Source organism: Pseudomonas sp. 7-41 (assembly GCF_021233075.1).
Lineage (GTDB): Bacteria > Pseudomonadota > Gammaproteobacteria > Pseudomonadales > Pseudomonadaceae > Aquipseudomonas > Aquipseudomonas veronii.
This window is the reverse complement of the sequence record NZ_CP089551.1, coordinates 1325047-1382717: the sequence shown is the minus strand read 5'-3', so window position 1 is coordinate 1382717 and position 57671 is coordinate 1325047. Positions and strand designations below refer to the sequence as shown.

Genomic DNA, 57671 nt, shown 5'->3' with positions numbered 1-57671 from the left:
GGGATCGGCAACCTCAATGGCCGACAGAACATCCGCCGACATAGGTACCGGGTACGGCACGCAACACGCCTGGCTGTTCGAATGTGCTGTGAAGATGTATCGGCCGGAACGCTATTTGAATTAGGCCGCCTGCGCGATACAACAACTACGAAACCCTTATATTTCCTACACACAAAAAAACGAGTTCCGACAAGTCGATTGGGCGTGTGCGACATCCGCCCATTGTCGTATTTGTTGTATTTGCCCGACGCCCTCCCCCCGATAGATTGCCCGGCATCCCCAGAGCGGGACGCGACCGGCCACTCCAGGCGGTCGCCACCTAGTTACCGACGGGTCCCCCCTTGCCCCTCGGCAATCAGCTTTGCATCGGAAGCTCGATCACATGAAAAAGCCCTTAGCCGCATTCACCGCCGTCATCGCCCTTGTCGGCAGCGGCATGACCTTCGCCGCCAGTACCGTGGAATTGACCGTCAAAGGCGTGATTACCCCAAGCGCCTGTACACCGACGTTGTCCGCCAGTGGTGTGGTGGATCACGGTAAGGTCTCGGTAAAAGACCTCAACCTCGACAGCCCGACCAGCCTGCCCACCGCCAGGCTGCAACTCAATGTGGACTGCGAGGCCGCAACCCTGTTTGCGTTGCGCACCACCGACAACCGCGCCGGGTCGTCAATCTACGGTTTCGGCTACGGCCTGGGCCTGATCAACAACCTGCAGAAAATCGGCACGTTCTGGCTCTCCCTGAGAAATCCGGTGGCCGACAACGTCGCCGTCGAGCCCATCGAGTCATTGGATGGCGTGAGCTGGCAAGCCATTGACGATGTGGTTTGGCAAAACCCGTACATGGCGGCGTTTGGCGACAGGTCGAACGGTCAGGATCCCAAGCCGATCCCGATCAAGAACGTGATCAGCGAGCTGGTGATCGACACCCAGATCGCCGCCGCCAACAGCCTGGACTTGAGCAACGAAGTGCTGATCGACGGCTCCGCCACGATCGAGGTCAAGTACCTGTAACTCATCATCCACGCAGGGCATTGCCCAGAGAGGTTGTTCATTTCATGGATAAATATTTCCCCGCATTGTTGGCGAGTCTGCTGCTGGCGAACGTGCCCAGCGCTTTAGCCAGCAGCCAGGCCGAGCTGAGCGTGAGCGGCGTAATTACGCCCAAAGCCTGCACGCCGGGCTTGGCTGACGGCGGCACCATCGACCACGGAAAGGTGACCGTGCGCGACCTCAACCAAGACCGAGACACGTTGCTGCCGCGCAACACCCTGCACCTGAACGTGCGGTGCGAAGGCTCGACGCTCTTCGCCATGACCACCATCGACAACCGCCACGGCACATCGGTGATCCCCAACCACCACGGCCTGGGCACGACCCCCAACGACGAGAAACTGGGCAGCGTTTCGCTGAGTTTGAGCAACCCCATGGCGGACACCATGGCCGTGCGAACCATCGTGTCGCTGGATGGCGGCACCACGTGGACCCCCGGTACGCAGTTGGGCCACCTCAACCTGCTCGCGATTGCCGCAATGGACAACCCTACTCAGCCAATGGCCGTGACGATCTTCGAAGCAGACATTGTGCTCTACACCCGAATTGCCCGTGCCGATGGCCTGACCCTCACCGACGAAGTCCTCGTCGACGGGCACGCGACCCTTGAGATGAAGTACCTGTAACAGCGTAACCCCCTGTCCCCCTGGACCCCCTGTATTCCTATCCATCCCTGGAGCTTCACCCGTCATGAAAAAGCTACTGCGTACCAGCGTTACCGGCGTACTGATCGGCTGCGCTTTCCCGGTGCTCGCCGCCTCCACCGTTGACCTGACCGTCAAGGGCCTGATTGTGCCCTCGGCGTGCATGCCGAGCCTGTCGGCCGAGACCATCGACGTCGGCCGAGTCTCGGTCAAGGACCTTAACCTGGACACCCGGACCCAACTCACCCCGGTCACCCTGCAAATGGGCATCGACTGCGAAGCCTCGACCCTGTTTGCCCTGACGGCCACCGACAACCGCACCGACTCGGCAAACAGCATCATCGAATATGGCATCGGTAAGACCAGTGCCGGTCAGCGTATTGGCGGCTACCTCATGTTCCTCGACCAGGGCGTCGCCGATAACACGCCCGTCGGGATGATCCGGTCGTCGGACAACGGCACCACCTGGAACTCTATGCGGCCAGACATGGGCTGGCAAACCAATCAATGGATCTCGATCCAAGAGATCGGCGCGGCGCGGGTGCCTGTGCCGGCCCAGAACACGCAGGTGGCGCTCTCGGTCAAGCCATTCATCCTGCCGGCCCAGGGCCTGACGATTACCGAAGACACGGTGATCGACGGTTCGGTCACGGTCGAAGTCCTCTACCTGTAACGCCACCGCCTTGCCCGATGCCCGTACCACCCGTTCAACACCAGGTAACTCAAGCCATGAACCTGCTTACTCGCTTGCCGGCCCTCACCCTTCTGTTGGCGGCAGCGCCCTTGGCCTTCGCGCTCTCGAGCGTGGAGTTGGACGTCAACGGGCGAATCACCCCCAGCGCGTGCAGCGTATCGCTGTCGGACAACGGCCTTGTCGACCACGACAAGATCCTGGCGACGACGTTGCATCCGAGTGAGTTCACCGTGCTGCCGAACCAGCAGATGGGCTTGAGCATCAGTTGCGAAGGCCTGGTGTTGTTCGCCCTGGTGGGCATCGACAACAAGCGTGAGTCATCGCTGGCGCCGGATTATTTTTATGGGCTGGGCATGAACCCCCATGCCCCCGACGAACGCCTCGGGTCGGTCAGCCTGTCGTTGCGCGGCCCGGTAGGCGATTCGCAGCCGATGCAAACCCTGACCTCATCCGACCAGGGGGCTAGCTGGAAACCCGAACCTAACATGTACCCGCGTCTGTTGATGGGCTTTGCCCGGGCCGGCGATACGCTGCCCGCGCCGATCCGGCAATTGGTGGCGTCCCTGCGGGTCGACACCTCGATCAGCCCGGCCAACACCTTGACGCTCCACGAAGAGGTGCCCCTCGATGGCTCGATCACGCTGGACCTGCGTTACCTCTGACACCGTGCCGTCGGCGCCCCGGTCACCCACCGCGCGCATGTCGGCCCATTTGAAGCGCCCTGTATAGAAGAGCCCTGTTATGAACTCGTTTTTTTCCGTTTGGCGCTGGCTGCCGCGTCTCTGCTGCGTGGCACTGGCCGTACTCGGTGCAACCGTCGCGCGTGCCGACGGCATGGTCCCGGACACCTCGGTGGTGATCGTCAACGAGGCCGATGGCGAGGCCACGGTCTCGGTCACCAACACCGACACCAAAATGGCCTTGCTGCACGTCACCCTCGAAAACATCCCCGAGGACAGCGACACGCTGCTGTTCGTGACTCCACCCCTGACCCGCGTCGAGGCGTCCAAGAGCCAGTTGGTGCGCTTCATCCTGCAAACCCAGGCGCCGCTGCAAACCCAGCGCCTCAAACGGGTGATTTTCGAGGGCATGCCCGCCCAGCGCGACCCGGCCCAGCTCGGGCGCGCGCAAGTGGGCGTGACCGTGCGGCAGAACCTGCCGGTGATCATTCATCCCAAGGGGCTGGCGCCGAATCGCACGCCGTGGCTGGGCCTGCAATGGACCTTGAAAGCCGACCAGCTCAGCGTCCACAACCCGTCCCCGTATGTGGTGCGTCTGGCCCAGGAGCTGCAACTGCTGCCCGGCAATGCTTCGGCGATGCTGCCGCGCACCTATGTGCTGCCCGGTGAAACGCTGACCGTCACCGCCAGCGGCGCCGGCGCCGGTGCCACCAGCGTGCGCCTGCAACCGGCCACAGTGTATGGCTTTGCGGTCGCGCCCCACGACGCGCCCATAAGCCTGTGATGCAACGGCGCCCAGGGACACGACGGCGCCACTATCACGAAGTGGCCACCCACTGAAGGCCACCGGGAAGACCTGACGCGATAGGGAATCACGCCGGGTACTTCCATCATCCGAGTGCATTTGTGTGAACACAGTCATCCATTACCGTGACGGCAAAGCCGTGCCCGGCGTTTCACCGCGCCTGGCATTACTGGTGCTGACGCTCAGTCAGGGGTTGCTGACGAACCTGGCATGGGCAGAGCAGTCGTCGACAGGTTCGTTTGATCCACAGACCCTGCTCCAGCGCGGCATCGATCCCGAACTCGCCAGCCTGCTGATGCAGACCCCGCGTTTTACCCAGGGGCGCCATGCGCTCAACCTGACGGTCAACGGTCAGCGGCGCGGGCGCGTCGATGTCAGCGTGGATCAGCACGGCGCCACATGCTTCGACCCGCCGCTGCTGGACGCCGCGCAGTTGGTGACGCCGTCTTCGGGCCCGGCAGAAGAAAGCAGTTGTTATGCCTTTCTCGAGCAATACCCACAGACCGTGGTCGAGCACGACCCGGCCAACCTGAGCCTGAACCTGGTGGTGCCCACCCAGGCGCTGCGCCCGCTCACCCAGGACATTTCCGGCTATCAGACCGGCGGTTTCGCGGCGCTGCTCAACTACGACGTGACCGGCCTGTACAACCATTACCGCAACGATTCCAGCCGCTTTGGCTCGGCCAATACCGAGGTCGGCTTCAATGCCGGCGACTGGATCGTGCGCAGCCGCCAGGTACAGACCTGGCAGGACAGCCGCTCAAGCACCACCCATCTGGACGCCTACGCCCAGCGCACCTTCGCCAGCCACCAGGCGGTGTTGCAGGCCGGGCAGATCAACCTCTACAACCCGGTGCTCGCGGGTGCGCCAATCACCGGCGTGCAGGTGCTCACCGAACAGGCCCTGCAGGATCAGAACCAGGGCGCGACCATCAACGGCATCGCCAACGGCCCGGCGCAGGTGGAAGTGCGCCAGAACGGCGCGTTGATTCACTCCACAGTGGTGCCCGCCGGCCCGTTCAGCTTGAGCAATGTGCCGCGCCTCAACGGGCGCTCCGACGTCGAAGTCACCGTCAAGGAAAGCACCGGCGAGGAACGGCGCTTTACCGTGCCCGCCGCCATGCTCGGCCTGGGGCTGCCCGCGCCCGGCTACTCGGTGGCGGCCGGGCGGGTGCGCAATATCGGCGACGGCCCGGGCGCCGAACCCTGGGTGCTGAGCGCCGGCTGGAGCGCCGCGCCGCATCCGCAGCTCAGCTTCGGCAGCGGGCTGTTGGCGGCCGCGGATTATCGCTCGGCGGGCCTGAGCCTGGGCCTGTTGCCGCTGCCGGACAGTCAGGTGCAAGTGGCCGTGGTCGCCTCCGAAGCCTCGCGGCGCACCCAGGAACGCGGGGTGCAGACCGACCTGTCGTGGTCGCACAAACTCAGTGAGCGCTGGGCCTTCACGGCAGCCAATTCCTGGCGCACCCAGGGCTACCGCGACCTCACCGAATCGACCTACATCGCCGACACCCGCGAGCAGCAACGCGCGCGTTACCGCGACCAGCAGAGCGCCACCAGCTCGTGGTCGCACCCATGGCTGGGCGCCTTCAGCGCGGGGGTTTCCCGTTCGTCCTCGTTCCAGGGCGACAGCAGCAGCCGCGCCCTCGCCTCCTGGGGTACGCAGGTCGCCGGTATGTCGATTTCCACCACCGCCGAATGGCACATGGGCGGGCGTCGTTACAACGACGACAGCCTGTACCTGACGGTCAGCCTGCCCCTCGGCGAAAGCCGCCGTGGCCGCGCCTGGGTGCGCAATTCCGGCGGCGAGCACCGCACCGGGATGGGGCTCAACGAGCAGATCAACGACCACTTGGCGTATCGCGTCGGCGTCGAACATGACACCCGCGACCGCGAAGTCGAATCGTCCCTGGGCGTGTCGGCCCTGCCGTTCTACAGCCAGTTGGACTTCAACTACACGCGCGCTGACGCCGAACGCTCCAGCTACCAGGGCGGCGCACGCGGCGGGATGGTGCTGCACGCCGACGGGTTGACGTTCTCGCCCTACCCGGTGCGCGACACCTTTGCCGTGCTGGCGGTGGGCGATATGCCCGGGATCAAGGTCAACACCCCCAGCGGCCCGGTGTGGACCGACTGGCAAGGCCAGGCCGTGGCGCCTCAGCTCAGCGCCTATGGGCGCAGCCCGCTGGAAGTCCACACCCGTTCGCTGCCGCGCAATGCCGACATCCACAACGGGCTTGCGGTGGTATCGGCAGGCCGCGGCGCGGTGGACCGCATCGAGTTCGGCGTGTCGCTCACCCGGCGTGCGCTGTTGACCCTGGACACCCCGATGCCACGCGGCGCGACCGTGACCACGGAGGACGGCGAGTTCATCACCCTGGTCCAGGAAGGCAACCAAGTGTTCTTGCCCGACGTGCTCGACACCCGCCCGCTATGGATCAAGGCCCCTGACCAGCCGCGCTGCCACTTGCGCTTTGAACTGCCGGCCAAGGCCGACCCCCACGTGTATTTCGAAACCGCACCGGCCCGCTGCCAGCGACCTTGAGGACCCCAATATGAAGCTTCAACACAGCCTGGCAGCCCTGCTGCTGTTCGCCGGCACGGCCCTGGCCGAGGACGACTGCCGCCTGGACCTGAGCGAATCGCGCCTGGATTTTGGCCTGATGAACCGCGCCGTCGCGTCAGCACCGGCAGCGGAACACCTGCTCGGCGAACGGCGCCTGTCCTTGACCTTGAACTGCCCGCAACCGGGCGACATGAGCCTGTTCTACCGCGCCCTGGCTGCCGGCACCGAGCGCTTGCGCTTGGGCGACGGCGGCAGTTACCGCGTGCAAGTGCATGACGCGGTGCTCGATGGCCACGCGGTGCAACTCGGCTTGCTCGCCGGCCCAGGCCAGGCGCCCGCGCAAATCGGCACGAGCCTGGCCTGGCGCGCCGACCACGGCATCGTCCCGCTGCACAACGGCCAGCCCGCCACCGGGCGCAGTTTTGCCGCGCAACTGCAGGTGAGTGCGTGGGCGCGGGACGAAGCGATCCGCGTGCGCGATGCCGAAACCTGGGAAGCCTCGGCGCAGGTGGACGCGCTCACCTCCGGGCGTTCACGGGAATTGCAGCTGCAAGCGCGCTTCGCACCGACGGCCTGCACGCCCACCCTGGCCAACAACGGCACGGTGGACTTCGGCAAGTTGTCGGTCAGCGACTTGCACCGCGACAAAGACACCGCCCTGCCCGCCCGCGCGCTGAGCCTCACGGTCAGCTGTGACGGCCCGACTCCGTTTGCCCTGGTCATGCACGACAACCGCGCCGGCTCAGCCACCGGCGGCATCGATGAAACCGCCTACGGCCTGGGCCTGGATGCACGCGGGCAGAAAGTCGGCCGTTATTACCTGCTGGCCGACCCCGCCCAGGCCAGCGCCGACAACCTGCCCCAGCTGTATCGCACCGACTCGACCACAGGCGGCGCCGCCTGGAGCAGCGCCAGCGCCAGCGCGATCCCCTTGGGCGCGCGCAGCCTCCTCGGGTTTACCGCCACGGCCGGCAGCACCGAAGGCCCGAATGCCCTGCAAAACCTCAGCGCATTACTCAGCCTGAAAGCCTTCATCGCGCCGCTCGACAGCCTGGACCTGCGCAGCGAAGTGCGGCTCGACGGTTCGGCGACCCTGGAAATCAACTACTTCTAAGCCCCTCGGAGCCTCCCATGATTGCTCGCTACCTGATCCTCGTGCCCCTGTTGTTCAGCCAACCGGCGCAGGCCGCCGCCCTCGTCGACCTGAACGTCAACGGCCGGATCATCCCGGTGTCCTGCGCGCCGAGCCTGTCGGCCAACGGCGTGGTGGATTTCGGCAAGATCGCCCAGCAAGACCTCAACCTCACGACCGGCACGCGGCTGCCGGTCAAGTCCCTGAACCTGACGGTGATCTGCAACGGCCCGGTGCGTTATGCCTTGCGCATGCACGACAACCGCGACGGCTCGGCCCACGTCAACAGCGAGATTTATTACGGGTTGGGCCTGGACAACAGCGCGAACAAGATCGGCGTGTACTCGCTGACGTTCGATCCGCAGCAGACCGTGGTGGGTGGCGTGGCCGAGGTCCACGGCACCGAGTCCACCACCGGCGGCGTGGCCTGGCGCGCGGCCAACCGCAACCCGATCAACATCGGCGCCAAGAGCCTGCTGGGCTTCACCGACACCGCGGGCAGCACCGCCGGCCCCATGGCGATCCAGAACCTGACCAGCACGCTGAGCCTGGAGACGGTGATCAACGCCAAACAGAATCTGGACCTGAGTACCGACATCCTCATGGACGGTTCGGCGACGCTGGAGGTGGAGTACCTCTAGACTTTCTCGCTGCTGACCTCGACGTACCGCGCGCGCCCCGCACCGAGGCCAGCGACGATGGCGCCCAGGCCGATCACCGCGAAGACCCAGCCGGTGGCGGCCCAGCCGCCGGTCCAGTCGTGAATCAGGCCCACCGCGAGCGGGCCCAGGGACGCCAGGGTGTAACCGAAGCCCTGGGCCATGCTCGACAGGTTGGCGGCCACGTGGGCATCCCGCGAGCGCAGCACGATCAAGGTCAGCGCCAGGCTGAACGTACCGCCCTGCCCCAGGCCCAGCAGAATCGCCCAGCCCCATAGCCCGTCGAGGGGCGCGTACAGGCAGCCCATCAGCCCGCCGAGGGTCAGCAGCATCACCACCACGATGGCCAGGCGCTGGTCCTTGCCGCGCGTGGCCAGCCAAGGCGCGGTGAGGGCGCTGAGCAGTTGCACGATGATCGAACCGGACAGCGCCAGCCCGGCATCGGTGGCGCTCAGGCCGCGGTCGATGAGGATCGACGGCACCCAGCCGAACACGATGTAGGCCAGGGACGATTGCAGGCCCATGTACAAGGTCACTTGCCAGGCCAGCGGATCGCGCAGCAAGCCCTTCACCCGGTAGGCGACGCGATGCGCGCCGTGCTTCTGCCCGATTTGCGGCAACCAGCACAGCGCGGCCAGCAACGCCGGCACCATCCAGAAGCCCAACCCGATGCTCCAACGGTTGCCGAAGGAGTCGCTCAAGGGCACCGAGGCCCCCGCCGCCAACGCCGCGCCCAGGCACAGCGCCATGGTGTAGACCCCGGTCATCGCGCCCGCCTGCCTGGCGAAGTCGCGCTTGACGATACCGGGCAACAACACGCCGATGATGCCGATGCTGGCCCCGGCGATCAGGCTGCCCACAAACAACCCGACCTCACCGAACGCACTGCGCAGCAGAATACCGCCGGCCAGCGTCAACAAGATCCCCAGCACCACCCGCTCGGCACCGAAGCGCCGCGCAAGGAGCGGCGCCAGCGGCGCGAACAGGCCCAGGCACAGCACCGGCAAGGTGGTCAGCAGACCGGCCCTGGCCGCCGACAAGCCCAGGCTGGCCGAGACCTCACTGAGCAGCGGCGACAGGCTCGACAGCGCCGGGCGCAGGTTCAGCGCCACCAGCACCAGGCCCAGCAGCAACAGCCATGGCCGGCTCGTCGACGGGGGGCTGTGCTGGACTGCATCGTCGTCGGCCTCGGCGTCGATCAGCAATTCTTCCAACTCAGGCGTGCGTGGGGCGTCAGGGTTCATTGATCAACTGCCGGCAAAGGGATTTGGCGCGCTCCGGGTCTTGCTGCGCTACGGCATCAAGCAAGGCGGTGTGCAGGTCGAACACCGCCTGGCGACGCGGCGAGATGTTCAGGGTCTGGCGCAGTTGCGCGCCGATGATGCTGGAAAAGTACCGGTACAACTCGCTCAACGCCGGGTTGTGCGCCGCGTCCACCAGCCGTTGGTGGAATACCAGATCGGCGCTGATGTAGGCCTCCAGCTCACCGTGATACAGCGCGGCGCTGGCATCAAGCGCCTCGCGCAACCGGTGCAGGTCTTGCTCGGTGCGACGCAGGACGGCCAGACCGATGGCCTCCACTTCCAGGATCTGCCGCGTCTCCTGCGCCTGTTCCAGGCTGCAATGGGATAACGCGCGCATGGCGCCCAGCGGGTCCGTCATCGAACGCAGGTAACTGCCGTCGCCCTGGCGGACCTCGATCAATCCAGAGAATGCCAGCACCCGCATGGCCTCGCGCACGGTATTGCGGCTGATGCCCAATTCCGCCGCCAGCTCAGGCTCGGTGGGCAGGCGCTCGCCGATGGCCCACGTACCTTGGGTGATGCGCTGGCGCAGCTGCTCGAGGGCTTGGTCGACCAGGGAGCGTTTGATCAGCGGGGAGATGTCTGTCATGAGGTTTGCGCTTTCGTCCAATCATAGGATGAATTTACCTACAGCCTATTCGGACTTGCCTACAAAGGCAACGCACTAGGGTTTTCAGGCAGGGAAACGGAGCAGTATTTTCGATTGTTAAAATTACCCTTAAAGGGTAATTTCAGCCTTAGGTGTCTTATGGAAAAGTACACACCTCATTACGATTTGGCGGTGATAAAGGCGGATGTCATCAGGTTGGGTAGCAGAGCATTCACCGCAAGCGCGCGGGAGGCGGCTCGACAACTTGAGTTGAACATCGGCCAGATGCGACTCGCGGTCTGCGCCCTTGAGAATCGAATGTTGTACACGTCAATGACGACCTATTCAGACCACCGTGTGTGGCAGGACGTCTATCTGATCAAGATTTACGCTACGGAGATTTACATCAAAGTGACTTACCGCCCAGGCGGTGGTCCTCCCGTAATCTCCTTCAAGGAGAAAACCTTATGAAAACCCAACAATGCGTGAGCTGCGGAACCCATGACGCAATGCAGCATTTCGAAGGTCGCAACTTCACGATCAACACACGCGGCATGATCCGGGATATCCCTGATATTGCAGGCTGGGAATGCCAGGCCTGTCACGAGGTCGAATTCGATTCGGACACCGATAGCGCAGAGCGTTATTCCGATGCCAGCGATAAGTTGTTAATGGATGCCAGGACAATCATCGCCGCCGAAATGAAACGAATTCGCCGCAAATTGCATCTGACGCAGAAAGACGCGGTGAGGCTATTGACCGGCCGCGGCCATAACGCATTTTCCCGCTACGAAAGGGCTGAGATCTTTCCGCCCGCGCCACTGCTCACATTGATGCGTCTACTGGATAAACATCCGCATCTATTGGCCGAAATAGAGGCACTCAATGCCGGCGAAGACCTGAACCATCTGCTGATCGCAAAAGATGCGCAGCTTGCAACTCAAGCGTCCGCGTAAAAACAGCAGGCAAAAATAAACCCGGCCTGGTGCCGGGTTTATCGCTTCAAGCATCAACCATCGATCAATGCAGAATCTGGCTCAAGAACAACTTGGTCCGGTCATTCTGCGGGTTGTCGAAGAAGTCATTCGGCGCCGCCTGTTCCACGATCTCGCCCTTGTCCATGAAGATCACGCGGTTGGCCACGGTACGGGCGAAGCCCATTTCGTGGGTCACGCACAACATGGTCATGCCGTCTTCGGCCAGGCCGATCATGGTGTCGAGCACTTCCTTGACCATTTCCGGGTCGAGGGCCGAGGTCGGTTCGTCGAACAGCATGATTTTCGGTTTCATGCACAGCGCCCGGGCAATCGCCACGCGCTGTTGCTGGCCGCCGGAGAGTTGCCCCGGAAACTTGTGGGCCTGCTCCGGGATACGCACGCGCTCCAGGTAGTGCATGGCGATTTCTTCGGCCTTGCGCTTGGGCATCTTGCGCACCCACATCGGTGCCAGCGTGCAGTTCTGCAGGATGGTCAGGTGCGGGAACAGGTTGAAGTGCTGGAACACCATGCCAACTTCGCGGCGGATCGCTTCGATCTGCTTGAGGTCGTTGGTCAGCTCCACGCCATCGACCACGATGCGGCCCTGCTGGTGTTCTTCCAGGCGGTTGAGGCAGCGGATGGTGGTGGACTTGCCCGAACCCGACGGGCCGCACAGCACGATACGCTCGCCCTGCTTGACGTTGAGGTTGATGTCTTTCAATACGTGGAACTGGCCGTACCACTTGTTCACGCCCTGCATCTGGATAATGCCTTCAGGGCTCACAGGCTGTTTGATCGCTTCGCTCATAACATCAACTCCTAACGCTTGTGGCCTGTGTCGAGCTTATGTTCCAAATGAATGGAATAGCGCGACATACCAAAACAGAAAATCCAGAACACCAGGGCGGCGAACACGTAGCCTTCAGTGGCCATGCCCAACCATTTCGGGTCGGCGGCGGCTTGCTTGACGCTGTTGAGCAGGTCGAACAAACCGATGATGATCACCAGGCTGGTGTCCTTGAACAGCGCGATAAACGTGTTGACGATGCCGGGGATCACCATCTTCAGGGCTTGCGGCAGAATCACCAGGCCCATGCTGCGCCAGTAACCCAGGCCCATCGCCGCGGCCGCTTCGTACTGACCTTTGGGAATCGCCTGCAAGCCACCGCGCACCACTTCCGCCACGTAGGCCGACTGGAACAGGATCACGCCGATCAACGCCCGCAGCAGCTTGTCGATGCCCATGCCTTCGGGCAGGAACAACGGCAGCATCACCGAGGACATGAACAGCACCGTGATCAACGGCACGCCGCGCCAGAATTCGATGAAGGTCACGCAGACCACACGAATCGCCGGCATGTTCGAACGCCGCCCCAGCGCCAGCACAATCCCCAGCGGCAAGGCACCGGCGATGCCGACGGTGGCGATGACCAGGGTCAGCATCAGGCCGCCCCATTGGCTGGTGGCCACGCTGGTCAGGCCGAAAATGCCGCCGCGCAACAGGAAGAAGGCAATGATCGGGTACAACACCAGAAAGCCCAGGCCGTAGATCGCCTTGCGTGGAAAACGCGAGATGAACAACGGCGCCACGCCCACGATGGCCAACCACACGGTCAGGTCTACGCGCCAGCGCAGGTCGCCGGGGTAGTAGCCGTACATGAACTGCCCGAAGCGCTGTTGGATAAACACCCAGCAGGCGCCTTCTTTGGTGCAGTCGGCGCGAGTGGTCCCGACCCAGTTGGCGTCGAGAATGGCCCAGTGCAGTATCGGCGGCACGACCAGGTAGATCAGGTAAAACGCCAACAAGGTCAGCAGGGTGTTGAGCCAGCTGGAAAACAGGTTGGCGCGCATCCATGCCATCGGCCCGAAGACTTTGCTCGGCGGTGGCATATCAGGTTTGAACGTATGCGAACTCATGCTCGTTTCCTCACCGCTCGATCAGCGCAATGCGCTTGTTGTACCAGTTCATCAGCAGGGAAATGCTGATGCTGATCGCCAGGTACACGCTCATGGTGATGGCAATGACTTCGATGGCCTGGCCGGTCTGGTTGAGCACCGTGCCGGCAAACAGCGAAACCATTTCCGGGTAACCGATACCGGCGGCCAACGACGAGTTTTTCGCCAGGTTCAGGTATTGGCTGGTCAGCGGCGGAATGATCACCCGCAGGGCTTGCGGGATGATGACCTTGCGCAGCGTCGGCCCGGGGCGCAGGCCCAGGGAGCGTGCGGCTTCGGTCTGGCCGTGGCTGACGGACTTGATGCCCGAGCGCACGATCTCGGCGATAAACGCCGCGGTGTACACGGTCAGCGCCAGGGTCAGCGCCAACAGTTCAGGGATCAGTACCCAGCCGCCGACGAAGTTGAAGCCTTGCAGCTTGGGCATTTCCCAGTGCAACGGCGCGCCGAAGACCAAGGCGCACAATGCCGGGATCACGATGAACAGCGCCAGACCCGCCCAGAACTTGTGGAAGGGAACACCGGTCGCTTCAAAGCGCTTGTTGGCCCAGCGGGTCATCAGCACGACGGCCACGATGGCCACGACCACGCTGACCACGAACGGCCAGAACCCGTCGGCGGCCAGCGCGGCCGGCATGTTCAGGCCACGGCTGCTGACGAAGAACGTGTCGCCGAAGTTATGGCTGTTGCGTGGCCCCGGCATGGTCAGGAACACCGCGAAGTACCAGAACAGGATTTGCAGCAACGGCGGGATGTTGCGGAACACTTCCACGTACACCGTCGCCAGCTTGTTGATCATCCAGTTGGGCGACAAGCGGGCCACGCCGATGATGAACCCGAGCAGGGTCGCCAGGACCACGCCGATCACGGTCACCAGCAAGGTATTGAGCAGCCCGATCACAAACACCCGGGCATAGCTGTCCGATTCGGTGTAGTCGATCAGGTGCTGCGCGATGCCGAAGCCGGCACTGCGCTCAAGAAAGTCGAAGCCCGAGGTAATGCCCCGGTGTTGAAGGTTGGTCTGGGTATTGTTGAAGAGGTACCAGCCCAGCGAGACCACCGCCACAATCGTGATGATCTGGAAGAGCCACGCACGCACTTTGGGATCGCTGAAGCTGAGCTTCTGCTTTGGTGCGCCGATTTTATTTTGCATGAAGTGCCCCGGAAAGAATGGAACAGAACATCACCCGGCGGTTGGCCCACCGGGTGATAGAACCATCAGCGATCAGCGCACAGGGGGTGCGTATTGAATGCCGCCGTTGTTCCACAGCGCGTTCAGGCCACGGTCGATTTCCAGTGGCGTGCTCTTGCCGAGGTTTTTCTCGAACACTTCACCGTAGTTGCCGACCTGCTTGACGATCTGTACGACCCAGTCTTTCTTCACTTTCAGGTCTTTGCCGTATTCGCCGTCGGCACCGAGCAGACGCGCAACGTCCGGGTTCTTGGTGGACTTGGCTTCAGCTTCGACGTTTTTGGAAGTGATACCGGCTTCTTCCGCGTTGAGCATGGCGTAGCCAACCCAGCGCACGATGGCCAGCCACTCGTCGTCGCCATTACGCACGACCGGGCCCAGCGGTTCCTTGGAAATGGTTTCCGGCAGAACCACGTAGTCTTTCGGCGAGGCCAACTTGCTGCGCTGGGCGAACAGTTGGGACTTGTCGGAGGTCAGTACGTCGCAACGCCCGGACTCCAGCGACTTGGCGCTTTCGTCGGAGGTGTCGAAGGTGATCGGGGTGTATTTCAGACCGTTGCCACGGAAGTAGTCGGAAACGTTCAGCTCGGTGGTGGTACCGGCCTGGATGCAGATGGTTGCACCGTCCAGTTCCTTGGCACTTTTAACGCCCAGCTTGTTGTTTACCAGAAAGCCGATGCCGTCGTAGTAAGTGATGAAGCCGGGGAATTTCAGGCCCATGCCCGCATCGCGGGAGCTGGTCATGGTGGTGTTACGGGACAGAATGTCGACTTCGCCGGATTGAAGCGCGGTGAAACGCTCCTTGGCGTTCAACTGGCTGAATTTGACCTTGGTCGCGTCGCCGAACACAGCAGCGGCTACCGCGCGGCAGAAGTCAGCGTCGATCCCGAGGATCTTGCCGCTGGCATCCGGTACCGAGAAACCCGGCAAGCCGTCACTCACGCCACATTGCACAAAACCTTTCTTCTGCACGGCGTCCAGGGTGGCGCCGGCTTGGGCGAAACCACTGACACCCAATACAGCGGCCGCGGAAACGATGGCCAGGGTGGATTTCAATACCTTCATTCAAACCTCCAGTTGCTCTTGTTGTGTCGGAGCTAGAACCTCAGCGCACCCTTATGAGGCGATATCGACCCGTGTTGGCTTTTATTAGGGTCAAGCAGCATGAGGCAGTCGCAGTAATTCCAGTTGCTATCCCACAAACGGCAGTCACTGATAGTGTTACCGTCCCAGGAAAGATCTGACATCGACCTACACATAGCAAAGCGCGTACCAGAGTGGCTGCTGAGTCGATTCAGCCCAAGGTCAATGGCAAAAGATTCAACCTTGCGACATTCTCGTAACAGATCAAACTATTGCGCACCGTTCCGTCGCACTCAATCGGAGCGCACGCACATTAATGGAGCAGACATGAGCAACCCCTTGATTCTTCAGCCCACCAAGCCTGCAGACGCCTGCGTAATCTGGCTGCATGGCCTGGGTGCCGATCGCTACGACTTCCAACCGGTGGCCCAAGCGCTGCAGGAAAACCTGCTGACCACCCGCTTCGTCCTGCCTCAAGCACCGACCCGCCCGGTGACCATCAACGGCGGCTATGAGATGCCCAGTTGGTACGACATCAGGGCGATGAGCCCGGCGCGGTCCATCAGCCTGGAAGAGCTGAAAGAGTCGGCCAAAATGGTCACGGATTTGATCAAGGAACAAAAAAGCAGCGGAATAGACGCCTCGCGGATTTTCCTGGCGGGTTTCTCCCAGGGTGGCGCCGTGGTGTACCACACCGCTTTCCATAAATGGCAAGGCGCCTTGGGTGGCGTGATTGCCCTCTCCACTTATGCGCCGACCTTCGACGACGAGCTGGAATTATCCGCCAGTCAACAGCGCATTCCGGTGCTGTGCCTGCATGGCCAGTACGACGAGGTGGTACAGAACGCCATGGGGCGCAGCGCTTACGAGCACTTGAAGACCCGTGGTGTCACCGTGACATGGCAGGAATACCCAATGGGTCACGAAGTGTTACCCGAAGAGATCAGCGATATCGGTACGTGGTTGGCCGAACGACTGCGCTGAACGCCGCCGTTTATTTAGCCACATGACAGACGCACTACGCCGCGCCCGATTCTTGCATTACACTGGCCGGCGTATATTCCTTAACCAATTAATGAGATCACCGTGCTCAAAGCACTCAAGAAGATGTTCGGCAAAAGCGAGGCTGAGCCGCTCGCGCCAGTTCCCAGTGCTCCCGTCCCGACACCCGGCAGCCGCCACGACGGTAAACAGCCTGGCCTGGCCGCGCCTGTGACCGCGCCGAAACCGCTCGAGGTGACGCCAACCGAACCGCCGAAACCGGCCGAAGCCGCTGCGGCAACCGCGCCTGCGCCTGCGCCAAAAGCCGCACGCCGTGAACGCGCGCCCAAGCCGCCCGTCACACCGTGGAAACTCGAAGATTTCGTCGTCGAACCCCAGGAAGGCAAAACCCGCTTCCACGATTTCAAGCTCGCACCGGAACTGATGCACGCCATCCAGGACCTGGGCTTCCCGTACTGCACACCGATCCAGGCGCAGGTGCTGGGCTTCACCCTGGCCGGCAAAGACGCCATCGGCCGCGCCCAGACCGGCACCGGCAAGACCGCCGCGTTCCTGATCTCGATCATCACCCAACTGCTGCAAACGCCGCCGCCGAAAGAACGCTACATGGGTGAGCCGCGCGCGCTGATCATCGCCCCGACCCGCGAGCTGGTGGTGCAGATCGCCAAGGACGCCGCCGACCTGACCAAGTACACCGGCCTCAACGTCATGACGTTTGTCGGTGGCATGGACTTCGACAAGCAGCTCAAGCACCTCGAAGCGCGTCACTGCGACATCCTGGTCGCCACTCCGGGCCGCCTGCTCGACTTCAACCAGCGCGGCGACGTACACCTGGACATGGTCGAAGTGATGGTGCTGGACGAAGCCGACCGCATGCTCGACATGGGTTTTATCCCGCAAGTACGCCAGATCATTCGCCAGACCCCGCCGAAAAACGAGCGTCAGACCCTGCTGTTCTCCGCGACCTTCACCGAAGACGTGATGAACCTCGCCAAGCAGTGGACCACCGAGCCGTCCATCGTCGAGATCGAGGCGCTGAACGTCGCCAGCGAAAACGTCGAGCAACACATCTACGCCGTGGCCGGTGCCGACAAGTACAAGCTGCTCTACAACCTGATCAACGACAACGGTTGGGAGCGCGTGATGGTGTTTGCCAACCGCAAGGACGAAGTGCGCCGTATCGAAGAGCGCCTGGTGCGTGATGGCGTCAACGCCGCGCAACTGTCAGGCGACGTGCCGCAGCACAAGCGCATCAAGACCCTGGAAGGCTTTCGCGAAGGCAAGATCCGCGTGCTGGTGGCCACCGACGTGGCCGGGCGCGGGATTCACATCGACGGCATCAGCCATGTGATCAACTTCACCCTGCCCGAAATGCCCGACGACTACGTACACCGTATTGGCCGTACCGGCCGTGCCGGGGCAGCGGGCGTGTCGATCAGCTTTGCCGGGGAGGATGACTCGTATCAGTTGCCGTCGATCGAGACGCTGCTGGGCCGCAAGATCAGCTGCGAGACACCGCCGACGCACTTGCTCCGGGCTGTAGAACGCAAACGCCCCTAAGCTCAAATGCGGTCAAACATGTGGGAGGGGGCTTGCCCCCGATAGCGGAGTGTCAGTCGCAGAATTTGCCAACTGACCCACTGCTATCGGGGGCAAGCCCCCTCCCACATTTGATTTCAGCTGATTTTGAGGGATGTGTTCGGCTGGCTACTTCCAGCGATCCGCTGCGGCGTGGTCGCTGTCGCGCCCGTCCACCCAACGCGCGCCTTCGCTGGTGCTTTCTTTCTTCCAGAACGGCGCACGGGTCTTCAGGTAGTCCATCACAAACGCGCAGGCATCAAACGCAGCCTGACGATGCGCGCTAGCAGCGGCGACGAAGACGATGGGCTCGCCCGGTTCCAGCGCGCCGATGCGGTGCAGCACTTCCAGCTTGAGCAGCGGCCAGCGTTGTTCGGCTTCCACGGCGATCTTGGCCAGGGCCTTTTCGGTCATGCCGGGGTAATGCTCCAGGAACATCCCCGCCACGTCGTGGCCGTCATTGAAGTCGCGGACATAGCCGACAAAACTCACCACCGCGCCGACGCCGACATTGGCAGCGTGCATCGCGTTGACTTCGGCGCCGGGGTCAAACGGCGCGGGCTGTACACGGATGGCCATGCTCAGCCTCCGGTCACGGGTGGGAAGAAGGCGACTTCATCACCGGCTTCGAGCGGCTCGTCGACGCTGCACATTTCCTGATTGCGCGCGCACATCAAGCTGGTCTCGTTGAGCACGTCAAAGCCCGGATCGCCAACCAATGCCTGGCGCACCGCGTCGACGGTGGCGAAGTCGCCTTCCATCTCCAGGGAATCCAGGCCGATCGTTTCGCCGTAGCGGGCAAAAAACAGTACGTTGATGCTCATGCCTGGTCCGCCTTGAAATGCCCGCTTTTACCGCCGAGCTTTTCCAGCAGGCGGATGTTTTCGATGGTCATGCCGCGGTCCACGGCCTTGCACATGTCGTAGATGGTCAACGCAGCGACACTGGCGGCCGTCAGCGCTTCCATCTCTACGCCGGTCTGGCCCGAGAGTTTGCAGCGCGCCACGATGTGTACGGAGTCTATGCCCTCGGCGTTCAGTTCGACCTTGACGCCGGTCAACATCAGCGGATGGCACAAGGGGATCAAATCACTGGTTTTTTTCGCCGCCTGGATCCCGGCGATACGGGCCACGGCAAACACATCGCCCTTGGGATGGGCACCATCGACAATCATTTTCAGTGTCTCGGGCAGCATACGCACCCGCGCTTCAGCCACCGCCTCTCGGAACGTCACGGACTTGTCGGTGACGTCGACCATATGGGCGCGACCTTGGGAATCGAGATGAGTCAGCACAGGGATACTCCTGATCAGGAGCGTCGATTGTAAACCCTGTAGGAGCGAGCTTGCTCGCGAAAAACCAAAGAACAACGCGGGGCTCCAGAGACCCCGCGTTATCGTAGACACTCTTCGCGAGCAAGCTCGCTCCTACATGGACCGCGTTTACAAGTGAGATTCGGCGTATTCGGCCAGGATCGAACGTGGAACTCCCTGCAGCGCGATATGCACGCCGTTCGGGAAGTCTTTGAAGCGTTCCGTCAGGTAAGTCAGCCCGGAGCTGGTCGCGGACAGGTAAGGGGTGTCGATCTGCGCCAGGTTGCCCAGGCACACCACTTTGGAACCGGCGCCGGCACGGGTGATGATGGTTTTCATCTGGTGCGGCGTGAGGTTCTGGCACTCATCGATCAAAATCAGGCTCTGCTGGAAGCTGCGACCTCGGATGTAATTGAGGGATTTGAACTGCAACGGCACTTTGCTGAGGATGTAGTCGACGCTGCCATGGGTGTTTTCGTCATCCATGTGCAAAGCTTCGAGGTTGTCGGTGATCGCCCCCAGCCACGGCTCCATTTTTTCCGCTTCGGTGCCGGGCAGGAAACCGATTTCCTGGTCCAGGCCCTGCACGCTGCGGGTGGCGATGATGCGGCGATAGCGTTTGGTCACCATGGTCTGTTCGATGGCGGCCGCCAGAGCCAGGATGGTTTTGCCCGAGCCGGCGGCACCGGTCAGGTTGACCAAGTGGATGTCCGGGTCGAGCAGCGCATACAGCGCCAGGCTCTGGTAGATATCACGCGGTTTCAGGCCCCAGGCTTCCTGGTGCAACAGGGGTTCCTGATGCAGGTCGAGGATCAGCAGCCTGTCGACCTGGATCTCTTTGATCCAGCCCACGAAGCCCTGTTCGTCGATGATGAACTCGTTGACGTGTACCGCCGGCAGGTTGTCGATCAGTTGCACCTGGTGCCAGGTGCGACCGTGGTCCTGACGGGTTTCGACCTTGCTGACGCGGTCCCAGAACGAGCCGGTCATGGTGTGATAACCACGGGACAGCATCGACACGTCGTCGACCAGTTGGTCGGTACTGTAGTCCTCGGCAGCGATCCCACACGCTCGTGCCTTGAGGCGCATATTGATGTCTTTGGTCACCAGCACCACGCGCATGTCCTTGTCACGAGCGTGCAGGTCGATCAATTGGTTGATGATTTTGTTGTCGTTGAGGTTTTCCGGCAGCAGGCTGTTGGGCTCGCTGCGCTTGCTCATCAAGATCGACAACAAACCCTTGGGCCCGCTTTTGCCGCGCTGGATCGGCACGCCGACTTCGACGTCCTCGGGTGACGCTTCACCCAGGGTTTTGTCGATCAGGCGGATGGCCTGGCGACATTCGGCGGCCACGCTGTGATGCCCGCTTTTGAGTTTGTCGAGTTCCTCCAACACGATCATCGGGATGGCGACGTGGTGTTCTTCGAAGTTAAGCAGAGCGTTCGGATCGTGGATCAGTACGTTGGTATCAAGCACATAAAGGATTGGCTGGTCGGAAGAAGGGTTACGTCCATGATCATCCATACTCGGTCACCTTTGTGGGAGCCAGTCGACGCAATACCACAACAGTGCTGCGCCTCGATTCGACCACCGACTGCACCTTGCGTGACGTCAAGTGCAGTGCCCACATGAGGAGTCTTGGAAGACGCCACCTGTGTTGCAGGTTTCGGCGATCTGACTTCGTAATACCGCAAAACCCATGACAGGAAAAAGCACTTTGACGTTTTTTTGAAGTTTATTTTTCAGGATGACGAATAGCACTAGCCGAGTGCCAGCTACCCCGTTAAAGTCGGAAGTCGGCCCGCATAGAAATATCGTACAAAATCACCCCAAAAATGCCGCATCCCCAACGGGAGCGGGCACTTCAGCCTCTTCAGCGAAACGCCTCCCGGCAGTCCTGCCAACCCAGCCCGCTTTGCGCCGTTGCCTGCAATACCATCGGTAATGCGACCCGCGCCTTGTCCTGGGTGTCGTGAAACACAATCACCCCTTTGCGCCACAACAACATCAATGTCAGCACCCGCTGCGCCGACTCATCGGCCTTGAGCTTGCCCGGTTCGTCCTGGGAGTCGATATCCCACAACGCCACCTGCAAACCCTGGGACTGGAAGAAACCCTGGCTGTCCGCGCGGCGCTGGCCGTAGGGTGGACGGAACAGCGGCACGTAGTTTTCAGGCATCAGGTTCTGCGCCAGCGCGGCGCTGCGGATGATCGAACTTTGCCAGTCGACCCAATGGCTGTGGGAACGGTACTGCCAACCTTGAGTGCCCACGCACTGCCCCTGATACAGCGCCTGCACATCCGCGACGGAACTGCGCTCCACACGGTTTTGCAGGCTGCTGCCGAGGGCGAAGAACGTGGCGTTCATCTTCTGCTTGCGCAGGTAATCGGTGAGCCAGTCGGTATTGCCGCTGACCGGTGCCGGGCCGCCGTCGAAGGTCAGCAGGAACAGGCGGTCGTTGAATTCGTCGCCATTGCGCTCATGGTCACCGAAACGTGCGATTTCGCTGCTGATCTGCGGGAACAGCGCGGCTTTGCGCAGCAGTTCGTCCAGGTAACGCTCGTGGAAATTGTGGCTTGGGCCGGCCCAGCCTATATAGAAGGAGTTGTCACTGACCTCGAACTTGCCGGCCTGCTCGCGCAGGTCGTCCATGTTTTCCACCAGGTAGCAGAACGACGCATCCTCCTCGCAACTTTCCTGGGCAGCGGTGTAATTCTCCAGAAGGCGCCGCCAGAGCTGGCGACGCAGATCGTCGATGGCCGCCAGGTTGATGATCTTCAGGCCCAGGCGCTGTTTGAGCGCAGCTTCATCCAGGGCTTCGCTGCCGATCAGGCTGCGGGCGAACATCAATATTTCGGCGCGCGAGGCCACGTCGAACAGCGCAGGGCTGCTGAGTTTTTCCGGCCAGACGCCGCGATCCAGGCTGGCCACGTCCACCGGCGCCGCGTGGGCGTTCAGGCAAAACAGGCACGCCGACAATAAAAGCGCTATTCGCACACAGGGTCTCCCTCTCCAGAATCACCGGCCATCATAACGGATCGCGCCTATCGCCATCATAGGTGGAGTCAAAGTGCCCAACCCCCTAGAATCCCGCCCACGTTACAAGCACGATTACAGGAGCCAACTTCATGCTGATGGTGATTTCCCCCGCCAAGACCCTCGACTTCGAGTCCAGGCCTGCGACCCAGCGCTTTACCCAGCCGCAGTACCTGGACCATTCCCAGGAGTTGATCGAGCAACTGCGCCACCTGAGCCCGGCGCAGATCAGCGAATTGATGCATGTGTCCGACAAGATCGGCGGCCTCAACGCCGCGCGCTTCGGCAGCTGGACCCCGGCGTTCACACCGGCCAACGCCAAGCAGGCGTTGCTGGCGTTCAAGGGCGACGTGTACACCGGTCTTAACGCCGACACCTTCAGCGACGCCGACTTCAGCTACGCCCAGGACCACCTGCGCATGCTCTCGGGCCTGTACGGCCTGCTGCGCCCCCTGGACCTGATGATGCCGTACCGCCTGGAGATGGGCACCAAGCTGGCCAACGCCCGTGGCAAGGACCTGTACGCCTTCTGGGGCACCCGGATCAGCGAATGGCTCAACCAAGCCCTGGCCGAACAAGGCGATGACGTGCTGCTCAACCTCGCATCCAACGAGTACTTCTCGGCGGTCAAGCGCACGGCGCTGAATGCGCGGATCGTCAATACCGAGTTCAAGGACCTGAAGAACGGCCAGTACAAGATCATCAGCTTCTACGCGAAAAAGGCGCGGGGCATGATGAGCCGCTTCGTGATCGAAGAGCGCATCAACGACCCGGCCCAGCTCAAGCAGTTCGATGTGCAGGGTTATCGCTTCAATGCCGAGCAGTCCAAGCCGGACAACCTGGTGTTCCTGCGCGATCACGCACCGGAATAAGGCCCTGCTCCGCCCTCATAGACGCTAAAGATCAAATGTGGGAGGGGGCTTGCCCCCGATGGGGGGGATCAGTCATACATGGATAGACTGACACACCGCCATCGGGGGCAAGCCCCCTCCCACATTTTTGTCTGCATTTCACAGCGCAAATCGTCAATTGTTTGGCGTCAAAAAATATCCTGACGCATCTCTAACAATTATTTCACTCGACATTCGTCATTTTTTTTCGTAGTGGCACCACTTTTTTAAATCACTAGTGGCACAAAACTATTCCCGCACGCCAACTCCCCGTAACTACTGGCCCAAATAGCAAGTGCTATCAATATAGTACCAGTGCCATCTTTGCTGATATTTCAAGAAATTTCCGGAAACAGGATGAGCGGCCAGGAACTTAGCCCTAAAGCACCGCTCATACCACCGGTAACGGAATTCTCTGCTTCTGTAAGAGATGACTTACATGGCGACCAACGGAAGTAGCAAAGTTGTCACATTAAACTTTGACTCTGGGCTCATATTACCAACCGATTAGTTAAGAGCGGCGATAAGGATCGATTGCCACACACTATAAGGCCAAGGCCGTGCTTACCCCAATGGGTCAGTGCTACAACCCAAGGCATTGATAATTATAGGCTTACAGCCTTTTATCAAGGCCCTGCTGCACTGGCGCCAGGCCCTTCTCCCAGGAAGGCCGGCTGCATTTCAGGGCAAGCACCAACAACAAGGCCAAGTTGCGCACAACTTGAGTGCAATAGTTAGTCACTCGTTATTCAACATGCCTGCACGCGGCAAGTCGGCGTCTATTCGCCTAACTTTCGCGGCATCAGTGACGCTTGCAAACATGAACTCCGGCCATTTAATGGCATGATTTAATACAGAGGTAAATGCGATGCGTATCAGCATATTTGGTTTGGGTTACGTTGGCGCAGTCTGTGCCGGTTGCCTGTCTGCCCGCGGCCATGAAGTGGTCGGCGTAGACATCTCCAAGGAAAAAATCGACCTGATCAACGCAGGCAAATCGCCGATCGTTGAACCGGGCCTGGGCGAGCTGCTGAGCCAGGGTATCGAGACCGGACGACTGCGCGGTACGACCGACTTCGCCGAAGCCATCCGCGCTACCGACCTGTCGATGATTTGCGTCGGTACGCCGAGCAAGAAAAACGGCGACCTGGAACTCAACTACATCGAATCGGTATGCCGCGAGATCGGCTTTGTCCTGCGTGACAAGACCACCCGCCACACCATCGTCGTGCGCAGCACCGTATTGCCGGGTACCGTGGCCAATGTGGTGATCCCGATCCTCGAAGACTGCTCCGGCAAGAAAGCCGGCGTCGACTTCGGCGTCGCGGTCAACCCGGAGTTCCTGCGTGAATCCACCGCCATCGCCGACTACGACCTGCCGCCGATGACCGTCATCGGCGAATTCGACAAAGCCTCCGGTGATGTCCTGCAATCGCTGTACGAAGAACTCGACGCGCCGATCATCCGCAAGGACATCGCCGTTGCCGAAATGATCAAGTACACCTGCAACGTGTGGCACGCCACCAAGGTGACCTTCGCCAACGAGATCGGCAACATCGCCAAGGCCGTCGGCGTCGACGGGCGCGAAGTGATGGAAGTGGTCTGCCAGGACAAGACCCTCAACCTGTCCCAGTACTACATGCGCCCGGGCTTCGCGTTCGGCGGCTCGTGCCTGCCCAAAGACGTGCGCGCCCTGACCTACCGCGCCGGCTCGCTGGACGTGGAAGCGCCGCTGCTCAACTCGCTGATGCGCAGCAACGAATCCCAGGTGCAGAACGCCTTCGACATCGTCGCCGGCCACGACAAACGCAAAGTCGCCCTGCTGGGCCTGAGCTTCAAGGCCGGCACCGATGACCTGCGCGAAAGCCCCCTGGTGGAGCTGGCGGAAATGCTGATCGGCAAGGGTTACGACCTGAGCATCTACGACAGCAACGTCGAATACGCCCGTGTCCACGGCGCGAACAAGGACTACATCGAAGGCAAGATCCCGCACGTGTCGTCCCTGCTCAACTCGGACTTCGACGATGTGATCAACAACTGCGACGTGATCATCCTCGGCAACCGTGACGAGAAGTTCCGGGCCTTGGCCCATAACGCACCGCACGGCAAGCAAGTGGTCGACCTGGTGGGCTTCATGTCCAAGGCCACCAGTGTGAGCGGCCGTACCGAAGGTATTTGCTGGTAACAGCAACCGCAAGTTTCGGGCTGCCAGCGTCCTGATCCCCAGCGCTTGCAGCTCGAAACCTCCTTCACCTGCGGATGACGCCTATGTCCAAGTTAAAACACGTACTGCTCCAATCCGCCGGCTGGCTGTTCTTCTTGAGCCTGCTGATGGGACTCGCCCTGCTGTTGCCGGCGAGTACGTTCGACTCCGAGTCGAAGAATTTTATTTTCCTGATTGGCGCCGTCGGTATCTGGCGCTACTCGATGGGTGCGACGCATTTCTTTCGCGGCATGCTGTTCCTGTACGTGGTCTACCCCCACCTGCGGCGCAAAGTGCGCAAGTTGGGCAAGGCCGCGGACCCGTCCCATGTGTTCCTGATGGTCACCAGTTTCCGGATCGATGCGCTGACCACCGCGCAGGTCTACAGCTCGGTAATCCGCGAAGCGATCGAATGCGGCTTCCCCACCACCGTGGTCTGCTCGCTGGTGGAAATGTCCGATGAACTGCTGGTGAAAAGCCTGTGGGAACGCATGAACCCGCCGGGCCATGTGAAGCTCGACTTCGTGCGTATCGCCGGCACCGGCAAGCGCGACGGCCTGGCCTTCGGTTTCCGCGCCATCTCCCGCCACTTGCCGGATGACCGCGCCGTGGTTGCAGTGATCGATGGCGACACCGTGCTCGCCGAAGGCGTCGTGCGCAAAACCGTGCCGTGGTTCCAGCTGTTCGGCAATGTCGGCGGCCTGACCACCAACGAGTTCTGCGAAGTGCGCGGCGGCTACATCATGAGCGAATGGCACAAACTGCGCTTCGCCCAGCGCCACATCAACATGTGCTCGATGGCCCTGTCCAAGCGCGTGCTGACCATGACCGGGCGCATGTCGGTGTTTCGCGCCAGCGTGGTCACCGACCCGGGCTTTATCGCCGATGTGGAAAGCGACTCGCTGCAACACTGGCGCCTGGGCCGCTTCAAGTTTTTGACCGGCGACGACAAGTCCAGCTGGTTCAGCCTGATGCGCCTGGGCTACGACACCTTCTACGTACCGGATGCCGCAATCAACACCGTGGAGCACCCGCCGGAAAAGAGCTTTATCAAAGCCAGCCGCAAGCTGATGTTCCGCTGGTACGGCAACAACCTGCGCCAGAACTCCCGCGCCCTGGGCCTGGGTGTACGTCGCCTCGGCCTGTTCACCAGCGTGGTGCTGTTCGACCAGCGCGTGTCGATGTGGACCTCGCTGCTCGGCCTGACCGTGGCGATCATCGCCACCTTCAAGTACGGCGGCGCGTTCATCCTCGCGTACCTGCTGTGGATCGGCATCACCCGCCTGATCCTGACCGTGCTGCTGTCGTGCTCCGGGCACAGGATCGGCCCGGCGTACCCGGTGATTCTCTATTACAACCAGATCATGGGCGCGCTGGTGAAGATCTACGTGTTCTTCCGCCTCGATCAACAGTCCTGGACCCGCCAGGACACCAAACTGACCCGCGATTTGGCCAGCTTTCAACGTTGGTTCAACACCTGGTCGTCTCGGACCATGACCTTCTCCGCCGGCAGCATTTTCGTCGCCGTGTTGCTGATGATGGTCTGACCCTGCCAAGCCTGAATTAACTCTAGGAAATTGCCCTGATGAACAGCCAAGTAAACGCCAACGTTGTCCACGAATCCGAAGCCCAACGCCAGCACGCCCGGGTCAAAATCCCGGCCAAGTTGCGCTTTTTCAACACTGACCGCACGCCGACCGAAGCACGGGTCATCGACCTGTCCGCCGGCGGCCTGGCGTTCACCGCCACCCAGCCGCTGATCGTTGGCGAAGTGCACAAGGGTCGCCTGCAATTTGTCATCGACAACCTCGGCCTGGCGATGGATGTGGAGCTGCAGATTCGCTCCTACGACCGCCAGAGCGGGCGCACCGGTTGCCAGTTCCAGAACCTCGACGCGCAGGATATTTCCACGCTGCGTCACCTGATCACGTCGCACCTGTCGGGCGATATCGTGACCATGGGCGACGTACTCGCCACCCTGCAACGCGACAACTTCACCAAGGCGCGCAAGGTCAAGGACGGCGGCAGCAACATGAGCGTCTTCGGCCGCCTGCGCGCCGTGACGTTCAGCCTGGCGATCTTCCTGGTGGGCCTGGCGGCATTCGGTTTCGTCTTCAAATCGCTGTACGGCATGTACTTCGTCAGCCACGCCCAGGCCGGCCTGGTCAGCGTGCCCGGCATGAACGTGACCATGCCCCGCGACGGCACCGTGCAAAGCCTGCTCAAAGGCGACGCGGTGGCAGCCAAAGGCGCGCCGCTCGCGACCTTCAGCACCAGCATGCTCGACGTGCTCAAGGGCCATCTGGACGAAGACCAACTGCAACCGGCCAAGGTCGAAGAACTGTTCGGCAAGCAAATGACCGGCACCCTGACCTCGCCTTGCGACTGCATCGTGGCCCAGCAAATGGTGGCCGACGGTCAATACGCAAGCAAAGGCGACGTGATCTTCCAACTGGTGCCTCGCGGCAGCCTGGCCAACGTGGAAGCACGCTTCTCCTACCGCCAGTTCGCTGACGTTCGCCCAGGTACCCCGGTGAACTTCCAGGTCGCCGACGAAGAACAGACCCGCACCGGCACCATCGTCAGCAGCACCAGCCTGAACAGCGCCGACCTGTCCTCCGACATCCGCGTGCAGATCAAGCCGGACGCACCGCTGGACAGCGCCTACGCTGGCCGCCCGGTGGAAGTCACCAGCGACCGTGGCCCATCGCTGAACTGGCTGATCGATAAAGCCATGGCTGCCGGACTGTAAGCGAGGACATGCCTGTGACGACTCTCCTGAAAACACCGCAATCCCTGTGGGAGCGGGCTTGCTCGCGATGGGATCAGTGCGGTTTGCCTGACGGACCGCACGGCCTGCATCGCGAGCAAGCCCGCTCCCACAAGGGTCCTGTCGCGTTGCTGGCCCTTGCGGTCAGCCTCGCCGGTTGCGCCGGTCTGCCCGACCAGCGCCTGGCCAACGAAGCCCTCAAGCGGGGCGACACGCTCACCGCGCAGCAGAATTACCAGCAACTGGCGACCCTGGGTTACAGCGAGGCCCAGGTGGGCCTGGCCGATATCCAGGTCGGCACACGCGATCCGGCGCAGATCAAACAGGCCGAGGCCACTTACCGCGCCGCTGCGGATATTTCGCCGCGCGCCCAGGCCCGCCTGGGGCGCCTGCTGGTGGCCAAGCCCGGCGCCACCGACGCCGAACACCATGAAGCCGAAGGCCTGCTGAAAAAAGCCTTTGCCAATGGCGAAGGCAACACCCTGATCCCGCTGGCGATGCTGTACCTGCAATACCCGCACAGCTTCCCCAACGTGAACGCCCAGCAGCAGATCAACAAATGGCAGGCCGCCGGTTACCCGGAAGCCGGTCTGGCCCAGGTGCTGCTGTATCGCACCCAGGACACCTACGACCAGCATCTGGATGATGTCGAGCGCATCTGCAAGGCCGCGCTGAACACCACCGACATCTGCTACGTCGAACTGGCCACGGTCTATCAGAAAAAAGCCGAGCCAGAAAAACAGGCCGAACTGCTCAAGCAAATGGAAGCCGGCTACAGCAGCGGCACCGTCACCGCACAGCGCATCGACAGCGTGGCCCGCGTATTGGGCGACGCAACGCTGGGCAAGACCGACGAGAAAACCGCCCAGGCGCTGCTGGAAAAAATCGCCCCCGGCTACCCCGCATCCTGGGTCAGCCTGGCGCAATTGCTCTACGACTTCCCGGAACTGGGCGACGTCGACCAGATGATGAAGTACCTGGACAACGGCCGCGCCGCCGACCAGCCGCGCGCCGAGCTGTTGCTGGGCAAGCTCTACTACGATGGCAAGTGGGTGCCGGCGGACGCCAAGGCCGCCGAAGCGCATTTCGAGAAAGCCCTGGGCCGCGAAGTGGCCGCCGATTACTACCTCGGCCAGATCTACCGCCGTGGCTACCTGGGCAAGGTCTACTCGCAAAAAGCCCTGGACCACCTGCTGACTGCTGCGCGCAACGGCCAGAACAGCGCCGACTTCGCCATCGCGCAATTGTTTTCCCAAGGCAAGGGCACCAAGCCCGACCCATTGAACGCCTATGTCTTCAGCCAATTGGCTAAAGCCCAGGGCACACCAGAGGCCAATGACCTGGCCACGCAGCTCGAAATCCCGCTGACGCCGGAACAACGCGCCGAAGGCCAACGCCTGGTGCAACAGGAACTGGCCGCGCGCGGCACCCTGGCCCAGAGCACGCTGCAACTGCACGCCCTGCAAGAAGAAGACGGCGAGGAATCCCTATGAAGCTCAATCCATTCGTGCAGGCCGGTATCGGCCTGACCTTCGCCCTGCTGTGGTCGTGCCCGACCCTGGCCGCGCTGACCGAAGCCAATAACTTCGGCCTGGAAGTCAAAGTCACCGGCCAGTCCGAAGACGACCGCGACCTCGGCACCCAAAAGGGTGGCGACGTCAACGGCATCGGCCTCGACCTGCGCCCGTGGATCTACGGCGAAAGCGGCAACTGGAGCGCCTACGCCATGGGCCAGGCCGTTGCCTCGAGCGACATCATCGAGACCGACACCCTGCAACAGTCGTCGAGTGACACCACCGAACAGTCGAGCAACAACGACCGCAAGACCAAGAAAAACTACCTGGCCCTGCGCGAGTTCTGGGTCGGCTACAGCGGCTTCACGCCCTACCCCGGCGAGCTCCTCAAGTTCGGCCGCCAGCGTCTGCGCAATGACGACGGCCAATGGCGCGACACCAACATCGAAGCGCTGAACTGGACCTTCGACACCACCCTGCTCAAGGCCAACGTCGGCGCCGCCGAACGCTTCAGCGAATACCGCACCGACCTCAAGGAACTGTCGCCCAAGGACAAGGACCGCCAGCACTTCTACGCCGACGCCGCCTACCAGTGGACGCCGGGCCAGTGGATCGGCCTGCGCGGGCACCACACCCATGACGACGGCAAGCTCGACTACGCCGAACCCGGCGTGGCCAGCGACCCGCTGGACAAGCGCGAGAACGGCGACCTGACCTGGCTCGGCATCGAAGCCAACAGCGACGCCTACAACTGGCGCAACACCAACACCGTCAACTACTGGGCCAGCGTCACCGGCATGCAGGGCGACCGCGAGAGGGTCAACGCGTTGAACGCCGACGGCACCCGCCCGAGCAACGCCAAGCGCAGCGAAGACGTGAGCGGCTGGGCCACCGACCTGGGTATCCGCCTGCGCCTCGACCCGCAGTGGCAAGTGGGTGCAGCCTATGCCCGCGCCAGCGCCGAGTACGAACAGAACGGCCTGCAAAGCAACCGTTCGAACTTCACCGGCACCCAGTCCCGCCTGCATCGCTTCGGCGAAGCGTTCCGCGGCGAGATGAACAACATGCAGTCCATGAGCCTGTTCGGCTCCTGGCAGTTGCGCGAGGACTACGACGCCAGCCTGGTGTACCACAAGTTCTGGCGCGTCGACGGCAACAAGCCGGTGGGCAGCAACGGCATCGACGCCGTGCAGAACAACACCGACGACGTGACCGGCGCGATCCTGTCCAGCACTTCCCTGCCCCTTGAAGACGGCAAGAAAGACCTGGGTCAGGAGATGGACCTGGTCGTCACCAAGTACTTCAAGAAAGGCCTGCTGCCGGCCGCGCTCAGCCAGTCGATCGACGAACCGTCGGCCCTGGTGCGCTTTCGTGCCGGCGTGTTCAAACCGGGCGACGCTTATGGCAGCCAGGTCGACTCGTACATGCATCGCGCCTTTGTCGACGTGATCTGGAAGTTCTGATGGGAGCCCGCGCAATGATTGCTCACCCCTTCACAGGCAGATGCTTGCTGGTGACCGCGATGCTGATGGCCAATGCCACAGCCTTCGCCGATACCGCGCAGCCGGTCAAGGCGCCGACCATCGCCAAAGAACTGCAACAGGCCAAGACCTACACCATTTCCAGCCCGCCGACCGCGCCGCTGGAAATGCCCAAGCCGGCCCTGCCGGACCTGTCGGGCTACACCGCCGCGGCGATGGAAAAGAAAATCGTCAGAACCAAGCCGGGCAAAATCAGCATCCGCCGCATGATGCAGGAAGACGCGCTGAAGGACTTCATCGGCGGCGACAACAAGATGGCCGAGTGGGTGGTGCGCCAGCACGGCATTCCCCAGGCGATCTTTATCGACGACGGCTACATGAACCTCAAGGACCTGCTGGGCAAAGTGCCCAAGCAGTACCTCAGCGAAACCTCGCCGGGCGTGTTCCTCGCCAAGTTGCCGATCGTGGTCGGGCGCAAGGGTATCCTCGACATCGACAAGCACACCAAAGAACTGCGCCTGTCCCAGGAAGCCGGTGCGTTCCTGATCAACGACGGCCAGCTGTTCGTGCGCGATACCAAGATCACCGGCTGGAAAGAAAAGGCCAACGGCCCGGCGACCTTCCAGTCGCCCCAGGAATTCCGCCCGTTCCTGCTGGCCTGGGGCGGCACCGAGACCTACATCGCCAACACCAAGATGGCCAGTTTCGGCTATGCCAACAGTAAGTCGTATGGGGTGAGTATTTCCCAGTACACGCCGAACATGGCCAAGGTGCTCAAGCGCCCTGAGCCGACCGGCTGGATCATCGACTCCGAGTTCTCGGACATGTGGTACGGCTTCTACTGCTACGAGACCGAAGGCTTTGTGATCAAGGGCAACACCTACAAAGACAACATCGTCTACGGCATCGACCCCCACGACCGTTCCCACGGCCTGATCATCGCGGACAACACCGTCTACGGCACCAAGAAGAAGCACGGCATCATCATTTCCCGGGAAGTGAACGACAGCTTCATCTTCAACAACCGCAGCTACGACAACAAGCTCTCGGGCCTGGTGATCGACCGTAACAGCGTGAACAACCTGATCGCCGACAACGAGATCTACCGCAACCACACCGACGGCATCACCCTCTATGAGAGCGGCGACAACCTGCTGTGGGGCAACAAGGTGATTGCCAACCGTCGCCACGGCATCCGCATACGCAACAGCGTCAACATCAAGCTGTACGAAAACACCTCGATGGCCAACGGGCTGACCGGCGTCTATGGCCACATCAAGGACCTGACCGACACCGACCGCGACATCGCCCTCGACCCGTTCGACACCAAGGTCTCGCTGATCGTGGTCGGCGGCGAACTGGCCGGTAACGGCAGCGGGCCGCTGTCGATCGACTCGCCGTTGAGTATCGAGCTGTACCGCGTGTCGATGCTGGCGCCGACCAAATCCAGCGGCATCAGCTTCTCCGGCGTGCTGGGCGATCGTCAGGAAGAAATTCTCGACCTGCTGGTACGCCAGCAGAAAGCCGTGCTGATCGACCCTGTCGAACGCCAGACCGAAATGCAGGACTGAGGATGACCCTTATGCACCCACACATGATCAAACTGTTGAGCCTCTCGGGTCTGACCCTCGGCCTGCTCGCGGCCAGCCAGGGCGTGCGCGCCGACGAGATCAAGGCGCCGACCTTCAGCGCCGAACCGTGCTGCAGCCTGTGCCCGGCGGCCCACGACGCGAAGAACTACACCACGCGCTACCAGCAGAACTTCACCACCCTGGTGCAAGCCCAGGGCGACTGGCTGTTCCGTACCCAGGAAGACCTGCGCACCGAATTCGACACCAGCCCCGCCGGCTACAAACGCATGCAACAGCTGCACGATGCGTTCAAGGCCAAGGGCGTGGAACTGGTGGTGGTCTACCAGCCGACCCGTGGCCTGGTGAACCGCAACAAGCTCAACCCCGAAGAGAAAGCCGCGTTCGATTTCGACAAGGCCCTGGGCAACTACAAGAGCATGCTCGGCCGTTTCGCCAAGATGGGCTACGTGGTGCCGGACCTGTCGCCGTTGACCAACGAGCAGTTGCCCGATGAATTGCCGGCCCACGATTTCTACTTCCGCGGCGACCAGCACTGGACCCCTTACGGCGCCCAGCGCACCGCGAAAATCGTCGGCGCCAAAGTGCGCGCGATGCCCGAGTTCGCCGAGATTCCCAAGCGCGAATTCGAAACCAAGCGCTCCGGGCGCATGGGCAAGACCGGCACCCTGCACAACATGGCCGGGCAACTGTGCGGCACCAGCTACGCGATCCAGTACATGGACCAGTTCACCACCGAACCCAAGGGCGAAGCCGGCGACGGCGACCTGTTCGGCGATTCGGGCAACCCGCAGATCACCCTGGTCGGCACCAGCCACAGCGGCAAGAACTACAACTTCGCCGGCTTCCTCGAACAGGAAATCGGCGCCGACATCCTCAACGTCGCCTTCCCCGGCGGAGGCCTGGAAGGCTCGATGATCCAGTACCTGGGCAGCGACGAGTTCCAGAAGACGCCGCCGAAAATCCTGATCTGGGAATTCTCGCCGTTGTACCGCCTCGACCAGGAAACCATCTACCGCCAGATGATGGCGCTGCTGGACAACGGCTGCGAAGGCAAGACCGCGCAGATGAGCGCCAGCGCCACCCTGAAACCCGGCAAGAACGAATTGCTGGTCAACAGTTCGAACAAAGACCTGCGCAACGCCAACCATCAGGTCGACATCCGCTTCGCCGACCCGTCGGTGAAAACCTTGCAAGCCACCCTCTGGTACATGAACGGGCGCCACGAGGACATCAAGATCGAAAAACCCGAAACATCCGATACAGACGGGCGTTTCGCCTTTGAACTGCGCACCGACGAAGACTGGGCCTCGCAGAACTTGCTGGCCGTGGAAGTGCAGGGCCCCGAAGCGGGTGCTGCCGCGCAGAAAGTCGAAGCGAAAATTTGCACACGCAACGTATTCCCAAGCGGCGGTCAGAAGACTGCCTCACTCGGGCAATGAGGTTACCTATGCAGAAGTTATTGATCCCCACATTGCTGGGCCTGGCGATCTTCGCCGGTTCTGTGAATGCCGCCGCGCCACTGCGTCCGCCCCAGGGTTATTTCGCCCCGGTGGAAGCGTTCAAGACCGGCGACTTCAAGGACGGCTGCGACGCCATGCCGGCGCCGTACACCGGCTCGCTGCAGTTTCGCAGCAAGTACGAAGGCTCGGACAAAGCCCGTTCCACGCTGAACGTGCAGTCGGAAAAAGCCTTCCGCGACAGCACCGCCGACATCACCAAGCTGGAAAAAGACACCAGCAAGCGCGTGATGCAGTTCATGCGCGACGGTCGCCCGGAACAGTTGGAATGCACACTCAACTGGCTGACCAGCTGGGCCAAGGCGGATGCGTTGATGTCCAAGGACTTCAACCACACCGGCAAATCCATGCGCAAATGGGCGCTGGGCAGCATGGCCTCGGCCTATGTGCGCCTGAAGTTCTCCGACTCGCACCCGCTGGCCAACCATCAGCAGGAATCGCAACTGATCGAAGCCTGGTTCAACCGGCTGGCCGATCAGGTGGTGAGCGACTGGGACAACCTGCCGCTGGAAAAAACCAACAACCACTCCTACTGGGCCGCCTGGTCGGTGATGGCGACGTCCATCGCCACCAACCGTCGCGACCTGTTTGACTGGGCGGTGAAGGAATACAAAGTCGGCGCCAACCAGGTCGACGACCAGGGCTTCCTGCCCAACGAGCTGAAGCGCCAGCAACGCGCGCTGTCGTACCACAACTACGCCCTGCCGCCGCTGTCGATGATCGCCAGTTTTGCCCTGGTCAACGGCGTGGATCTGCGCCAGGAAAACAACGGCGCGCTCAAACGCCTGGGCGACAAGGTGCTGGCCGGGGTCAAGGACCCGCAGATCTTCGAGCAGAAGAACGGCAAAGAGCAGGACATGAAGGACCTCAAGGAAGACATGAAATTCGCCTGGCTTGAACCCTTCTGCACCCTCTACACCTGCGCACCGGATGTGCTCGAGCGCAAACATGGGATGCAGCCGTTCAAGACCTTCCGCCTCGGGGGCGACCTGACCAAGGTCTACGACCCGACGCACGAAAAAGGCAACAAAGGCATCTGACGAAACGCGGTTAGAAATGTGGGAGGGGGCTTGCCCCCGATAGCAGTGTGTCATTCAACACAGATGGCGACTGTTACACCGCCATCGGGGGCAAGCCCCCTCCCACATTTGAGCAATACAACCTCCCCCCGGATTCGTGGGGGGGGTTTGGGGGGGCTGCGGCCCTTGACTGTTGGTTAAACATGGAGAGATCGGGATGGTTTTCTCGTCCAATGTGTTCCTGTTTCTGTTCTTGCCGATCTTTCTCGGCTTGTACTACTTGAGCGGGCAACGCTATCGCAACCTGCTGCTGCTACTGGCCAGCTACGTGTTCTACGCCTGGTGGCGAGTGGACTTCCTGGCGCTGTTCGCCGCCGTCACGCTGTGGAATTACTGGATCGGCCTCAAGGTCGGTGCCGCCGGCGTGCGTACCAAGCCGGCGCAACGCTGGCTGCTGCTGGGCGTGGCGGTCGACCTGTGCATCCTCGGCTACTTCAAATACGCCAACTTCGGCGTCGACAGTATCAACGTGATGATGAAGTCGGCGGGCCTGGAGCCGTTCATCCTGACCCACGTACTGTTGCCGATCGGGATCTCGTTCTACATCTTCGAGTCCATCAGCTACATCATCGACGTGTATCGCGGCGACACTCCGGCCACGCGCAACCTCATCGACTTTGCCGCGTTCGTGGCGATCTTCCCGCACCTGATCGCCGGCCCCGTCCTGCGCTTTCGCGACCTGGCCGACCAGTTCAACAACCGCACCCACACCCTCGACAAGTTCTCCGAAGGCTGTACGCGGTTCATGCAGGGGTTCATCAAGAAGGTCTTCATCGCCGACACCCTGGCGGTGGTGGCCGACCATTGCTTCGCCCTGCAAAACCCCACCACCGGTGATGCCTGGCTCGGTGCGCTGGCGTACACCGCGCAGTTGTACTTCGACTTCTCCGGCTACAGCGACATGGCCATCGGCCTGGGCTTGATGATGGGTTTCCGCTTCATGGAAAACTTCAAGCAGCCGTACATCAGCCAGTCGATCACCGAGTTCTGGCGGCGCTGGCACATCAGCCTGTCGACCTGGCTGCGCGACTACCTCTACATCACCCTGGGCGGCAACCGTAAAGGCACGCTGATCACCTACCGCAACCTGTTCCTGACCATGCTGCTCGGTGGTCTGTGGCACGGCGCGAACATCACCTACATCGTGTGGGGCGCCTGGCACGGCATGTGGCTGGCGATCGAGAAAGCCATCGGCCTGAACACCTCGCCGCGCAGCTTCAACCCGATCCGCTGGGCGCTGACCTTCCTGCTGGTGGTGATGGGCTGGGTGATCTTCCGTTCCGAAAACCTGCACGTCGCCGGGCGCATGTACGGCGCGATGTTCAGCTTTGGCGAATGGTCGCTGTCGGAACTCAACCGCGCCAGCCTCACCGGCCTGCAAGTGGCGACCCTGGTGGTGGCCTACGCAACGTTGGCGTTCTTTGGCCTGCGCGACTTCTACAGCAACCGCCCTGCCGAGAAAACCAAGGCGGCCGACCCGAGCCTGATCAAGGCCGTACCGGGCGACGACCCAGGCAGCATCCACCAGCCAGGTTTCACCGTGGGCAAAGACGCCGCCGTGCAACCGGCCTACTGGACCGCTGACTGGCCACGCTACGCCATGCGCGCTGCCGTGCTGCTGCTGTTCGTGGCGTCGATTCTGAAACTGTCGGCGCAGAGTTTCTCGCCGTTCCTTTACTTCCAATTCTGAGGGAGCCGACCATGACCCGATCATTGCGCGTCCTCTATATCAGCCTGTTCCTGGTGGTGCTGCTCGCCCTGGGCGCCTGGTCGTTGCGCGGTTTCTTCGGCTTCAGCACCAATGCCGACGCCACCGTGCTCAACGGCCGCTGGACCAAAGCCGTCGAGACCCACTACGACGAACAGTTCCCGATCAAGCGCCTGGGCACCAACCTCTGGGCTGCGCTGGACTACAAGCTGTTCAATGAAGGCCGCCCCGGCGTAGTGCTGGGCCGCGATCACTGGCTGTACAGCGACGAGGAGTTCAACCCCGCCGTCAACGAAGAGCAGAACCTGGAGGGCAACTACGCCCTGGTCGAAGGCGTGCGCCAGCAGCTCAAGGCCCAAGGCATTCAACTGGTGCTCGCCATCGTGCCGGCCAAGGTGCGCCTGTACCCGGAACACCTGGGTGACGTGAAACCGGCGAGCATCCACGCCAACCTGTACCAGGACTTCCACGCCCGTGTCGCCGCCGACAAGATCCTCGCCCCCGACCTGCTTGGCCCGCTGCAACAGGCCAAGCTCGGCGGCCAGCAAGTGTTCCTGCGCACCGACACCCACTGGACCCCGGACGGTGCCGAAATCGCCGCCAAGCAACTGGCCAAGGCGATCGCCGACAAGGCCCCACTGAGCGGCGAACCGCAGCGCTTTGTCACCGAGGCCGAGAAAACCGCACCGCACAAGGGCGACCTGCGCCTGTTCCTGCCACTCGACCCGCTGTTCGAAAACCTGATGCCGCCCAAGGAGCCGCTGGAAAAACGCGTCACGCACCTGGCCGAAACCAAAGGCGACGACGCGCTGTTCAGCGACAGCGAAACCCCGGTGGCACTGGTCGGCACCAGCTACAGCGCCAACCCCAACTGGAACTTCGTCGGGGCGCTCAAGCAAGCCCTGGGCAGCGACGTGATCAGCTACGCCGAAGACGGCCATGGCCCGATCCTGCCGATGCTCAGCTACCTCAAAAGCGATGACTTCAAGAACCGCCCGCCCCAGGTGCTGATCTGGGAGTTCCCCGAACGCTATCTGCCTGTCAACAACGAAATCGGCGATGCCGACCCGCAGTGGGTCGCGCAACTCAAACAAGCCGGTGCGCGCCAACAGAACATGGCACTGAACACTCCAGCTAAACACCCAAAATCCGAGACGCCCGAACGGGCGCAAAACTGAAAGAGAGGTAACTCACATGACTTTCACTACTACTCCGCGTCGTCTCGCCAAGACCCTGGCCCTGGTTGCCGGCATGAGCGTTGTATCGATGTCCGCCTTCGCCGGTGACGCGGCCTTGTACGGCCCTGTCGCACCGAAAGGCTCGAGCTTCGTGCGTGTCTATAACGCCTCCAATCAGGAAGTCAGCGCCACCGTCGGCGCCACCAACCTGAGCGACGTCGCCCCGTTGGCCAGCAGCGACTTCAGCTTCATGCCCGGCGGCGACTACAGCGCCAAGGTGGGCAGCCAGACCGTGTCGGTCAAGCTCGCCGCCGACCACTACTACACCCTGGTCAACAACAGCAGCGGTCAGCCGCAGTTGATCGAAGAACCGCCGTTCAAGAACAAACAGAAATCCCTGGTGCGCGTGCAGAACCTCAGCGACAAGGCCCTGACCCTGAAAACCGCCGACGGCAAGACCGACGTGGTCAAGGCCGTCGCCGCCAAAGGCCGTGGCGAGCGTGAAATCAACCCGGTGAAGGTCAGCCTGGCGCTGTACGACGGCGACAAGAAAGTCGGCGACGTAAAACCGGTAGCCCTGGAGCGTGGTGAGGCGGCGGTGCTGTACATCACCGGCTCCGGTTCAAGCCTGTCGCCAGTGTGGGTGAAACGCCCCGTGTCGACCCGCTAAACATTTCTCGGACTGACAGCAACCCACTGTAGGAGCGAGCTTGCTCGCGAAAATCGCCACTGATGACGCGGGCATTCTGGATGTACGCGGTGTCTGGAAGTTCTTCGCGAGCAAGCTCGCGCCTACAGAGGGCAGAGGCGTCAGTTCGGACCGAGACAAAAACAAGAGTGGAACGACAAACCTTCGTAGCTCTGACCCAAATCGATTCAAGGAGAAACCGCATGATCCCAGTAATCCTTTCCGGTGGTAGCGGCTCACGTCTTTGGCCGCTTTCGCGCAAACAGTTTCCTAAACAGTTCCTGGCCCTGACCGGCGAGCACACGCTGTTCCAGCAAACCCTGGAGCGCCTGGTATTCGATGGCATGGACACCCCAATCGTGGTCTGCAACAAAGACCATCGGTTCATCGTCAACGAGCAACTGAGCGTGCGCAAGCTGGAAGCCCAGCGCATCCTGATGGAACCCTTCGGCCGCAACACCGCGCCAGCCGTGGCGCTGACCGCGATGATGCTGGTCAACGAAGGCCGCGATGAGCTGATGCTGGTGCTGCCGGCCGACCATGTGATCGACGACCAGAAAGCCCTGCAACGCGCCCTGGCCCTGGCCACCGTGGCCGCCGAGCGTGGCGAGATGGTGCTGTTCGGCGTGCCGGCGACCCGTCCGGAAACCGGTTATGGCTACATCAAGTCCGCCAACGATTCGCTGCTGCCCGAAGGCGTGAGCCGCGTACAACAGTTCGTGGAAAAACCCGATGAAAAACGCGCCGTCGAGTTCGTCAAAAGCGGCGGTTACTTCTGGAACAGCGGCATGTTCCTGTTCCGCGCCAGCCGCTTCCTCGAAGAGCTGAAAAAGCACGACCCGGACATCTACGACACCTGCGTGCTGACCCTGGAACGCAGCGAGCAGACCGCCGACACCGTGACCTTCGACGAAGCCACCTTCGCCTGCTGCCCGGACAATTCCATCGACTACGCGGTGATGGAAAAAACCCAGCGCGCCTGCGTGGTGCCGCTGAGCGCGGGCTGGAGCGACGTGGGTTGCTGGGCGTCGCTGTGGGCGGTCAACGATAAAGACGTCAACGGCAACGTCACCAAAGGCGACGTGGTGATCCAGGACAGCAAGAACTGCATGATCCACGGCAACGGCAAGCTGGTGTCGGTGATCGGCCTGGAAAACATCGTGGTGGTGGAAACCAAGGACGCGATGATGATTGCCCACAAGGACAAGGTCCAGGGCGTCAAGCAGATGGTCGCCACCCTCAACGAACAAGGGCGCAGCGAAACCCAGAACCACTGCGAAGTCTACCGTCCGTGGGGCTCCTACGACTCGGTCGACATGGGCGGGCGTTTCCAGGTCAAGCACATCTCGGTCAAGCCGGGCGCGTGCCTGTCGCTGCAGATGCACCACCACCGCGCCGAACACTGGATCGTGGTCAGCGGCACCGCCGAAGTCACCTGTGACGAGAACGTGTTCCTGCTCTGCGAGAACCAGTCCACCTACATCCCGATCGCCTCGGTACACCGCCTGCGCAACCCGGGCAAGATCCCGCTGGAGATCATCGAAGTGCAATCGGGCAGCTATTTGGGCGAAGACGATATCGAGCGGTTTGAGGATATCTACGGTCGCTCGACGCCGGTGGAACGTGGCGTGTCGGTGAAAACGATCGCGCAGTAAAACAGTCGTAAAAGAAGCCCTCGCCCAGGTCATTGCGTCCCCTATCCGCAGTGGCTTGGGTGGGGGCTTTTTGTTTGGGATTTGCGCTGGTTGTGAGGGCCTCATCGGGGGCAAGCCCCCTCCCACATTTGAATGTATTCACAGATCAAAGGTGGGTGGGGGCTTTTTGTTTGGGATTTGTGCTGGCTGTGAGGGCCTCATCGGGGGCAAGCCCCCTCCCACATTTGAATGTATTCACAGATCAAAGGTGGGAGGGGGCTTTTTGTTTGGGATTTGTGCTGGCTGTGAGGGCCTCATCGGGGGCAAGCCCCTCCCACATTTGAATGTATTCACAGATCAAAGGTGGGAGGGGCTTTTTGTTTGGGATTTGTGCTGGTTGTGAGGGCCTCATCGGGGGCAAGCCCCCTCCCACATTTGAATGTATTCACAGATCAAAGGTGGGAGGGGGCTTTTTGTTTGGGATTTGTGCTGGTTGTGAGGGCCTCATCGGGGGCAAGCCCCCTCCCACATTTGAATGTATTCACAGATCAAAGGTGGGAGGGGGCTTTTTGTTTGGGATTTGCGCTGGCTGTGAGGGCCTCATCGGGGGCAAGCCCCCTCCCACATTTGAATGTATTCACAGATCAAAGGTGGGAGGGGGCTTTTTGTTTGGGATTTGCGCTGGTTGTGAGGGCCTCATCGGTGGGCAAGCCCCCTCCCACATTTGAATGTATTCACAGATCAAAGGTGGGAGGGGGCTTTTGTTTGGGATTTGCGCTGGTTGTGAGGGCCTCATCGGGGGCAAGCCCCCTCCCACATTTGAATGTATTCACAGATCAAAGGTGGGTGGGGGCTTTTTGTTTGGGATTTGCGCTGGTTGTGAGGGCCTCATCGGGGGCAAGCCCCCTCCCACATTTGAATGTATTCACAGATCAAAGGTGGGAGGGGGCTTTTTGTTTGGGATTTGCGCTGGTTGTGAGGGCCTCATCGGGGGCAAGCCCCCTCCCACATTTGAATGTATTCACAGATCAAAGGTGGGAGGGGGCTTGCCCCCGATGAGGCCCGCCCGGCCACCGCAGCACTCAAGGTAGCCAATCCCACCTACGCTTAAGTTAGGATGCTCGTTCCCTATTCGAGGTGGTCTCCATGTTCTTCGGCGTTCTCCTGATCATCACCTGGTTGGTCCTGTTGCTGCGCTACCCGGCCAAAGCCCTGCCCGTATCGCTGGCCGCCGCTGTGGGCCTGGGGCTGGTGGGCGTGTGGGTGGTGTGGCTGGACAATCGTGAAGCGTCGCAACTGGCGCGCCTGGAGCTGCGCATTGTCTACGCCCCGCAGGACTGCCCGGCCGACCGCCCACTGAAACTGACCCTGAACAACGGCAACGACGTACCGCTGACCGAACTGCGCTGGCGCGTCGCTGCCTATGCGCCGGGCGATACGGTCAACCTGGCCGACAACGTCTATGCTGCCCCACGCTATCGCGGCCCCGGCGAGTTGCAGGCCGGCGCCACCTGGGACGACTGCCTGCCTACCCCGCCGTTGCGCCCTGGCTACCGCCCGCAAACCCTGGAATTTCGCGCCGAGCATTTGCAAGGCAGCTTCTCGGACTGACAAAGGACCGATCCATGCCCAACGTACTCATCACCGGTTGCTCCAGCGGCATCGGGCGCGCCTTGGCCGAGGCCTTCAAATCCGCCGGCTTCGACGTGTGGGCCAGCGCCCGCCAACCGGAAGACGTCGCCCGCTTGTCCGCCGCCGGCTTCAATGCGGTGCAACTGGACGTCAACGACAGCGCCGCCTTGCAGCACCTGGCCGAGCAGTGGGGCGAGCTGGATGTGCTGGTCAACAACGCCGGCTACGGCGCCATGGGCCCGTTGCTCGACGGCGGCACCGAGGCGCTGCAGTGTCAGTTCGAAACCAACGTATTTTCCATCGTCGGCGTGACCCAGGCGTTCTTCCCCGCGCTGCGTCGCGGCAAAGGCCTGGTGGTGAATATCGGCAGCGTTTCCGGGGTGCTGGTGACGCCATTCGCTGGCGCCTACTGCGCCTCCAAAGCCGCCGTGCATGCCTTGAGCGATGCCCTGCGCATGGAACTGGCGCCGTTTGGCGTGCGGGTGATGGAAGTGCAACCGGGCGCAATCGATACCCGCTTTGCGAAAAACGCCGGGGCCCAGGCGGAGCTGTTGATCAACGAACAATCGCCGTGGTGGCCGTTGCGCGAAGGCATCCGCGCGCGCTCCCGGGCCTCCCAGGACAACCCGACACCGGCCAGCCGATTTGCCAGCCAGGTCCTGAATGCCGTGCAACAACCGACACCGCCCCGCTTATTGCGCGCGGGCAATGGCAGTCGGGCACTGCCGTTGATGGCGGCGTTACTGCCCAAAGGGTTGTTGGAAAACGTATTGAAGCGACGCTTTGGTTTGAATAGGAGTTTGTAAATGATCGACTACAGCGACTTTTTCGAAGAAGTGATCCAGACCCACGTCGAGATCGAACAGTGGTTCGCCGGCGTGGCGCCTGAAGGCACGCTGCAAAGGCTGCTCGCGCGCTTCTCGCCGGAGTTCAGCATGATTGCGCCCTCCACCGGCACACGCATGAACGCCGCTGGGGTCAATTACCTGTTCACCCGCCTGGGCGGCCAGCGGCCAGGGTTGAAGATCACCTTGAGCGAACTGAGCGGCATTGACCGGCATGCCCGCGGCGCCGTCGTCAGTTACCGCGAACATCAGATCGACGACAGCGGCACCCAGACCGATCGCCGCGCCACGGTGGTCTTCGAGAAACAGGCCAGCGGCGCACTGCTGTGGCGCCATTTGCACGAGACGTACTGCCAGGCCTGAACCGCCAGGCAACACCCCGCCAGTATGCGCGCAAGCCTCCCCCCGCTTGCGCGCACAGCCCATCGCCCTGAGTCCCCCGCTCATTGGCGGCAATACAATTTCGCTACAGAACTGAACGGACACTCTCGCTAGAGTGACGCGCTGACTTCTGACTCAACACGCTCAGACCTCATACCTCGCTTGTCGTTGATCGCTGTTCGCGTCGATTCGACACAGTCGTTCCGGTACCTCTTGGGTGACCCCTATCAAGCCTTTAAACAAATCGCGCGCCTGTCGGACGCTGCTCACACTGTCACTGGGGTTAACTGCGGTGACAGGCTGTTCGGTCGCACCTCTGCCCGCGTTGAAACCGCCCGCGCCAGAGGCATGGCGCAATGCACCGTCCCCTCTGGCGCCGGCCAAGCCCGACCTCAATCGGTGGTGGCACGCCTTCAATGATCCTGAACTCGATACCCTGGTGGATCAGGCATTGCACAACAACCTCGACGTCGCCGCCGCAGTCGAGCGTCTGCGGGCCGCGCGTGTGCTGAGCCAACATTCGCAAGCGCCCTATCTGCCCTCGCTCGGGATCAAGACCCACGACGCGATAAGCCCCGACACCAGCAGTTCGTACTTCCTGATCGGCTTCGATGCACAGTGGGAACTGCCACTGTTCGGCGCCAGGCAGAGCGCGGATCGCATCGCCGAGGGCAACCAGGCGCTGGTGGCCGCCGACTTGCGCAGCGTCCAGGTGTCGCTGGTCGCCGAAGTCACCCGGCATTGGGTTGAGCTGCGTTCGGCGCAACACGCCGAACGCGCGCTGACGGCCATTCGTGACGCTCAGCAGGAAAAACTGGCGCTGCTGCGTGTGCGCGAGCAACTTGCCCTGGCGCCGCACGCTGACGTGGCGGGCGCCGAGGCGGAACTGGCGCGAGCCGAGATGCAGCTGAGCGGGCCGCAACAACGGATCCACCGCCATGCACAGCAGTTGGCGCTGTTGTCGGGTCGGCCGGAGCCCGACCCGCGCTGGCTGCAGCCCGGACCGCAGCCCACGCTCGGCCAGTGGCAACTCAACAACGTGCCGGCGGACCTGCTGCGCACACGCCCGGAAATTGCCAACGCCGAGGCCGAGGTTCTTGTGGCCGCCGGGGAATTGGGGATGAGCCGCGCCGATATTTACCCGCACCTCAGCCTGGGCGCTTCGTTGCAGTGGTCGCTGAACATTGCCAGCAACCGCAAGCGCACGCCCAGCGGCAACAGCATTTTCTCGGCCGGGCCGGGGATCAGCATCCCGTTGTTCGACTGGGGCCAACGTATCGCCACCGCACGCGCGAAAGACCACCTGTTGCAGGCAGCGGTTCTGACTTATCGCCAGGCCGTGTTGCAAGGCGTTGCCGAAGCCGAAATCGCCCTGGGCGACCTCGAACAAACGCGCCTGCGCGAGCACGCCTCGCGCCAGGCCCATAAGGCGACGCAGACGCGCCTGGAGGCCTTGCAACAACGCGAGCGCCTGGGGCTCATGAGCCCACTGGAGCTGACGAGCGCCCACGTGCAGGCACTGCAAGCCACGCGACAGGCCGACAGCGCCAGCACCGAACGGGACATCGCCTACATCGCGCTTTATAAAGCCCTGGGCGGCGCACCGTTACCGAACCCGACAGTGAAGGATGCTGACTGATGGTGGCGCTTGCCCGTCTGACACTGATCCACGAATGGCGGCGCTTCCTGCCCGCGATGATTGCCGTAGGCTTCGCGGGGCTGCTGCAGTTGCTCCAGGCCGCGCTGGTGCTGGGTATTTTCGGCAGTGCCAGCGTCTATATCACCGGCTCTACGGCGGACCTCTGGGTCGGTTACCCCGGCACGCAAAGCGTCAACCTCGGGAGACCGATCGATGCCGGCGTGGAAATGCGCCTGCGCATGGACGCCGATGTCCTGCGTGTCGAGTCGTTTCGCTGGGTCGACGCCGATTGGCGCGGTGCGCGAGATACCGGTGGCGTGTCGGTGTTTGTCAGCGGCATCGACGCCGGGCCAGACGGCCTGATGTTTGCGCGCGCCCTGCCGACGGCACTGCGCGCCCGCCTGGCCGAGCCCGGTGCGGTGATCGTCGACCGCGCCGATCTGAGCACCCTTGGCGTGAACCTGGGGGACGCCGCGACCATCAACGGGCAACGTGTGCGCGTGGTGGGCGTCACCAGCGGCCTGCGCGCGCTGGGCGGGGTCAATGTGCTGGCGTCGCTGGCCACCGCCCGGCAGCTCGACACCACCACCGCGGCAGACCGCATCACCTACCTGGTGGCCAAAGTGCGCGATCCCGCTCAGGCCGGTGCGGTTGCCGCGCGCCTGAGCAACGGCCCTGCGTTCGGTAACTATTCGGTATGGACCGCACAACAGTTCGCCCAGCGCTCGCAGATGTATTGGATGTTCGACACCGGCGCCGGTGCCGGCGTGCTGTTTCTGGCCGCGATTGTGTTCCTGGTGGGCGCGGTCATCACCAGCCAGACGCTGGTCGCCGCGGTCGTCGGTTCCATCCGCGAGTACGCCACCTTGAACGCCCTTGGCGTCGGCGTGAACGCCCTGCGCAAAGTGGTCATGGAGCAGGCTTTCTGGGTCGGGGCACTGGGGCTGCTGGGCAGTTCGGTGCTCGCCGGCCTGTTCTTCGCCCTGGCGGCGCACTACAACGTGCCGGTGCAGCTTTCGCCCGTCGCGGCCCTCGCCTGCCTGTGCCTGAGCATGCTCCTGGCACTCGTGTCGGGCCTGGCGGCCATCCGCACCTTACGCCACGCCGACCCGGCCAGCCTTCTGAGATAGCACTGCCATGAGTCTCCTGACATCCGCCACACCCTTCACGCTGCAAGCCAGCAGTATCAGTAAATCGTTCACCTCGGGGCGGGTCGTAACCCCAGTGCTGCATGACATTACCCTGGCGATACGGCCCGGCGAACTGACCCTGATCTCAGGCCCGTCCGGCTGTGGCAAAAGCACGCTACTGGCGATCCTCAGCGGCCTGCAGCAGCCCGACCGCGGCAGCGCATCGGCCCTGGGGCACAACCTTTCAAGCCTCGACACGCGGGCCCTGGAGAATTTTCGCCTGCGCCACACCGGCTTCGTATTCCAGGGGTTCAACCTGTTTCCGGCGTTGACTGCGCAGCAACAGGTCGAGCTGCCCTTGAGCTACCTGGGGCTGCCGAGCACGGAAGTCCGAGCGCGCGCCATCGAGGCGCTAGAGGACGTCGGGCTGGGCTCGCGCATGCAACTGCGCCCGGCCGAATTGTCCGGCGGCGAAAAGCAGCGCGTAGCGATTGCACGCGCCGTGGCAAAGGCCCCCGAGTTGTTGTTCGCCGACGAACCGACCAGCGCCCTCGATGCGGCCAACGGCCAGATCGTGATCGATATTTTGCACCGCATCGCCCGCACGCGTGGCACCACGGTGCTGTGCGTCAGCCACGATCCGCGCCTGATCAGTAATTGCGACCGCGTGCTGACCATAGAAGACGGCCGCATTTTGAACGATCAATCCCTTCCCTTCCAACCGGCCGCTATGGTCGGAACCCAGGAACACTCTGTATGAACGCGCGCCCGCTTCGCTCTTGGCTGCTTCTGAGTACCGCACTTGTATTGCTGAGCGCCTGCTCCCGTGAAGATACGCCTTCCACGCCGACGTCATCGGCGCCTACCTACCTGGCCGTCGCACGCGGCCGTATCGATGTGGAAGGCGGTTTGCTCAAGCTCGGCGCGAGTCGCGACGGCGTGGTCGCCGAGATCAAGGTGACGGAAGGCGAGCAGGTCAAGAAAGGCCAACTGCTCGCCACCCTGGACAGTGAACTGGCGCAACTGGCCGTCGCCGCCGCACTGACCGAGCAACGCCAGGTGCAGATCCAAGCCAAACAGTTGGCAAGGCAGCTCAAGTTCGCCGAGCAGCAGGCCAGCCGCCTGACCGCCGCCGCCAAGGCAGGCGCCGGCGACAGCCAGAGTGCCGATGGGGCCCACGAGGCCGCCGAGCGCTTGCGCGACGAGATTGAAAAGACTCAGACAGACGCCGAAGTCGCCGCGAGAAAGCTGACGGCGGCACGCTACGAACTGGCGCAACGCAGCCTGCGTGCGCCGGTCGACGCCGAGGTGGTTCGGCGCCTGATTCAACCCGGTGCCGCAGTGTCTGCACAGTCCGGGCCGGCTTTCGTTTTGTTGCCGAACCAGGCGCGTATCGTAAGGGCTGAGCTCAACGAGTCATTCACCGGCGCGGTGCGCCCCGGGATGAAGGCCGAAGTCACCGATGACAGCGCCGATGGTTCAGTGGCACTGACCGCCCATGTGGTGCGGATCAGCGCGGTACTGGGCAACAGCACCCTGGAAGACGACGCCTTGGTCAGGGCCAATACGCGTACCGTTGAATGCATATTGGCGTTCGATCAGCCGGCGCCGCCGTCTCTGCGCGTGGGGCAGCGCCTGCTGGTGCGGTTTGGGCCGTAGGTAATCGTCACGACCCGCCCAGCCCGACAGAGGTTCAGTGCTGGATAGAGTCGACAATCACCGTGCAGGTAATCCCCGCCGCCAACAACACGCCTTCGGGCACTTCATCGATATGAATCCGCACCGGCACGCGCTGGGCCAAGCGCACCCAGTTGAAGGTCGGGTTCACGTCGGCGATCAGTTCGCGGCTCTCGGGGTTATCGCGGTCGTAGATGCCGCGGGAGATGCTTTCCACATGGCCCTTGAGGGTTTCGCCGCTCATCAACTGCATATCGGCCTTATCGCCGACCTTGACGTGGGGCAGTTTGGTTTCTTCGAAGAAGCCATAGACCCAGAACGAGTTCATATCGACCACGGCCATCTTGGCTTCGCCGATGCGCGCGTAGTCACCGCGATGCACGTTGAGGTTGGTGACGTAGCCGTCGACGGCCGCCACCACTTGCGTGCGTTTCAAGTTCAGTTCGGCGGCTTCCAGTTGTGCCTGGGCGTGCTGGTAGTCGGCGAGGGCCGAGTCGGCGACGTTGCTGGCGTCGTCGCGGTTTTCCCTGGAGATCACCAGCGCGTCGAGGTCGGCGCGGCGGTGGGCGTTGTCTTTGCGCATTTCCCAGGTGGCTTTGCGCGATGCGACAAGGGCTTGTGCCTGTTTGACGGCGAGGCGGTAGTGCTCGGGGTCGATCTGCATCAGCAGGTCGCCCTTTTTCACCAACTGGTTGTCACGCACCGGCACGTCGACCACTTCGCCGGTGACGTCGGCGGCGACGTTGATGATGTCGGCACGCACGCGGCCATCGCGGGTCCAGGGGGTTTCCATGTAATGCACCCACAGCGTGCGGCCAATCCAGATCGCCAGAGCCAGAACCAGCAAGGTCGCGAGCAGGCTGAAAAACTTTTTCATCGGGGCATTCTCAACGGTAGACGGTCAGCGCCAGGGCGCCGAACAGGCAAACGAACAGGCTCAGGCGCAGCAACGCCGGGTGCCAGAAAAAACGGTACAGATCGAACCCCGCCAGGAAGCGGTCCAGCGCCCAGGCCAACCCCGCCGCGATCAAAAACATCAGGGTCACGGTCGGCATGTAAATGCCGTGGAACGCGATTTCACGAGGCATGCCCAGCTCCTTTCAACATAAGCGCGCCTTGGGGCTTGTAGGCCGCCAGCGGCGATTGCGGGTCCAGCAGCGAAGTGCGGATGAAGTGCAGGTAGCTTTTCACCCGACGCAGGGCCGAGGTATCGAAGTGCGGCGCGAAGGGTTCGTCGGTCGCCTGCACGCGGCTGATCGCATGGTCGACGGCAATCAGCCCGCGCTCCAGGTTGCTGGCGCTGGGTTGCAGGAACAGGCGCACCAGTGAGCGGCCCATCACGCGGATCGCCTGGCGCCAGGGCTGGGATTCGGCGTAGGCCGGGTGGATCGGCAAGATCGCCTGTTCCTTGCGCAACTCGATGATCGCATGGCCGACTTCAAGCACCACGAACATCCAGCGCAACAGGTTGCGTTGCACTTGCGGCTGGCCGACAGCGAGGCCGTAGGCCTGGTGCAGCAGGTCGCGGGTGCGGCTTTCGAAACTCGACGCCAGGCCCTTGAGCTTGCCGCTGATCGCGTACACCACTTGCTCGCGCAGGTCCTGTTCCAGGCGGCGCCACAGCCAGCGGCTGTTGGGCGGCAGGATGATCGCCCCTGCCGCCGCGCACACCAGCATGCCGATGATCATCGCGATGTAGTCGTTGATAAAGTTGTAGGGGTTGTAGACCGTGAGGTTGTCCGGCACCGAACCGGTGCTGAAAAAGATCAGCAGGCCCACGCCGACCCCGGCGTATTGCGGGCGTGAAGCGAGGAAGGCGCCGAGGATGATCACCGGCGCGAGCATCACGCACAGCAGCGGGAAGCCGTCGATCCAGGGAAACACGAAAAACATTTCGACGAAGCCCACCAGCGCCCCGATCAGGGTGCCGCACGCCATCTGGAACGCCATGCGTTTGGGGTTCGGCGTGGCGGCGGACAGGCCGACGGTGGCGGCGGCGATCATGGTCATGGTCGCGCCGCTCGGCCAAGCGGTCGCCACCCAGTAGCTGCCGAGCACGATCAGGATGAACGACGCCCGCACCCCCGAGGCCACGCAGGCCAGCCAGTTGGTTTTGGGGATGAAGGTTTCGTCCCACTGTTCCCGCGCATGGCTGTGATCGGCCAGGGAGGCGTGGGTCTGTGCGTAGTTGTGCAGGTCGTCGACGAAGCGGTAGAGCAGCTCGTAGGCGGTATGAAAGTCCAACTGCTCGTCTTCGCTCGGGTTGCCTTGCTGGAAGATCGCTCGCAGGCTGCGGACCTTGGCGGGCAAGCCGTCCTTGTAGACGCTCAACTGGTTGACCAGCCGCGCCGCGTCGGGGCTGGTGAGGGCGCGGCCGGAGAACCCGTCGAGCACCTCGGCCAAGTCCTGCAAGCCCGGTTTGATTTCGGCGACAACGTGGTCCGCGGCATCGGCACGCAGGCGTTCGAGCAACTGGTGCAAGGCGTTGAAGCGCGTGGTGATGCTCATGAATTCGCTGTTGAGGCGACTGAGCCGGCCATTGCGCCGACGCATGTGCGGGTCTTCGAACACGGTGAGGCTGCGCAGGCCTTCCAGGCCCACGGCTTCGGCGATAAAGCGCACGTTGGTGCTTTCGAAGGTTTCGCGCTGGCTGCGCCCACGCAGGCCGTCGGTGACGAACAGCGCGAATACGCCAAACCGCTGGTACAGCGCGTTGCGCATGGCCGCACTGGAGGTCTGCGGCAGGATCGCCGCGCTGACCAGCGTGGAGACCAGAATCCCCAGGGAAATTTCCAGCACCCGCCACACGGCCGCCATGAACGCCCCGTCCGGGTGGGCCAGGGACGGCAGGCCGACCATCGCAGCGGTGTAACCGGCGAGCACGAAGCCATAGGCGCGAAAGTTGCGGTTGCGCGTGGCGCCGGCGGTGCAGATCCCCACCCAGATCGCCAGCGAGCCGAGGAACAGCTCGGTGTTCTGCGCAAACAAGGCGATCAGGAACACCATCACCGCCGACCCGGCCAAGGTGCCGAGGAAGCGATAGAAGCTCTTGGCGAACACCTGGCCGCTCTGGGGTTGCATCACGATAAACACGGTGATCATCGCGGTGCGCGGTTGCGGCAGTTCCAGGCGCATGGCCAGCCACAGCGTGGCGAACGCAGCGATCAGCACCTTGAAGATGTACACCCAGGTCACGCCGTCACTGCGTGCCCAGTCGAAAAAGCCACGGCGCCACTCAAGGGAATACAGCCAGCGCAGCGGTGCAGGCAAGGGAGTCATCAAATCCTACTCAGTGATCGAACACGGCGAGCGCCGCCGGGGTCTTGCTCGGGACAGTCTTGGTGTCTTGCGGAACATCGTTGCCGGCGCCCAGCCCGCCGCCCAGGGCGGTCACCAGGTCGGCGTGGGCCGTCAGACGCGCGGCCTGCACCTGCTGCTCGACTTGCTGCTGGCGGAACAACAGGGTCTGGGCGTTCAGCACATTGAGGTAATCGGTAAGGCCGCGCTGGTAGGCGATCATCGCGATGTCGTAGGTTTTCTGCGCCGAGGCCACCGACTCTGCGGCGAAGCCCTTTTGCTTGTCCATGGATTCGCGGCGGATCAACTGGTCGCTGATGCCCTTGAGCGCGTTGACCAGGGTCTGGTTGTAATGCGCCACGGCGATGTCATAGCCGGCGCTGGCTTCACCCAGCTGCGAACGCAGGCGGCCGCCGTCGAAGATCGGCAGGGTGATGGCCGGGCCGACGTTGTAGTTGAATTTCTTGCCGGTCAGAAAGCCCAGCATGCCACCGCCGGTGGCCATGTAGCCGAGGCTGCCGACCAGATCGACGTTGGGATAGAAGCCGGCGTGCGCGACATCGATGCCACGCGCCTGCGCTGCCACCTGCCAACGGCTGGCGACCACGTCCGGGCGCTGGCCGAGCAATTGCGCGGGCAGGCTGGACGGCAATTTCAGCGGCGCGCCGAGGGACAAGGTCGGACGTTGCAGTCGCGCGCCCTCGCCCGGGCCTTTACCCGCCAACGCCGCCAACTGGTTGCGGCTCAGGGCGATCTCTTCGTCCAGGGCATCGAGTTGGCGATGGGTCTCGGGCAACGGGGTTTCGGCCTGGCTCACATCGAAATGCGTGCCAATGCCCGCGTTCAGGCGTTTATTCGCCAGGTCGAGAATCTGCTGTTGCTGGGCCAGCGTGGCCGCGACGATGTCGCGGTTGGCGTAATGCAACGACAGCTGGATATAGGCGCGCACTACGTTGTTCTGCAGTTCGAGCTGGGCCTGGCGTGCTTCGGCCACGCTCATGTGCGCCAGGTCGACGGCACGCTCGGTGGCGTTGCTTTCGCGGCCCCACAGGTCGAGGGCGTAGCTGAAGCCCAGGGACGTATTGTTGTCCCAGGTGTTGGAACCGCTCAATGCACCCGGGCCGTAGAACTGGTCGTTCGGCCAGTTGTGGCGCTTGAGGGTGGTGTCGCTGTTGATCTGCAACGACTCGGCCGACTCGACAATCCCGGCCATGGCCCGCGCTTCACGCACACGCGCGGCAGCCATGGCCAGGCTCGGGCTGTCGTGGGTCGCGAGTTCGACCCAGCGGTTGAGCTGGGGATCGCCATAGGCCTGCCACCATTGCGCGGTGGGCCAGCGGGCGTCCCGGGCGGCGCTCTGGATCGCCTCGTCGGTGGCCAGGGTATTGGCGCTGAGGGCCTGGTCTTGGGGGGCGATTCCTCCGGTTCCGATGCAGCCGCTGATTGCTAACGATAAGGCCCAAACACTGAGAGTCTTCAGCTCTCTGCTGATGCGACGCGGCACTGCTGCGAATTCCTGAGGTGGGTGATGCAGGGTAGGTGGTGTAATTCTAGGACGCGAGGGGAATGACGATAAGCTGGTATTCCTGTGAATCTTTATTACCGTTCAGGCGATAATCCCTTCGTAGGGATCACTGGTCTACGTAACTTTCTGTCACAATTTGCTATCTCCCTTGAGAACACCCCATGGACACTTTGCAAAACATGCGCGCCTTCAGTTCTGTGGCCGAAGCCGGCAGCTTCACCGCCGCCGCCGCACAACTGGACACCACCACCGCCAACATTTCGCGCGCGGTCTCCAACCTGGAGGCCCATCTGCAAACCCGCTTGCTCAACCGCACTACCCGCCGCATTGCACTCACGGAGGCGGGTAAACGCTATTTATTACGCTGCGAGCAAATCCTGGCCTACGTCGAAGAAGCCGAGGCCGAAGCCAGCGACGCCCACGCGCGCCCCGCCGGCCAGTTGAAAGTGCATACCATGACCGGTATCGGCCAGCATTTCGTCATCGACGCCATTGCCCGCTACCGCCGCACTCACCCGGACGTGACCTTCGACCTGACCCTGGCCAACCGCGTGCCGGACTTGCTCGATGAAGGCTACGACGTGTCCATCGTGCTGGCCAGCGAACTGCCGGACTCGGGCTTCGTGTCCCAGCGCCTGGGCATCACCTACAGCATCGCCTGCGCCTCGCCGGACTACGTCAAGGCCAAAGGCTGCGCGCAACGGCCCCACGATCTGCTCAACCACGCCTGCCTGCGCCTGGTCAGCCCGGTGGTCCTGCTGGATAAATGGAGCTTCAACGGCCCTGACGGCCAGGAAAGTGTCGCGATCAACACATCGCCGTTCCTGGTGAACTCGGCCGATGCGATGAAAACCGCCATCACCAGCGGCATGGGCGTCGGCCTGTTGCCGGTGTACGCCGCCATCGAAGGCCTGCGCAACGGCACGCTGGTGCGGGTGATGCCCAACTATCGCTCCCAGGAACTGAACCTGTACGCCATTTACCCATCGCGCCAGTACCTGGATGCGAAGATCAAGACCTGGGTGGAATACCTGCGCGGTTCGCTGCCGGAAATTCTCGCGGCGCACCAGGCGGAATTGGTCGCGTATGAGTTGAGCGGCAGCCTGGGCGGCGTGCGGATGGCGAACTGATTTCTGCCAGACGATAGCGATCCAATGTGGGAGGGGGCTTGCTCCCGATAGCGGTAATGAAGTCATGCATGTATTGGCTGACACACTGCTATCGGGGGCAAGCCCCCTCCCACATTTGGATCTCCATGGATCAGATAGAACTCATTTGGCTCTTGCTCTTAGGAGCGGCCTTATAACCAACCTGAGCCTGGAAGCTGGACTCGGTCAAAAATGTAGGAGGGGGCTTGCCCCCGATAGCGGTAGTGAAGTCATGCAGGTATTGGCTGACACACTGCTATCGGGGGCAAGCCCCTTCCCACAGAGGTTCAACGGTGTCCTGACAATTGCCGGCAGGAATGTTAGCTTGCTTGGCATTCTTCCGTAGTCGATGAGCCCGCCTGCAATGAAAAAGACTGTCCTCGCCTTCAGCCGTATCACCCCGGAAATGATCGAACGCCTGCAACAGGATTTCGAGGTGATCGCCCCCAACCCCAAGCTGGGCGACATCAATGCACAGTTCAATGAAGCCCTGCCCCATGCCCACGGCCTGATCGGCGTGGGGCGCAAGCTGGGCCGCGCGCAACTCGAAGGCGCGAGCCGGCTGGAAGTGGTGTCCAGCATCTCGGTGGGCTATGACAACTATGACGTGGCCTACCTCAACGAACGCGGGGTCATGCTCACCAACACCCCCGACGTCCTCACCGAAAGCACCGCCGACCTCGCCTTCGCCCTGCTGATGAGCAGCGCACGCCGGGTGGCCGAGCTGGACGCTTGGACCAAGGCCGGCGAGTGGAAAGCCAGCGTTGGCGCGTCGTTGTTCGGCTGCGACGTGCATGGCAAGACACTGGGCATCGTCGGCATGGGCAATATCGGCGCCGCCGTGGCCCGGCGCGGGCGCCTGGGCTTCAATATGCCGATTGTGTACAGCGGCAACAGCCGCAAGCCCGCACTGGAGCAGGAACTGGGCGCACAGTTCTGCAGCCTGGATCAGTTACTCGCCGAAGCGGACTTCGTCTGCCTGGTGGTGCCGTTGAGCGAAAAGACCCGGCACCTGATCAGTCATCGCGAGCTGGGGCTGATGAAATCCAGCGCGATCCTGATCAATATTTCCCGCGGCCCGGTGGTCGACGAACCGGCGCTGATCGAAGCCCTGCAAACCCAGCGTATTCGCGGGGCGGGGCTGGACGTGTATGAAAAGGAACCGCTGGCCGAGTCGCCACTGTTCCAATTGAGCAATGCGGTGACCCTGCCGCACATCGGCTCGGCGACCCACGAAACCCGCACAGCCATGGCCAACCGCGCCCTCGACAACCTGCGCAGCGCCCTGCTCGGCCACCGCCCGCAGGATCTGGTCAACCCGCAGGTATGGAAGGGCTGAGATAAGTCAACTTCATCGGCCCATTCCCCTAAAGCCTGGGCCGATGAAGTCGATAACCCTCCATAGATGATCAACCCTGATCCACAGAAGGTTTTTATGTCCACGTCTAAAGCCCGCGCAGACTCACTCTCGCTTCTGCTCTTTACCTTGCGCAGCGGCAAGTTGATGGCCATTAACCTGCTGAAAGTCAGCGAAATCATCCCGTGCCCGCCGCTGACCAAGCTGCCGGAGTCCCATCCGCACGTCAAAGGTATCGCCATGCTGCGCGGCACCTCGCTGTCGGTGATCGACCTGAGCCGCGCCCTCGGCGAAATGCCGTTGGAAGACCCGGACGGCGGCTGCCTGATCGTCACCGATGTCAGCCGCTCCAAGCAGGGCCTGCATGTACAGGCGGTGAGCAAGATCGTGCATTGCCTGACCACCGATATCCGCCCGCCGCCCTTCGGTGCCGGCGGCAATCGCTCGTTTATCACCGGGGTCACCCAGGTGGAAGGCGGGCTGGTGCAGGTGCTGGACATCGAAAAAGTCATCCACGGCATCGCCCCGGCACCGATTGAAATGGCGCCGACCGACTTGACCATGGAAGAGGCCGAAGTGCTGGGCAACGCGCGAATCCTGGTGGTGGATGACAGCCAGGTCGCCCTGCAACAATCAGTACACACCCTGCGCAACCTCGGCCTGACCTGCCACACCGCACGCAGCGCCAAGGAAGCGATCGACGTGCTGCTGGAACTGCAGGGCACCGTCGAACAGATCAATGTGGTGGTGTCGGACATCGAAATGTCCGAAATGGACGGTTACGCCCTCACCCGCACCCTGCGCGAAACCCCGGACTTCCAGGACCTTTACGTGCTGTTGCACACCTCCCTGGACAGCGCGATGAACAGCGAAAAAGCGCGCGTGGCCGGGGCCGACGCGGTGCTGACCAAATTCTCCTCGCCCGAACTGACCAAATGCCTGGTGGTGGCCGCCCAGACCGTGGCGCAAAAGGGCCTGTAAGCGGTGGCCGAGTATTTCCAACTGCTACGCCGCGACCTCACCCGCGACCTGCCCGCGCCGCAGTGGCCGGCCGGTACGCAGTTGGATCACTACCGCGACGCATGGGCCCCGGCGATTCACGCGGTGTTGCGCATGACCCAGGCGCAAGGCGGCGGCCACGTCGCCGACCTGCAAACCTGGCAGCGGCAGTTCGTGACCGATGCCGAGTTCGACCCCACGCTGTGCCTGGTGGCGAGCAACGCCGAGGGCATCCTCGGCGTGGCCCAGTGCTGGACCAGCGCCTTCATCAAGAACCTGTCTGTACACCCCTGCGCCCAGGGCCAGGGGCTGGGCCGCGCCTTGTTGCTGCACACCTTCCAGGTGTTCAAGCAGCGCGGCGAACCCTACGTGGACCTCAAGGTCCTGGAAAGCAACCGACGCGCCCGGCAACTCTATGAAAGCGCGGGCATGGTGTTCGTGCTGCGCGATGTGGTCAGCGAAGACTGACGGGCACTGGCGCACAACTTGCTTTCAGTGCTCCCGAACGTTGAAAAGAGGTGAAAACCCGTCACCGTTCGCGCGAGCCCTCCGACCTAGCCTGGTGACAGATCTGCCATGAACACTCATTTTTCCTGCGTCGGTTGTGGCAAATGCTGCACCGACCACCATGTCCCCCTGACCCTCGCAGAAGCCCGCCAGTGGGCGGCTGACGGCGGCAGCGTGATCGTTCTGGTGGAAGGTTTTCTCGGCAACGGCCTGGGCCTGCCACTGCAACAACGCGAACATGCCGAACGCCGTTCGGCGATGGTGCCCAGCGGCACGACCCAGGCATTCGTGGCCATCACCTTTGCCGCCTACAACCCCGGACGCTGCCGGAATCTTGACGAAGACAACCTGTGCCGCATCTATGAACGCCGACCGTTGGTCTGCCGCATCTATCCGATGGAGATCAACCCGCACATCCCGTTGAACCCTGCCGCCAAGGAATGCCCGCCGGAGTCGTGGGAACAGGGCCCGCTATTGATTGCCGGCGGCGAGTTGATGGACGCGGAACTGGCGGAACTGATCCGCCGCTCGCGCCAGGCCGACCGCGACGATGTGCAGACCAAAGAGGCGGTGTGTGCCCTGTTGGGGATTCGCACCACGGCGCTCAAGGGCGATGGCTTTACGGCGTACCTGCCGCAGATGGATGCCTTTACCCAGGCGATCGAGCGGGCGGCGAGCCAGCCTGGCGTGGCGAATGAGTGGGTGTTTCATGTGTCCGCGATGGACATTGCCGAACAGTTGCTGGACGCGGGGGCACAGCTTGCCACCGAGGTGCCGGCCAACTATGCGTTTATCCCGCTGCGCGCCGCCTAGTCGTTGGGCGCGACGGAAACGGCATCCAGGCGGTAGGGCTGAATGATCCGTTGGTATTCGCCGCTTTGCATCAGTTGTTCAAGGGCGCAGTTGAGGGCATTGCGCAAGGCGGTATCGGGCTTGCGCACCGCGATCGCCACGCCGCTGCCCAGGAGTTCGGCCGAAATCGCGGGGCCGAGGAAGTCAAAGTCCTGGCCATCGACGGTATC

The 57671-nt window shown here is 62.3% G+C and carries 52 protein-coding genes and 1 pseudogene (1 of these 53 running past the window's edge); 37 read left to right on the top strand and 16 right to left on the bottom strand.

Going from position 1 to position 57671, the window contains the following annotated elements; genetic code table 11:
* The first annotated feature begins 382 nt into the window (after positions 1 to 382).
* The 8 genes from LQ249_RS06150 to LQ249_RS06115 all read left to right on the top strand — a co-directional run bounded on the left by LQ249_RS06150 (position 383) and on the right by LQ249_RS06115 (position 8210).
* Entirely contained in the window at positions 383 to 1012 is a 630-nt protein-coding gene (locus tag LQ249_RS06150; RefSeq protein WP_017848664.1) for a DUF1120 domain-containing protein, read from the top strand.
* 44 nt (positions 1013 to 1056) lie between these two features.
* Positions 1057 to 1677, top strand: coding sequence for a DUF1120 domain-containing protein (locus tag LQ249_RS06145; RefSeq protein ID WP_057004290.1), 621 nt, complete (start codon positions 1057 to 1059; stop codon positions 1675 to 1677).
* Between the two features lie 64 nt (positions 1678 to 1741).
* Positions 1742 to 2368 carry a DUF1120 domain-containing protein gene (locus LQ249_RS06140; RefSeq protein ID WP_046488637.1) on the top strand — a complete coding sequence of 209 codons (627 nt, stop codon included), beginning with the start codon at positions 1742 to 1744 and terminating at the stop codon, positions 2366 to 2368.
* A 56-nt stretch (positions 2369 to 2424) separates the two neighbouring features.
* Positions 2425 to 3051, top strand: coding sequence for a DUF1120 domain-containing protein (locus LQ249_RS06135; protein ID WP_017848661.1), 627 nt, complete (start codon positions 2425 to 2427; stop codon positions 3049 to 3051).
* Positions 3052 to 3130: 79 nt separating this feature from the next.
* A complete protein-coding gene (locus LQ249_RS06130; protein ID WP_017848660.1) occupies positions 3131 to 3853 on the top strand; it encodes a fimbria/pilus chaperone family protein in 723 nt (240 codons plus the stop codon).
* A gap of 124 nt (positions 3854 to 3977) precedes the next feature.
* A complete protein-coding gene (locus LQ249_RS06125; protein WP_232566257.1) occupies positions 3978 to 6416 on the top strand; it encodes a fimbria/pilus outer membrane usher protein in 2439 nt (812 codons plus the stop codon).
* A gap of 10 nt (positions 6417 to 6426) precedes the next feature.
* Positions 6427 to 7551, top strand: a complete 1125-nt coding sequence (locus LQ249_RS06120; protein WP_232566256.1) for a DUF1120 domain-containing protein — start codon at positions 6427 to 6429, stop codon at positions 7549 to 7551.
* A 17-nt stretch (positions 7552 to 7568) separates the two neighbouring features.
* Positions 7569 to 8210, top strand: coding sequence for a DUF1120 domain-containing protein (locus LQ249_RS06115; RefSeq protein ID WP_232566255.1), 642 nt, complete (start codon positions 7569 to 7571; stop codon positions 8208 to 8210).
* Here the strand turns inward: LQ249_RS06115 and LQ249_RS06110 are convergent.
* Together LQ249_RS06110 and LQ249_RS06105 are read right to left on the bottom strand one after the other, a co-directional pair.
* Entirely contained in the window at positions 8207 to 9472 is a 1266-nt protein-coding gene (locus LQ249_RS06110; protein WP_108525924.1) for a CynX/NimT family MFS transporter, read from the bottom strand. The two genes, LQ249_RS06115 and LQ249_RS06110, sit on opposite strands and share 4 nt — an antisense overlap.
* Positions 9462 to 10121, bottom strand: a complete 660-nt coding sequence (locus tag LQ249_RS06105; protein WP_017848655.1) for a FadR/GntR family transcriptional regulator — start codon at positions 10119 to 10121, stop codon at positions 9462 to 9464. Before LQ249_RS06105 ends, LQ249_RS06110 begins: the two co-directional genes overlap by 11 nt.
* Positions 10122 to 10280: 159 nt before the next feature.
* On the opposite strand from LQ249_RS06105, the gene LQ249_RS06100 reads away from it, so the two are divergent.
* Both LQ249_RS06100 and LQ249_RS06095 read left to right on the top strand, forming a co-directional pair.
* The gene (locus LQ249_RS06100) at positions 10281 to 10592 is read left to right on the top strand and encodes a type II toxin-antitoxin system MqsR family toxin (protein WP_057004286.1); all 312 of its coding nucleotides are present in this window, start codon (positions 10281 to 10283) and stop codon (positions 10590 to 10592) included.
* Positions 10589 to 11077, top strand: coding sequence for a type II toxin-antitoxin system MqsA family antitoxin (locus LQ249_RS06095; protein ID WP_046384619.1), 489 nt, complete (start codon positions 10589 to 10591; stop codon positions 11075 to 11077). Before LQ249_RS06100 ends, LQ249_RS06095 begins: the two co-directional genes overlap by 4 nt.
* Positions 11078 to 11141: 64 nt before the next feature.
* On the opposite strand, the gene LQ249_RS06090 is transcribed toward LQ249_RS06095, so the two are convergent.
* The 4 genes from LQ249_RS06090 to LQ249_RS06075 all read right to left on the bottom strand — a co-directional run bounded on the left by LQ249_RS06090 (position 11142) and on the right by LQ249_RS06075 (position 15311).
* Positions 11142 to 11906: an amino acid ABC transporter ATP-binding protein gene (locus LQ249_RS06090; protein ID WP_003171943.1), complete on the bottom strand. Its 765-nt coding sequence runs from the start codon at positions 11904 to 11906 to the stop codon at positions 11142 to 11144.
* An 11-nt stretch (positions 11907 to 11917) separates the two neighbouring features.
* Positions 11918 to 13015 carry an amino acid ABC transporter permease gene (locus tag LQ249_RS06085; RefSeq protein WP_017848652.1) on the bottom strand — a complete coding sequence of 366 codons (1098 nt, stop codon included), beginning with the start codon at positions 13013 to 13015 and terminating at the stop codon, positions 11918 to 11920.
* Between the two features lie 10 nt (positions 13016 to 13025).
* The gene (locus LQ249_RS06080) at positions 13026 to 14207 is read right to left on the bottom strand and encodes an amino acid ABC transporter permease (RefSeq protein WP_079442895.1); all 1182 of its coding nucleotides are present in this window, start codon (positions 14205 to 14207) and stop codon (positions 13026 to 13028) included.
* A 72-nt stretch (positions 14208 to 14279) separates the two neighbouring features.
* Positions 14280 to 15311: an amino acid ABC transporter substrate-binding protein gene (locus LQ249_RS06075; RefSeq protein ID WP_010564018.1), complete on the bottom strand. Its 1032-nt coding sequence runs from the start codon at positions 15309 to 15311 to the stop codon at positions 14280 to 14282.
* A 345-nt stretch (positions 15312 to 15656) separates the two neighbouring features.
* Here LQ249_RS06075 and LQ249_RS06070 point away from each other — a divergent pair, with 345 nt between their 5' ends.
* A complete protein-coding gene (locus tag LQ249_RS06070; protein ID WP_017848649.1) occupies positions 15657 to 16313 on the top strand; it encodes an alpha/beta hydrolase in 657 nt (218 codons plus the stop codon).
* Between the two features lie 96 nt (positions 16314 to 16409).
* The gene (gene rhlB / locus LQ249_RS06065) at positions 16410 to 17891 is read left to right on the top strand and encodes an ATP-dependent RNA helicase RhlB (RefSeq protein WP_046488650.1); all 1482 of its coding nucleotides are present in this window, start codon (positions 16410 to 16412) and stop codon (positions 17889 to 17891) included.
* Between the two features lie 147 nt (positions 17892 to 18038).
* Here the strand turns inward: rhlB and moaE are convergent, their stop codons facing one another.
* From moaE to LQ249_RS06040, 5 genes are all read right to left on the bottom strand, one after another.
* Complete coding sequence (gene moaE, locus LQ249_RS06060; protein WP_017848647.1) at positions 18039 to 18488, bottom strand: molybdopterin synthase catalytic subunit MoaE; 450 nt, start codon at positions 18486 to 18488, stop codon at positions 18039 to 18041.
* 2 nt (positions 18489 to 18490) lie between these two features.
* Positions 18491 to 18733 carry a MoaD/ThiS family protein gene (locus LQ249_RS06055; RefSeq protein WP_046384622.1) on the bottom strand — a complete coding sequence of 81 codons (243 nt, stop codon included), beginning with the start codon at positions 18731 to 18733 and terminating at the stop codon, positions 18491 to 18493.
* Positions 18730 to 19203 carry a cyclic pyranopterin monophosphate synthase MoaC gene (moaC, locus tag LQ249_RS06050; RefSeq protein WP_017848645.1) on the bottom strand — a complete coding sequence of 158 codons (474 nt, stop codon included), beginning with the start codon at positions 19201 to 19203 and terminating at the stop codon, positions 18730 to 18732. Before moaC ends, LQ249_RS06055 begins: the two co-directional genes overlap by 4 nt.
* A 147-nt stretch (positions 19204 to 19350) precedes the next feature.
* Positions 19351 to 20745 carry a PhoH family protein gene (locus tag LQ249_RS06045; RefSeq protein WP_017848644.1) on the bottom strand — a complete coding sequence of 465 codons (1395 nt, stop codon included), beginning with the start codon at positions 20743 to 20745 and terminating at the stop codon, positions 19351 to 19353.
* 349 nt (positions 20746 to 21094) lie between these two features.
* Complete coding sequence (locus LQ249_RS06040; RefSeq protein WP_126587572.1) at positions 21095 to 22219, bottom strand: polysaccharide deacetylase family protein; 1125 nt, start codon at positions 22217 to 22219, stop codon at positions 21095 to 21097.
* A 131-nt stretch (positions 22220 to 22350) separates the two neighbouring features.
* On the opposite strand from LQ249_RS06040, the gene yaaA reads away from it, so the two are divergent.
* The 20 genes and pseudogenes from yaaA (at position 22351) to LQ249_RS05940 (ending at position 47798) form a co-directional block, all read left to right on the top strand.
* The gene (yaaA, locus tag LQ249_RS06035; RefSeq protein ID WP_046384625.1) at positions 22351 to 23130 is read left to right on the top strand and encodes a peroxide stress protein YaaA; all 780 of its coding nucleotides are present in this window, start codon (positions 22351 to 22353) and stop codon (positions 23128 to 23130) included.
* An 886-nt stretch (positions 23131 to 24016) separates the two neighbouring features.
* The gene (locus LQ249_RS06030; protein WP_046384626.1) at positions 24017 to 25333 is read left to right on the top strand and encodes a nucleotide sugar dehydrogenase; all 1317 of its coding nucleotides are present in this window, start codon (positions 24017 to 24019) and stop codon (positions 25331 to 25333) included.
* A gap of 83 nt (positions 25334 to 25416) precedes the next feature.
* Positions 25417 to 26898 (top strand): mannuronan synthase, encoded by a 1482-nt coding sequence (alg8, locus tag LQ249_RS06025; RefSeq protein ID WP_017848640.1) that lies wholly within the window; start codon positions 25417 to 25419, stop codon positions 26896 to 26898.
* A gap of 38 nt (positions 26899 to 26936) precedes the next feature.
* Positions 26937 to 28103 carry an alginate biosynthesis protein Alg44 gene (locus LQ249_RS06020; RefSeq protein WP_017848639.1) on the top strand — a complete coding sequence of 389 codons (1167 nt, stop codon included), beginning with the start codon at positions 26937 to 26939 and terminating at the stop codon, positions 28101 to 28103.
* 8 nt (positions 28104 to 28111) lie between these two features.
* Positions 28112 to 29614, top strand: coding sequence for an alginate biosynthesis TPR repeat lipoprotein AlgK (gene algK, locus LQ249_RS06015; RefSeq protein WP_232566254.1), 1503 nt, complete (start codon positions 28112 to 28114; stop codon positions 29612 to 29614).
* Positions 29611 to 31098 (top strand): alginate export family protein, encoded by a 1488-nt coding sequence (locus LQ249_RS06010; RefSeq protein WP_177029871.1) that lies wholly within the window; start codon positions 29611 to 29613, stop codon positions 31096 to 31098. Before algK ends, LQ249_RS06010 begins: the two co-directional genes overlap by 4 nt.
* On the top strand, positions 31098 to 32687 hold the full coding sequence (gene algG, locus LQ249_RS06005) for a mannuronan 5-epimerase AlgG (RefSeq protein ID WP_026140226.1): 1590 nt from the start codon (positions 31098 to 31100) through the stop codon (positions 32685 to 32687). Before LQ249_RS06010 ends, algG begins: the two co-directional genes overlap by 1 nt.
* An 11-nt stretch (positions 32688 to 32698) precedes the next feature.
* Entirely contained in the window at positions 32699 to 34147 is a 1449-nt protein-coding gene (locus LQ249_RS06000) for an alginate O-acetyltransferase (protein ID WP_046385355.1), read from the top strand.
* 8 nt (positions 34148 to 34155) lie between these two features.
* Complete coding sequence (locus LQ249_RS05995) at positions 34156 to 35265, top strand: mannuronate-specific alginate lyase (RefSeq protein WP_090234772.1); 1110 nt, start codon at positions 34156 to 34158, stop codon at positions 35263 to 35265.
* Between the two features lie 196 nt (positions 35266 to 35461).
* The gene (locus tag LQ249_RS05990; RefSeq protein WP_046384629.1) at positions 35462 to 36994 is read left to right on the top strand and encodes an MBOAT family O-acyltransferase; all 1533 of its coding nucleotides are present in this window, start codon (positions 35462 to 35464) and stop codon (positions 36992 to 36994) included.
* Between the two features lie 11 nt (positions 36995 to 37005).
* Complete coding sequence (locus tag LQ249_RS05985; protein WP_046384630.1) at positions 37006 to 38190, top strand: alginate O-acetyltransferase; 1185 nt, start codon at positions 37006 to 37008, stop codon at positions 38188 to 38190.
* Between the two features lie 16 nt (positions 38191 to 38206).
* Positions 38207 to 38860 carry an alginate O-acetyltransferase AlgF gene (locus LQ249_RS05980; protein ID WP_046384631.1) on the top strand — a complete coding sequence of 218 codons (654 nt, stop codon included), beginning with the start codon at positions 38207 to 38209 and terminating at the stop codon, positions 38858 to 38860.
* 221 nt (positions 38861 to 39081) lie between these two features.
* Positions 39082 to 40533 carry a mannose-1-phosphate guanylyltransferase/mannose-6-phosphate isomerase gene (locus LQ249_RS05975; RefSeq protein WP_046384632.1) on the top strand — a complete coding sequence of 484 codons (1452 nt, stop codon included), beginning with the start codon at positions 39082 to 39084 and terminating at the stop codon, positions 40531 to 40533.
* 1125 nt (positions 40534 to 41658) lie between these two features.
* Positions 41659 to 42123, top strand: coding sequence for a hypothetical protein (locus LQ249_RS05970; RefSeq protein ID WP_017845897.1), 465 nt, complete (start codon positions 41659 to 41661; stop codon positions 42121 to 42123).
* Positions 42124 to 42137: 14 nt separating this feature from the next.
* Positions 42138 to 42950 carry an SDR family oxidoreductase gene (locus tag LQ249_RS05965; RefSeq protein ID WP_017845898.1) on the top strand — a complete coding sequence of 271 codons (813 nt, stop codon included), beginning with the start codon at positions 42138 to 42140 and terminating at the stop codon, positions 42948 to 42950.
* On the top strand, positions 42951 to 43352 hold the full coding sequence (locus LQ249_RS05960; RefSeq protein ID WP_017845899.1) for a hypothetical protein: 402 nt from the start codon (positions 42951 to 42953) through the stop codon (positions 43350 to 43352).
* Between the two features lie 310 nt (positions 43353 to 43662).
* A complete protein-coding gene (locus LQ249_RS05955) occupies positions 43663 to 45009 on the top strand; it encodes an efflux transporter outer membrane subunit (protein WP_232566253.1) in 1347 nt (448 codons plus the stop codon).
* Positions 45009 to 46139, top strand: a complete 1131-nt coding sequence (locus LQ249_RS05950) for an ABC transporter permease (protein WP_046384635.1) — start codon at positions 45009 to 45011, stop codon at positions 46137 to 46139. Before LQ249_RS05955 ends, LQ249_RS05950 begins: the two co-directional genes overlap by 1 nt.
* 109 nt (positions 46140 to 46248) lie before the next feature.
* A pseudogene (locus tag LQ249_RS05945) lies at positions 46249 to 46899 on the top strand (ABC transporter ATP-binding protein); the annotation flags it as partial.
* Positions 46896 to 47798 (top strand): HlyD family secretion protein, encoded by a 903-nt coding sequence (locus LQ249_RS05940; protein WP_232566252.1) that lies wholly within the window; start codon positions 46896 to 46898, stop codon positions 47796 to 47798. The pseudogene LQ249_RS05945 and the gene LQ249_RS05940, both read left to right, overlap by 4 nt.
* A gap of 34 nt (positions 47799 to 47832) precedes the next feature.
* Here LQ249_RS05940 and LQ249_RS05935 read toward each other — a convergent pair whose 3' ends face one another.
* From LQ249_RS05935 to LQ249_RS05920, 4 genes are read right to left on the bottom strand one after another with little or no spacing between them, the layout of a single operon-like run.
* On the bottom strand, positions 47833 to 48693 hold the full coding sequence (locus LQ249_RS05935; RefSeq protein WP_046384638.1) for an efflux RND transporter periplasmic adaptor subunit: 861 nt from the start codon (positions 48691 to 48693) through the stop codon (positions 47833 to 47835).
* A gap of 10 nt (positions 48694 to 48703) precedes the next feature.
* A complete protein-coding gene (locus LQ249_RS05930) occupies positions 48704 to 48904 on the bottom strand; it encodes a DUF1656 domain-containing protein (RefSeq protein WP_046384639.1) in 201 nt (66 codons plus the stop codon).
* A complete protein-coding gene (locus LQ249_RS05925; RefSeq protein ID WP_169881194.1) occupies positions 48894 to 51095 on the bottom strand; it encodes an FUSC family protein in 2202 nt (733 codons plus the stop codon). Before LQ249_RS05925 ends, LQ249_RS05930 begins: the two co-directional genes overlap by 11 nt.
* A 10-nt stretch (positions 51096 to 51105) precedes the next feature.
* Complete coding sequence (locus tag LQ249_RS05920; RefSeq protein ID WP_057004275.1) at positions 51106 to 52617, bottom strand: efflux transporter outer membrane subunit; 1512 nt, start codon at positions 52615 to 52617, stop codon at positions 51106 to 51108.
* Positions 52618 to 52799: 182 nt separating this feature from the next.
* Here LQ249_RS05920 and LQ249_RS05915 point away from each other — a divergent pair, with 182 nt between their 5' ends.
* The 5 genes from LQ249_RS05915 (at position 52800) to LQ249_RS05895 (ending at position 57462) form a co-directional block, all read left to right on the top strand.
* On the top strand, positions 52800 to 53768 hold the full coding sequence (locus LQ249_RS05915; RefSeq protein ID WP_017845908.1) for a LysR family transcriptional regulator: 969 nt from the start codon (positions 52800 to 52802) through the stop codon (positions 53766 to 53768).
* A 382-nt stretch (positions 53769 to 54150) separates the two neighbouring features.
* Entirely contained in the window at positions 54151 to 55125 is a 975-nt protein-coding gene (locus tag LQ249_RS05910; protein ID WP_046384642.1) for a 2-hydroxyacid dehydrogenase, read from the top strand.
* A gap of 96 nt (positions 55126 to 55221) precedes the next feature.
* Positions 55222 to 56124 (top strand): chemotaxis protein, encoded by a 903-nt coding sequence (locus tag LQ249_RS05905; protein WP_017845911.1) that lies wholly within the window; start codon positions 55222 to 55224, stop codon positions 56122 to 56124.
* 3 nt (positions 56125 to 56127) lie between these two features.
* Positions 56128 to 56610 carry a GNAT family N-acetyltransferase gene (locus tag LQ249_RS05900; protein ID WP_046384643.1) on the top strand — a complete coding sequence of 161 codons (483 nt, stop codon included), beginning with the start codon at positions 56128 to 56130 and terminating at the stop codon, positions 56608 to 56610.
* A gap of 108 nt (positions 56611 to 56718) precedes the next feature.
* On the top strand, positions 56719 to 57462 hold the full coding sequence (locus LQ249_RS05895; protein ID WP_232566251.1) for a YkgJ family cysteine cluster protein: 744 nt from the start codon (positions 56719 to 56721) through the stop codon (positions 57460 to 57462).
* On the opposite strand, the gene LQ249_RS05890 is transcribed toward LQ249_RS05895, so the two are convergent.
* A protein-coding gene (locus LQ249_RS05890; RefSeq protein WP_057004272.1) for a transporter substrate-binding domain-containing protein crosses the window boundary here: on the bottom strand, positions 57459 to 57671 show its 3' portion. Its footprint extends 576 nt past the window's final position; only the last 213 of its 789 coding nucleotides appear in the window; the start codon falls outside the window, past its right edge — the gene reads right to left on this strand; it ends in the stop codon at positions 57459 to 57461. The two genes, LQ249_RS05895 and LQ249_RS05890, sit on opposite strands and share 4 nt — an antisense overlap.

Bases quoted from the DNA above. Each gene is read 5' to 3' on its own strand.
- LQ249_RS06030 (WP_046384626.1), top strand. From the start codon at position 24,017: ATGCGTATCAGCATATTTGGTTTGGGTTACGTTGGCGCAGTCTGTGCC.
- LQ249_RS05975 (WP_046384632.1), top strand. From the start codon at position 39,082: ATGATCCCAGTAATCCTTTCCGGTGGTAGCGGCTCACGTCTTTGGCCG.
- LQ249_RS05905 (WP_017845911.1), top strand. From the start codon at position 55,222: ATGTCCACGTCTAAAGCCCGCGCAGACTCACTCTCGCTTCTGCTCTTT.
- LQ249_RS05895 (WP_232566251.1), top strand. From the start codon at position 56,719: ATGAACACTCATTTTTCCTGCGTCGGTTGTGGCAAATGCTGCACCGAC.
- LQ249_RS05915 (WP_017845908.1), top strand. From the start codon at position 52,800: ATGGACACTTTGCAAAACATGCGCGCCTTCAGTTCTGTGGCCGAAGCC.
- LQ249_RS06150 (WP_017848664.1), top strand. From the start codon at position 383: ATGAAAAAGCCCTTAGCCGCATTCACCGCCGTCATCGCCCTTGTCGGC.
- alg8 (WP_017848640.1), top strand. From the start codon at position 25,417: ATGTCCAAGTTAAAACACGTACTGCTCCAATCCGCCGGCTGGCTGTTC.
- LQ249_RS06075 (WP_010564018.1), bottom strand. From the start codon at position 15,311: ATGAAGGTATTGAAATCCACCCTGGCCATCGTTTCCGCGGCCGCTGTA.
- LQ249_RS06010 (WP_177029871.1), top strand. From the start codon at position 29,611: ATGAAGCTCAATCCATTCGTGCAGGCCGGTATCGGCCTGACCTTCGCC.
- LQ249_RS05910 (WP_046384642.1), top strand. From the start codon at position 54,151: ATGAAAAAGACTGTCCTCGCCTTCAGCCGTATCACCCCGGAAATGATC.
- moaE (WP_017848647.1), bottom strand. From the start codon at position 18,488: ATGGCCATCCGTGTACAGCCCGCGCCGTTTGACCCCGGCGCCGAAGTC.
- LQ249_RS06095 (WP_046384619.1), top strand. From the start codon at position 10,589: ATGAAAACCCAACAATGCGTGAGCTGCGGAACCCATGACGCAATGCAG.
- LQ249_RS06130 (WP_017848660.1), top strand. From the start codon at position 3,131: ATGAACTCGTTTTTTTCCGTTTGGCGCTGGCTGCCGCGTCTCTGCTGC.
- LQ249_RS05990 (WP_046384629.1), top strand. From the start codon at position 35,462: ATGGTTTTCTCGTCCAATGTGTTCCTGTTTCTGTTCTTGCCGATCTTT.
- LQ249_RS06100 (WP_057004286.1), top strand. From the start codon at position 10,281: ATGGAAAAGTACACACCTCATTACGATTTGGCGGTGATAAAGGCGGAT.
- LQ249_RS05960 (WP_017845899.1), top strand. From the start codon at position 42,951: ATGATCGACTACAGCGACTTTTTCGAAGAAGTGATCCAGACCCACGTC.
- LQ249_RS06055 (WP_046384622.1), bottom strand. From the start codon at position 18,733: ATGAGCATCAACGTACTGTTTTTTGCCCGCTACGGCGAAACGATCGGC.
- LQ249_RS05935 (WP_046384638.1), bottom strand. From the start codon at position 48,693: ATGAAAAAGTTTTTCAGCCTGCTCGCGACCTTGCTGGTTCTGGCTCTG.
- algK (WP_232566254.1), top strand. From the start codon at position 28,112: ATGCCTGTGACGACTCTCCTGAAAACACCGCAATCCCTGTGGGAGCGG.
- LQ249_RS06135 (WP_017848661.1), top strand. From the start codon at position 2,425: ATGAACCTGCTTACTCGCTTGCCGGCCCTCACCCTTCTGTTGGCGGCA.
- LQ249_RS06110 (WP_108525924.1), bottom strand. From the start codon at position 9,472: ATGAACCCTGACGCCCCACGCACGCCTGAGTTGGAAGAATTGCTGATC.
- LQ249_RS06145 (WP_057004290.1), top strand. From the start codon at position 1,057: ATGGATAAATATTTCCCCGCATTGTTGGCGAGTCTGCTGCTGGCGAAC.
- LQ249_RS05995 (WP_090234772.1), top strand. From the start codon at position 34,156: ATGCAGAAGTTATTGATCCCCACATTGCTGGGCCTGGCGATCTTCGCC.
- LQ249_RS06085 (WP_017848652.1), bottom strand. From the start codon at position 13,015: ATGAGTTCGCATACGTTCAAACCTGATATGCCACCGCCGAGCAAAGTC.
- LQ249_RS05965 (WP_017845898.1), top strand. From the start codon at position 42,138: ATGCCCAACGTACTCATCACCGGTTGCTCCAGCGGCATCGGGCGCGCC.
- LQ249_RS06045 (WP_017848644.1), bottom strand. From the start codon at position 20,745: ATGGATGATCATGGACGTAACCCTTCTTCCGACCAGCCAATCCTTTAT.
- LQ249_RS06115 (WP_232566255.1), top strand. From the start codon at position 7,569: ATGATTGCTCGCTACCTGATCCTCGTGCCCCTGTTGTTCAGCCAACCG.
- LQ249_RS05925 (WP_169881194.1), bottom strand. From the start codon at position 51,095: ATGACTCCCTTGCCTGCACCGCTGCGCTGGCTGTATTCCCTTGAGTGG.
- LQ249_RS05985 (WP_046384630.1), top strand. From the start codon at position 37,006: ATGACCCGATCATTGCGCGTCCTCTATATCAGCCTGTTCCTGGTGGTG.
- LQ249_RS05980 (WP_046384631.1), top strand. From the start codon at position 38,207: ATGACTTTCACTACTACTCCGCGTCGTCTCGCCAAGACCCTGGCCCTG.
- LQ249_RS06090 (WP_003171943.1), bottom strand. From the start codon at position 11,906: ATGAGCGAAGCGATCAAACAGCCTGTGAGCCCTGAAGGCATTATCCAG.
- LQ249_RS05970 (WP_017845897.1), top strand. From the start codon at position 41,659: ATGTTCTTCGGCGTTCTCCTGATCATCACCTGGTTGGTCCTGTTGCTG.
- LQ249_RS06105 (WP_017848655.1), bottom strand. From the start codon at position 10,121: ATGACAGACATCTCCCCGCTGATCAAACGCTCCCTGGTCGACCAAGCC.
- algG (WP_026140226.1), top strand. From the start codon at position 31,098: ATGGGAGCCCGCGCAATGATTGCTCACCCCTTCACAGGCAGATGCTTG.
- LQ249_RS06020 (WP_017848639.1), top strand. From the start codon at position 26,937: ATGAACAGCCAAGTAAACGCCAACGTTGTCCACGAATCCGAAGCCCAA.
- LQ249_RS06000 (WP_046385355.1), top strand. From the start codon at position 32,699: ATGCACCCACACATGATCAAACTGTTGAGCCTCTCGGGTCTGACCCTC.
- yaaA (WP_046384625.1), top strand. From the start codon at position 22,351: ATGCTGATGGTGATTTCCCCCGCCAAGACCCTCGACTTCGAGTCCAGG.
- LQ249_RS06070 (WP_017848649.1), top strand. From the start codon at position 15,657: ATGAGCAACCCCTTGATTCTTCAGCCCACCAAGCCTGCAGACGCCTGC.
- LQ249_RS05940 (WP_232566252.1), top strand. From the start codon at position 46,896: ATGAACGCGCGCCCGCTTCGCTCTTGGCTGCTTCTGAGTACCGCACTT.
- LQ249_RS06080 (WP_079442895.1), bottom strand. From the start codon at position 14,207: ATGCAAAATAAAATCGGCGCACCAAAGCAGAAGCTCAGCTTCAGCGAT.
- LQ249_RS05950 (WP_046384635.1), top strand. From the start codon at position 45,009: ATGGTGGCGCTTGCCCGTCTGACACTGATCCACGAATGGCGGCGCTTC.
- LQ249_RS05930 (WP_046384639.1), bottom strand. From the start codon at position 48,904: ATGCCTCGTGAAATCGCGTTCCACGGCATTTACATGCCGACCGTGACC.
- LQ249_RS06120 (WP_232566256.1), top strand. From the start codon at position 6,427: ATGAAGCTTCAACACAGCCTGGCAGCCCTGCTGCTGTTCGCCGGCACG.
- LQ249_RS06140 (WP_046488637.1), top strand. From the start codon at position 1,742: ATGAAAAAGCTACTGCGTACCAGCGTTACCGGCGTACTGATCGGCTGC.